This is a genomic window from Qipengyuania sp. HL-TH1 (genome assembly GCF_036365825.1).
GTDB classification, from domain to species: domain Bacteria; phylum Pseudomonadota; class Alphaproteobacteria; order Sphingomonadales; family Sphingomonadaceae; genus Qipengyuania; species Qipengyuania profunda.
Genome location: NZ_CP142675.1, coordinates 1,247,754 through 1,303,737, shown reverse-complemented (window position 1 = coordinate 1,303,737; position 55,984 = coordinate 1,247,754). Strand labels below are relative to the sequence as shown.

54 protein-coding genes (2 of these 54 only partly in view) are annotated in these 55,984 nt (G+C 65.8%); 37 read left to right on the top strand and 17 right to left on the bottom strand.

Translation table 11 applies throughout. The features are described from left to right. The 3 genes in view from VWN43_RS06965 to VWN43_RS06955 are tightly spaced (each overlapping or abutting the next) and all read right to left on the bottom strand, a layout consistent with a single transcriptional unit that may run on beyond the window. Positions 1-598 carry the 5' end (the start) of a lytic transglycosylase domain-containing protein gene (locus tag VWN43_RS06965; RefSeq protein ID WP_320180107.1) on the bottom strand. Its footprint begins 1,127 nt before the window's first position, so 598 of the gene's 1,725 nt are visible here — the first part of the coding sequence; it begins with the start codon at positions 596-598; its stop codon lies off the left edge, out of view. Further along, a complete protein-coding gene (locus VWN43_RS06960; protein WP_330768471.1) occupies positions 595-864 on the bottom strand; it encodes a hypothetical protein in 270 nt (89 codons plus the stop codon). The genes VWN43_RS06965 and VWN43_RS06960 overlap by 4 nt, the downstream gene beginning before the upstream one ends. Continuing rightward, entirely contained in the window at positions 819-1,379 is a 561-nt protein-coding gene (locus VWN43_RS06955; protein WP_330768470.1) for a hypothetical protein, read from the bottom strand. The genes VWN43_RS06960 and VWN43_RS06955 overlap by 46 nt, the downstream gene beginning before the upstream one ends. Before the next feature lie 80 nt (positions 1,380-1,459). Here VWN43_RS06955 and VWN43_RS06950 point away from each other — a divergent pair, with 80 nt between their 5' ends. From VWN43_RS06950 to VWN43_RS06920, 7 genes are all read left to right on the top strand, one after another. Then, complete coding sequence (locus VWN43_RS06950) at positions 1,460-3,109, top strand: electron transfer flavoprotein-ubiquinone oxidoreductase (RefSeq protein ID WP_320180110.1); 1,650 nt, start codon at positions 1,460-1,462, stop codon at positions 3,107-3,109. A gap of 107 nt (positions 3,110-3,216) precedes the next feature. Next, the gene (locus tag VWN43_RS06945) at positions 3,217-4,029 is read left to right on the top strand and encodes a 4-(cytidine 5'-diphospho)-2-C-methyl-D-erythritol kinase (RefSeq protein ID WP_320180111.1); all 813 of its coding nucleotides are present in this window, start codon (positions 3,217-3,219) and stop codon (positions 4,027-4,029) included. Then, the gene (locus VWN43_RS06940) at positions 4,029-4,754 is read left to right on the top strand and encodes an N-formylglutamate amidohydrolase (RefSeq protein ID WP_320182112.1); all 726 of its coding nucleotides are present in this window, start codon (positions 4,029-4,031) and stop codon (positions 4,752-4,754) included. Before VWN43_RS06945 ends, VWN43_RS06940 begins: the two co-directional genes overlap by 1 nt. 308 nt (positions 4,755-5,062) lie before the next feature. Further along, positions 5,063-6,910, top strand: a complete 1,848-nt coding sequence (ilvD, locus tag VWN43_RS06935; protein WP_320180112.1) for a dihydroxy-acid dehydratase — start codon at positions 5,063-5,065, stop codon at positions 6,908-6,910. A gap of 38 nt (positions 6,911-6,948) precedes the next feature. Next, the gene (locus VWN43_RS06930) at positions 6,949-7,305 is read left to right on the top strand and encodes a hypothetical protein (protein ID WP_320180113.1); all 357 of its coding nucleotides are present in this window, start codon (positions 6,949-6,951) and stop codon (positions 7,303-7,305) included. Then, positions 7,298-8,683, top strand: coding sequence for an NAD(P)H-hydrate dehydratase (locus VWN43_RS06925; protein ID WP_320180114.1), 1,386 nt, complete (start codon positions 7,298-7,300; stop codon positions 8,681-8,683). The genes VWN43_RS06930 and VWN43_RS06925 overlap by 8 nt, the downstream gene beginning before the upstream one ends. Continuing rightward, entirely contained in the window at positions 8,680-9,876 is a 1,197-nt protein-coding gene (locus tag VWN43_RS06920; protein ID WP_320180115.1) for a class I SAM-dependent RNA methyltransferase, read from the top strand. The genes VWN43_RS06925 and VWN43_RS06920 overlap by 4 nt, the downstream gene beginning before the upstream one ends. Here the strand turns inward: VWN43_RS06920 and VWN43_RS06915 are convergent. The 4 genes from VWN43_RS06915 to VWN43_RS06900 are packed head-to-tail and all read right to left on the bottom strand — an operon-like array spanning position 9,873 to position 12,661. Further along, entirely contained in the window at positions 9,873-10,649 is a 777-nt protein-coding gene (locus tag VWN43_RS06915) for a hydrolase 1, exosortase A system-associated (protein ID WP_320180116.1), read from the bottom strand. The genes VWN43_RS06920 and VWN43_RS06915 overlap by 4 nt on opposite strands. Continuing rightward, positions 10,646-11,287 (bottom strand): alpha/beta hydrolase family protein, encoded by a 642-nt coding sequence (locus tag VWN43_RS06910; RefSeq protein WP_320180117.1) that lies wholly within the window; start codon positions 11,285-11,287, stop codon positions 10,646-10,648. Before VWN43_RS06910 ends, VWN43_RS06915 begins: the two co-directional genes overlap by 4 nt. Positions 11,288-11,334: 47 nt before the next feature. Next, positions 11,335-11,637, bottom strand: coding sequence for a phosphopantetheine-binding protein (locus VWN43_RS06905; RefSeq protein WP_320180118.1), 303 nt, complete (start codon positions 11,635-11,637; stop codon positions 11,335-11,337). Between the two features lie 46 nt (positions 11,638-11,683). Then, positions 11,684-12,661 carry a GNAT family N-acetyltransferase gene (locus VWN43_RS06900; protein WP_320180119.1) on the bottom strand — a complete coding sequence of 326 codons (978 nt, stop codon included), beginning with the start codon at positions 12,659-12,661 and terminating at the stop codon, positions 11,684-11,686. 26 nt (positions 12,662-12,687) lie between these two features. On the opposite strand from VWN43_RS06900, the gene VWN43_RS06895 reads away from it, so the two are divergent. From VWN43_RS06895 to VWN43_RS06840, 12 genes are all read left to right on the top strand, one after another. Continuing rightward, on the top strand, positions 12,688-14,202 hold the full coding sequence (locus tag VWN43_RS06895) for an acyl-CoA ligase (AMP-forming), exosortase A system-associated (RefSeq protein ID WP_320180120.1): 1,515 nt from the start codon (positions 12,688-12,690) through the stop codon (positions 14,200-14,202). Then, a complete protein-coding gene (locus VWN43_RS06890; protein WP_320180121.1) occupies positions 14,199-15,425 on the top strand; it encodes a pyridoxal-dependent decarboxylase, exosortase A system-associated in 1,227 nt (408 codons plus the stop codon). Before VWN43_RS06895 ends, VWN43_RS06890 begins: the two co-directional genes overlap by 4 nt. 162 nt (positions 15,426-15,587) lie before the next feature. Then, positions 15,588-16,232 carry an XrtA/PEP-CTERM system exopolysaccharide export protein gene (locus VWN43_RS06885; protein ID WP_253515461.1) on the top strand — a complete coding sequence of 215 codons (645 nt, stop codon included), beginning with the start codon at positions 15,588-15,590 and terminating at the stop codon, positions 16,230-16,232. Positions 16,233-16,246: 14 nt separating this feature from the next. After that, a complete protein-coding gene (locus VWN43_RS06880) occupies positions 16,247-17,764 on the top strand; it encodes an XrtA system polysaccharide chain length determinant (RefSeq protein WP_320180122.1) in 1,518 nt (505 codons plus the stop codon). A gap of 15 nt (positions 17,765-17,779) precedes the next feature. After that, on the top strand, positions 17,780-18,820 hold the full coding sequence (locus VWN43_RS06875) for a P-loop NTPase family protein (RefSeq protein ID WP_320180123.1): 1,041 nt from the start codon (positions 17,780-17,782) through the stop codon (positions 18,818-18,820). Between the two features lie 4 nt (positions 18,821-18,824). Then, positions 18,825-20,495, top strand: a complete 1,671-nt coding sequence (locus VWN43_RS06870) for a porin family protein (protein ID WP_320180124.1) — start codon at positions 18,825-18,827, stop codon at positions 20,493-20,495. 13 nt (positions 20,496-20,508) lie between these two features. Then, on the top strand, positions 20,509-21,726 hold the full coding sequence (locus tag VWN43_RS06865) for an XrtA/PEP-CTERM system-associated ATPase (protein ID WP_320180125.1): 1,218 nt from the start codon (positions 20,509-20,511) through the stop codon (positions 21,724-21,726). Positions 21,727-21,742: 16 nt separating this feature from the next. After that, entirely contained in the window at positions 21,743-22,612 is an 870-nt protein-coding gene (locus tag VWN43_RS06860) for an XrtA system polysaccharide deacetylase (protein ID WP_320180126.1), read from the top strand. Next, entirely contained in the window at positions 22,609-23,670 is a 1,062-nt protein-coding gene (locus tag VWN43_RS06855) for a FemAB family XrtA/PEP-CTERM system-associated protein (protein WP_320180127.1), read from the top strand. The genes VWN43_RS06860 and VWN43_RS06855 overlap by 4 nt, the downstream gene beginning before the upstream one ends. 1 nt (position 23,671) lies before the next feature. Beyond that, a complete protein-coding gene (locus tag VWN43_RS06850; protein WP_320180128.1) occupies positions 23,672-24,895 on the top strand; it encodes a TIGR03087 family PEP-CTERM/XrtA system glycosyltransferase in 1,224 nt (407 codons plus the stop codon). Beyond that, positions 24,885-25,868 (top strand): exosortase A, encoded by a 984-nt coding sequence (xrtA, locus tag VWN43_RS06845; RefSeq protein ID WP_320180129.1) that lies wholly within the window; start codon positions 24,885-24,887, stop codon positions 25,866-25,868. Before VWN43_RS06850 ends, xrtA begins: the two co-directional genes overlap by 11 nt. Before the next feature lie 12 nt (positions 25,869-25,880). After that, on the top strand, positions 25,881-27,779 hold the full coding sequence (locus tag VWN43_RS06840) for an XrtA/PEP-CTERM system amidotransferase (protein WP_320180130.1): 1,899 nt from the start codon (positions 25,881-25,883) through the stop codon (positions 27,777-27,779). Here the strand turns inward: VWN43_RS06840 and VWN43_RS06835 are convergent. The 4 genes from VWN43_RS06835 to VWN43_RS06820 all read right to left on the bottom strand — a co-directional run bounded on the left by VWN43_RS06835 (position 27,776) and on the right by VWN43_RS06820 (position 30,936). Then, positions 27,776-28,474 (bottom strand): pirin family protein, encoded by a 699-nt coding sequence (locus tag VWN43_RS06835; RefSeq protein ID WP_320180131.1) that lies wholly within the window; start codon positions 28,472-28,474, stop codon positions 27,776-27,778. The genes VWN43_RS06840 and VWN43_RS06835 overlap by 4 nt on opposite strands. Before the next feature lie 103 nt (positions 28,475-28,577). Continuing rightward, positions 28,578-29,690 (bottom strand): cell division protein ZapE, encoded by a 1,113-nt coding sequence (zapE, locus tag VWN43_RS06830; RefSeq protein WP_320180132.1) that lies wholly within the window; start codon positions 29,688-29,690, stop codon positions 28,578-28,580. Next, positions 29,687-30,154, bottom strand: a complete 468-nt coding sequence (locus VWN43_RS06825; RefSeq protein WP_063506490.1) for a PaaI family thioesterase — start codon at positions 30,152-30,154, stop codon at positions 29,687-29,689. Before VWN43_RS06825 ends, zapE begins: the two co-directional genes overlap by 4 nt. Then, complete coding sequence (locus VWN43_RS06820) at positions 30,154-30,936, bottom strand: succinate dehydrogenase iron-sulfur subunit (protein WP_301298487.1); 783 nt, start codon at positions 30,934-30,936, stop codon at positions 30,154-30,156. Before VWN43_RS06820 ends, VWN43_RS06825 begins: the two co-directional genes overlap by 1 nt. A gap of 213 nt (positions 30,937-31,149) precedes the next feature. Between VWN43_RS06820 and VWN43_RS06815 the strand changes: the two genes are divergently transcribed. Further along, positions 31,150-31,875 carry an SDR family NAD(P)-dependent oxidoreductase gene (locus tag VWN43_RS06815; protein ID WP_320180133.1) on the top strand — a complete coding sequence of 242 codons (726 nt, stop codon included), beginning with the start codon at positions 31,150-31,152 and terminating at the stop codon, positions 31,873-31,875. Here the strand turns inward: VWN43_RS06815 and VWN43_RS06810 are convergent. After that, the gene (locus tag VWN43_RS06810) at positions 31,872-33,059 is read right to left on the bottom strand and encodes a sugar-transfer associated ATP-grasp domain-containing protein (RefSeq protein ID WP_320180134.1); all 1,188 of its coding nucleotides are present in this window, start codon (positions 33,057-33,059) and stop codon (positions 31,872-31,874) included. The two genes, VWN43_RS06815 and VWN43_RS06810, sit on opposite strands and share 4 nt — an antisense overlap. Positions 33,060-33,065: 6 nt before the next feature. Next, positions 33,066-34,136, bottom strand: a complete 1,071-nt coding sequence (locus VWN43_RS06805) for a D-alanine--D-alanine ligase family protein (RefSeq protein WP_320180135.1) — start codon at positions 34,134-34,136, stop codon at positions 33,066-33,068. 106 nt (positions 34,137-34,242) lie between these two features. On the opposite strand from VWN43_RS06805, the gene VWN43_RS06800 reads away from it, so the two are divergent. Next, positions 34,243-34,872 (top strand): class I SAM-dependent methyltransferase, encoded by a 630-nt coding sequence (locus VWN43_RS06800; RefSeq protein WP_320180136.1) that lies wholly within the window; start codon positions 34,243-34,245, stop codon positions 34,870-34,872. Between the two features lie 39 nt (positions 34,873-34,911). Here VWN43_RS06800 and VWN43_RS06795 read toward each other — a convergent pair whose 3' ends face one another. Beyond that, the gene (locus VWN43_RS06795) at positions 34,912-37,680 is read right to left on the bottom strand and encodes an Rne/Rng family ribonuclease (protein WP_320180137.1); all 2,769 of its coding nucleotides are present in this window, start codon (positions 37,678-37,680) and stop codon (positions 34,912-34,914) included. Positions 37,681-38,129: 449 nt separating this feature from the next. Here VWN43_RS06795 and VWN43_RS06790 point away from each other — a divergent pair, with 449 nt between their 5' ends. The 9 genes from VWN43_RS06790 (at position 38,130) to VWN43_RS06750 (ending at position 47,937) form a co-directional block, all read left to right on the top strand. Continuing rightward, positions 38,130-38,993, top strand: a complete 864-nt coding sequence (locus VWN43_RS06790) for an N-acetylmuramoyl-L-alanine amidase family protein (RefSeq protein ID WP_320180138.1) — start codon at positions 38,130-38,132, stop codon at positions 38,991-38,993. A 63-nt stretch (positions 38,994-39,056) separates the two neighbouring features. Continuing rightward, complete coding sequence (locus VWN43_RS06785) at positions 39,057-41,555, top strand: penicillin-binding protein 1A (RefSeq protein WP_320180139.1); 2,499 nt, start codon at positions 39,057-39,059, stop codon at positions 41,553-41,555. Positions 41,556-41,598: 43 nt separating this feature from the next. Further along, complete coding sequence (locus VWN43_RS06780; RefSeq protein ID WP_320180140.1) at positions 41,599-42,144, top strand: peroxiredoxin; 546 nt, start codon at positions 41,599-41,601, stop codon at positions 42,142-42,144. Positions 42,145-42,221: 77 nt separating this feature from the next. Next, positions 42,222-43,349 (top strand): peptide chain release factor 2, encoded by a 1,128-nt coding sequence (prfB, locus tag VWN43_RS06775; RefSeq protein ID WP_320180141.1) that lies wholly within the window; start codon positions 42,222-42,224, stop codon positions 43,347-43,349. Between the two features lies 1 nt (position 43,350). Continuing rightward, entirely contained in the window at positions 43,351-44,385 is a 1,035-nt protein-coding gene (locus VWN43_RS06770; protein ID WP_320180142.1) for a hypothetical protein, read from the top strand. 23 nt (positions 44,386-44,408) lie between these two features. Beyond that, positions 44,409-45,233 (top strand): caspase family protein, encoded by an 825-nt coding sequence (locus VWN43_RS06765; protein WP_330768455.1) that lies wholly within the window; start codon positions 44,409-44,411, stop codon positions 45,231-45,233. Positions 45,234-45,253: 20 nt separating this feature from the next. Further along, a complete protein-coding gene (locus VWN43_RS06760; RefSeq protein ID WP_320180144.1) occupies positions 45,254-46,000 on the top strand; it encodes a class I SAM-dependent methyltransferase in 747 nt (248 codons plus the stop codon). A 5-nt stretch (positions 46,001-46,005) separates the two neighbouring features. Further along, positions 46,006-47,412, top strand: a complete 1,407-nt coding sequence (locus tag VWN43_RS06755) for an NAD(P)H-dependent flavin oxidoreductase (protein ID WP_253515495.1) — start codon at positions 46,006-46,008, stop codon at positions 47,410-47,412. 66 nt (positions 47,413-47,478) lie between these two features. Next, complete coding sequence (locus VWN43_RS06750; RefSeq protein ID WP_320180145.1) at positions 47,479-47,937, top strand: GNAT family N-acetyltransferase; 459 nt, start codon at positions 47,479-47,481, stop codon at positions 47,935-47,937. Positions 47,938-47,941: 4 nt separating this feature from the next. Here the strand turns inward: VWN43_RS06750 and VWN43_RS06745 are convergent, their stop codons facing one another. Continuing rightward, positions 47,942-48,958 carry a 2-hydroxyacid dehydrogenase gene (locus VWN43_RS06745; RefSeq protein ID WP_320180146.1) on the bottom strand — a complete coding sequence of 339 codons (1,017 nt, stop codon included), beginning with the start codon at positions 48,956-48,958 and terminating at the stop codon, positions 47,942-47,944. Between the two features lie 108 nt (positions 48,959-49,066). Between VWN43_RS06745 and VWN43_RS06740 the strand changes: the two genes are divergently transcribed. Continuing rightward, positions 49,067-49,534: an SH3 domain-containing protein gene (locus VWN43_RS06740; protein ID WP_320180147.1), complete on the top strand. Its 468-nt coding sequence runs from the start codon at positions 49,067-49,069 to the stop codon at positions 49,532-49,534. 64 nt (positions 49,535-49,598) lie between these two features. Here the strand turns inward: VWN43_RS06740 and VWN43_RS06735 are convergent, their stop codons facing one another. Beyond that, complete coding sequence (locus tag VWN43_RS06735) at positions 49,599-50,027, bottom strand: hypothetical protein (RefSeq protein WP_320180148.1); 429 nt, start codon at positions 50,025-50,027, stop codon at positions 49,599-49,601. 70 nt (positions 50,028-50,097) lie between these two features. Then, positions 50,098-51,294 carry a thiolase family protein gene (locus VWN43_RS06730; protein ID WP_320180149.1) on the bottom strand — a complete coding sequence of 399 codons (1,197 nt, stop codon included), beginning with the start codon at positions 51,292-51,294 and terminating at the stop codon, positions 50,098-50,100. 104 nt (positions 51,295-51,398) lie between these two features. Between VWN43_RS06730 and VWN43_RS06725 the strand changes: the two genes are divergently transcribed. The 6 genes from VWN43_RS06725 to VWN43_RS06700 form a co-directional block, all read left to right on the top strand. Next, positions 51,399-52,829 (top strand): coniferyl aldehyde dehydrogenase, encoded by a 1,431-nt coding sequence (locus VWN43_RS06725; protein ID WP_320180150.1) that lies wholly within the window; start codon positions 51,399-51,401, stop codon positions 52,827-52,829. 131 nt (positions 52,830-52,960) lie between these two features. Beyond that, on the top strand, positions 52,961-53,335 hold the full coding sequence (locus tag VWN43_RS06720) for an NADH-quinone oxidoreductase subunit A (RefSeq protein ID WP_253515502.1): 375 nt from the start codon (positions 52,961-52,963) through the stop codon (positions 53,333-53,335). A 65-nt stretch (positions 53,336-53,400) separates the two neighbouring features. Beyond that, positions 53,401-53,943, top strand: a complete 543-nt coding sequence (locus tag VWN43_RS06715) for a NuoB/complex I 20 kDa subunit family protein (protein WP_253522875.1) — start codon at positions 53,401-53,403, stop codon at positions 53,941-53,943. A gap of 6 nt (positions 53,944-53,949) precedes the next feature. After that, positions 53,950-54,837, top strand: a complete 888-nt coding sequence (locus tag VWN43_RS06710; RefSeq protein ID WP_320180151.1) for an NADH-quinone oxidoreductase subunit C — start codon at positions 53,950-53,952, stop codon at positions 54,835-54,837. After that, entirely contained in the window at positions 54,837-55,370 is a 534-nt protein-coding gene (locus tag VWN43_RS06705; protein ID WP_320180152.1) for a hypothetical protein, read from the top strand. Before VWN43_RS06710 ends, VWN43_RS06705 begins: the two co-directional genes overlap by 1 nt. Next, positions 55,367-55,984 carry the 5' portion of an NADH-quinone oxidoreductase subunit D gene (locus tag VWN43_RS06700; RefSeq protein WP_253515505.1) on the top strand. The gene runs 600 nt beyond the window's last position, so 618 of the gene's 1,218 nt are visible here — the first part of the coding sequence; the start codon lies at positions 55,367-55,369; its stop codon lies beyond the right edge, outside the window. Before VWN43_RS06705 ends, VWN43_RS06700 begins: the two co-directional genes overlap by 4 nt.

The window sequence follows — 55,984 nt, the reverse complement described above, 5'->3', positions numbered from 1 at the left end:
AGCGCCATTCGGCGCGCGCCTGCGAACTCAGCGTCGCGTCCACTCCGTCGAGCAGCAGGCGGGCACCATCGGGATCGTCATTGGTGATCCGTTCGAGGATCGCCGCCTTGACGCTTTCGGGCATCGTCCCGTCATTGATCGCGCTGGGCCGGATCCGCTTGGTCGAACCGGGCTGGCGCACCAGATTGCGCGCGCGCGGCAGGCTGGGCGGATTTTCGAGACCGCGGGTTAGCCCGAGCCGGACGATCGCCTCGGCCTCGGGGAGGCGTGCATAGCGGTCGAGCCAGCTTTCGATCCGCCCGAGTTCGATCCGCGGGCTTTCGGGGTGGAGATAATAGCTCGCCAGCGCCGCGCCGTGCAGCGGCCCGTCCGCGCGGCCCGCCAGCATGACCTCGACCCGGTCCCAGTTGCGGCTGTCGATCGCTTCGAACAGCGAGCCGTAAAAGGCGCGGTCGTCGCTCGACAGCAATTGCGGCAGTGCAGCGGAATGCGAGCGGGTGAAATATTCGACGCTGCTCTGCTGCGCGAGCGCGGGCGCGGCGGGCAGCGCGGCGGCGAGGATGGCGGCGAGGGTGAGGGGGAGGGGGCGAATGGTCATTGGGTCCAGTCCAGCCAGCGGTTCCAGAAATTCTCGCGCCGCGCAGCCGAGCGCGCGAGGTTGCGCAGGTCGGGCGCGGCGAGCAGCGGATGGGGCTTGCCCGCGCAATCGAGCGACAGGGGCTCGCGCGCGCGTTCACGCGCAATGCCGAACAGTTCGAGCTGTGCGCGTCCGAACAGGAGCACGCGCTGCGGCGCGGCCAGCGCAATATGATGCCGCGCTACCTCGCCCAGCCCGCTGGCGGCCAGCCGCGTCCAGTCGGGCATGGCCGTGGGCACGGGGAGCGCGCTGGCGACATAGACCTCATGCGCTGCCAGGCCCATCGCGCGCAGCATCGCCTCGGCGAATGCGCGCGCCCCCCGCTCAGCACGCCGTCGGCATCGTCGTCGAACGGCTGGGGCAGCAGCACCATAAGCGCGGCACCCGCGACCCCGCGCGGCGGGACGCGCCGGTCGAGCGCACCATCCGCCAGCGAGGGCGCCGTCATCCACCATTCGCGAAATTTTTCGAGCGTGTCGGGCAGTTCGGTCCGATCGATGCCCGAGGCCGTTCCGTCGGGCTGCGCGAGTGCGCGCTCGAGCGCGGTCTTGCGTATGATCGGCGGCGGGGCGGGCGGCGGGGGAGCCGCTACGGCATCGTCGCTCTTGGGTTCGGCCAGCCAGCCGCTGGCCTCATCGGCGAAATCGGCATCGACGCCGGCCTCGCGCCACCAGTCGAGCGCACCTTCGAGGCTCGCGAGCGCTGTAAAATCGCGCGGGTTCGGCGGGTCGGCGTGCATCATTCCTCGAAGCGCAGGTCTTGACCTCAATAGCGCCACCAATCAAGGCACTCGCACAAGTTACGCGACGAAAAGAGAGAGTCATGAGCGAACGCGAATCGATGCCCTGCGACGTCGTCATCATCGGCGGCGGTGTCGCCGGCCTGGCGGCAGCAATCCGGTTGAAGCAGATCAACGAGGACCTCGAGGTCGTGGTGCTCGAAAAGGGCAGCGAAATCGGTGCGCACGTGCTGTCGGGCGCGGTGGTCGATCCCCGGGCACTGGACGAATTGCTGCCCGAATGGCGCGACATGGACTGCCCGATGGCGGAAACCCCGGTAACCGAGAACCACCACTGGGTGCTGTCGGCAACCGGCCAGTCGGACCTGCCCGAATTCCTGCTGCCCCCCTTCATGGGCAATCACGGCAATTACACCGGGTCGCTGGGCAATCTGGCGCGCTGGCTGGGCGAACAGGCCGAGGGCCTGGGCGTGATGGTCTTCCCCGGCTTCCCCGCCGCCGAAGTGCTATTCGACGAGCAGGGCGCGGTTACCGGCGTGGTGACGCAGGACATGGGCATCGCCGAGGATGGCTCGCAAAAGGGCGATTACCAGCCGGGGATGGAGATCCACGCGAAATACACGCTCTTCGCCGAGGGTGCGCGCGGCAATCTGACCAAGAAGATGAAGGCGAAATACGACCTCGAGGCCGATTGCGAGCCGCAGGTCTACGGCCTCGGCATCAAGGAACTGTGGGATATCGACCCCGCCAAGCACGAGCCCGGCCGCGTGATCCACACGCAGGGCTGGCCGCTGAGCGAGAGCGGCACCTGGGGCGGCGGCTTCCTCTACCACCAGGCCAATGGCCAGGTCGCGCTCGGCTTCGTCACCGCGCTCGATTACAAGAACCCCTACGTCTCGCCCTACCAGGAATTCCAGCGCTGGAAGCACCATCCGGCGATCGCGGCGATCCTCGAGGGCGGCAAGCGCGTCGCCTATGGCGGCCGCGTCATCAACGAGGGCGGCTGGCAGTCGGTCCCCAAGCTGGCCTTCCCCGGCGGCGCGCTGATCGGCTGCGCCGCGGGCTTCGTCAACGTCCCGCGGATCAAGGGCAGCCACACCGCGATGAAGAGCGGCATGCTGGCGGCCGAGAGCATCGCCGCGGCGATTGCCGGCGGCGCCGAGCATAGCGAGCTGATGGATTACGACGCCGCGGTCCGGTCGAGCTGGATTGCCGAAGAGCTCAAGAAGGTGAAGAACGCGCAGCCCGCGGTGGCCAAGTGGGGCGAAGACCTCGGCACGGTGCTGGCGGGCATCGACATGTGGATGCGCACGCTGAAGATCGGCCTGCCGATCACGATGAAGCACCACCGCGATCACGAAATGCTCCAGCGCGCCGACTTGCACCAGAAGATCGCCTATCCCAAGCCCGACGGGAAGCTGAGCTTCGACAAGCTGACCAATGTCGCCTTCAGCTACACCAACCACGCCGAGGACCAGCCGGTCCATCTGAAGGTGTGCGACTGGGAGCTGCAGAAGACCAGCGAACTGGCCGAATACGACGGCCCTTCGAACCGCTATTGCCCCGCAGGCGTCTACGAATGGCTCGCCGACGAGGACACGGGCGAGATGAAGTTCCAGATCAATTCGCAGAACTGCATCCACTGCAAGACCTGCGACATCAAGGATCCGAACCAGAACATCGAATGGACCACTCCCGAAGGCGGCGGCGGCCCGAACTATCCGAATATGTGATCGCCGGCGTCGCTTGCTCTGTCATTGCGAGGAGCGAAGCGACGCGGCAATCCACGGTAGCGCCCTGGATTGCTTCGCTTCGCTCGCAATGACGAGGGAGCCTATGCGTGGCCATTGCTGAGACCGCATACGCCAAGATCAATCTCGCGCTGCATGTCCGCAGGCGGCGCGAGGACGGGTATCACGAGCTCGAGACGCTGTTCGCCTTCGTCGATGCGGGCGATGTGCTGACCGCGACCACCGCGGCGCAGGACAGCGTGCGGGTGCTCGGGGAATTTTTCGGGGGGCTCGACAATCCCTTCGACAACCTCGTCGCCAAGGCGCTGGGCAAGTTTCCACGCGCCGAGGGGCTGGCGGTGACGCTTGAGAAGAACCTGCCTGTCGCGGCGGGGCTGGGGGGCGGGTCAGCCGATGCGGGCGCAGTCTTCCGGATGATACGCGAGCGCTATGGTTTGCCCGAGGACTGGCACGCGCGCGCCGCCGCGCTCGGCGCCGATGTGCCCGCGTGTGTCGAGAGCCGCACCTGTATCGGCCGCGGGACCGGAACCGAGCTCGAAGCGGTGGACGACAGCCTAGCGGGCACCCCCGTGCTGCTGGTCAATCCGCGCATACCGCTCGCCACCGGTCCGGTGTTTGCGCATTGGGACGGCAGCGATCGCGGTGCGCTGCCAAAAGGCGATGCCCACACCATTGCGCTTGAGGGGCGCAACGACCTCGAAATTCCGGCCATTTCGCTGTGTCCGCAGATCGCCGGCGTGCTCGCCGCATTGCGCGGAACCTCGCCCGTGCTCGCCCGTATGTCAGGCTCCGGCGCGACGTGTTTTGCGCTGTTCGACAGCGACGCCGCGCGTGACGAAGCCGCGGCACGCATCGCCGCCGAGCATTCGGGCTGGTGGCAGCTGAAGGGATCCCTGCGATGATGATCGACAATCTGCCCTACCGCCAGGTCGGCACCGAGGACCTGCGGCCCGGCGGCCTGCTGTGCGTTGCCGATCACGCGTCGAACTTCGTTCCCGAAGACATCGAACTGGGCATCGATCGCAAACTGCTCACCGAGCATATCGCGGTCGATATCGGGGTCGAGGGGATCGCCGACCGTCTTGCCCGCCGCCATGGCATGCCCGCGCATATCGCCTGCGTCAGCCGGCTGGTGTGCGACATGCACCGCAAGGAAGACGAAGCCGCGGTCGTCCCGGCGACCAGCGACGGCCATCTGATCCCGGGCAATATCGGCGCGAATATCGAGGCGCGGCTCGACCGCTTTCATCGTCCCTATCACGCGGCGCTCGCCGATCTTGTCGCCGAGGCGAAACCCAAGCTGCTGGTCGCGCTGCACAGTTTCACCCCCAGCCTCGCCACCAGCGACGAGGAGCGGCCGTGGGAAGTCGCGCTGCTTTACAACCAGGACGATCGCGCGGCCCGCCATGCGATCCGCCTGTTTGGCGAGCAGGGCCTCAATGTGGGCGACAACCAGCCCTATTCGGGCAAGCAGCTCAATGCGACGATGGACCGCCATGCCGAAGCGCACGGCATCCCCTATTGCACGATCGAGATCCGCCAGGACCAGATCGCCAACGAGGCCGGTCAAGCACGCTGGGCGGTGATGATTGCCGATGTGATGGGCCGCGTCGCGCTGGAGTTCTGAGCTGGTCCTTTCGCCTGTTGCGGGCGGAGGCGGTGCCGCTTTTCCCTCGCCAAGACGCGAAGGCAGATTTTCTCCCGCTTTCCCGTCATCCCCGCGAAGGCGGGGATCCAGCTGACGTGGCGTTAAAGAACGAAGGGCATCTGGGCCCCTGCCTGCGCAGGGGCGACGCGGCGGCTGCGGGCCCGAGGGTTCCTCCGCGCCACAGCGCGCAAATCCCGCATCTAGCTTCGCGTAAAGATTTTCCGCTTCGACCCGCACTCCCGATCCTCTAGTCTGCCATCCTCCCCGAAGCCGACCGGACCAATATCATGCCCGCCTATCGTTCCCGCACCACCACTCACGGCCGCAACATGGCCGGCGCGCGCGGATTGTGGCGCGCCACGGGCATGAAGGATGGCGACTTCGGCAAGCCGATCATCGCGGTCGTGAACAGCTTCACGCAGTTCGTGCCGGGGCACGTCCACCTCAAGGACCTTGGCCAACTGGTCGCGCGCGAGATCGAGGCGGCGGGCGGCGTGGCCAAGGAATTCAACACCATCGCGGTCGATGACGGTATCGCCATGGGGCATGACGGCATGCTCTATTCGCTGCCCAGCCGCGACCTAATCGCCGACAGCGTCGAATATATGGTCAACGCGCATTGCGCCGATGCGATGGTCTGCATCTCGAACTGCGACAAGATCACGCCGGGCATGCTGATGGCCTCGATGCGGCTCAACATTCCCAGCGTGTTCGTTTCGGGCGGCCCGATGGAAGCGGGCAAGGTCGTGCTCAAGGGCAAGGAAGTCGCGCTCGACCTCGTCGATGCGATGGTCGCCGCCGCCGACGAAAGCTACACCGACGAGGAAGTCACCGCGATCGAACAGAATGCCTGCCCGACCTGCGGATCATGCAGCGGCATGTTCACCGCTAATTCGATGAATTGCCTGACCGAGGCGCTCGGGCTTTCGCTGCCCGGCAATGGCTCGACGCTGGCGACGCATGCCGACCGCAAGGGCTTGTTCGAACGCGCCGGGCGGCTCGTGGTGACGCTGGCCAAGCGCTATTACGAAGAGGATGACGAAAGCGTCCTGCCGCGCACGATCGCCGGGTTCGAGGCGTTCGAGAATGCGATGAGCCTCGATATCGCGATGGGCGGATCGACCAACACGGTGCTCCACTTGCTCGCCGCCGCGCATGAAGCGGGGGTGGATTTCACCATGAAGGATATCGACCGGCTGAGCCGGCGGGTGCCCTGCCTGTCCAAGGTCGCGCCCGCGAAGAGCGATGTCCATATGGAGGACGTTCACCGCGCGGGCGGGATCATGTCGATCCTCGGCGAGCTCGAGAAAGCAGGGCTGCTGCACACCGCGCTCCCCACGGTGCACAGTCCGACGATGGGCGATGCGCTGGACGATTGGGATATCGGCCGCACGCATAACAACAAGGTGCGCGAATTCTTTGCTGCCGCGCCGGGCGGGGTGCCGACGCAGACCGCCTTCAGCCAGGCGCGCCGGTGGGACGAACTCGATCTCGACCGCGAAAACGGGGTGATCCGCAGCGCCGAGTATGCGTTCAGCAAGGATGGCGGGCTCGCGGTGCTTTACGGCAATATCGCGCGCGACGGCTGCATCGTGAAGACCGCGGGCGTCGATGAAAGCATCCTCGACTTCTCGGGTCCGGCGAAGGTTTTCGAAAGCCAGGACGATGCGGTGACCGCGATCCTCACCGGGCAGGTGGTCGAAGGCGACGTGGTGGTGATCCGCTACGAAGGACCGCGCGGCGGGCCGGGCATGCAGGAAATGCTCTATCCGACCAGCTATCTCAAATCGAAGGGGCTGGGCGCGGCCTGCGCCTTGCTGACCGACGGGCGTTTCTCGGGGGGCACGTCGGGCCTGTCGATCGGCCATGTCTCGCCCGAGGCGGCCGAAGGCGGCGCCATCGGCCTGGTCGAAACCGGCGACAGGATCGAGATTTCCATTCCCGAGCGCTCGATCAACCTCGCGGTGGCAGACGAAGTGCTGGCCGAGCGCCGCGCCGCGATGGAGGCCAGGGGCTGGGCACCGGCCAAGCCGCGCGAGCGCCGCGTCTCGCCCGCGCTCGAAGCCTATGCCGCGATGACCACCTCTGCTGCGCGCGGCGCGATCCGCGACGTTTCGCAGATCAAGCGCGGCTGAGGCTTGCTCCGCGCCCTCGCGCATGGCAGCGGCGGGGCATGGCAATTTTACGGCGCTTCCTCCCTGTGCCGGTGCTGGCGCTGATGGCGCTCGGCGCCTGCGATCTTTCACCCCCTATCGATACCGAGGGTGGCACGCCCGTCGCCTGCGCCCTGCGCGGGGCGAGCGATTATGCGAGCGAGTGCCGCCTTGTCGAAATGGACAGGGGCGTCGAACCCTATTTCGTCATGCACCATCCCGATGGCGGCTTCCGCAAGTTAGCCAGCGCCGATACCCCGGCGGGGCTGGTCGAATTCGACGGCGCGCAGCGCGCCGAGAGCCAGCGGGTAGGCGATGAGATCGTCCTCTCCATTGGCGACGACCGCTACCGCTGGGAGGCACCAGGCGATGAATGAGCCGATCCTCACCGTCGCGCAGATGCGCGCCGCCGAACGCGCGGCGATGGCTGCGGGGACCAGCGAATGGGAATTGATGCAGCGCGCGGGCGAGGGCGCGGCGCAATGGGTCACGCGGGTCGCCGCGGGACGACCGGTGACCGTGCTGTGCGGCCCGGGCAACAATGGCGGTGACGGCTATGTGATCGCCGAAACCCTCTTGCGAAACGGGACCACGGTGCAGGTGATTGCACCGGTCGAGCCTGCCACCGATACCGCGCGCAAGGCGCGGACGCAGTTCGGCGGTACCGTCTCCGCGGAGGCAGCGCCGCGCCATCCGGTCGTAGTCGATTGCCTGTTCGGATACGGTCTAACGCGGCAGGTCGAGGGTGTATTTGCCGCTTTACTCGAACAAGTCGGCACAAGAGACTGTTATAGAATAGCAATCGATGTGCCGAGCGCAGTTTCCAGCGACAGTGGCGAAGTGCTCGGACCGCTGCCGCAGTACGATATGACGCTGGCGCTGGGGGCATGGAAGCAGGCCCATGGACTGATGCCCGCGATGGCCGCGATGGGCACGCGGAGGCTGGTTCCGATCGGACTCGACCTCGGACCGGTCTCGACCGGTTTCTCGTCGCGGCCGCATCTGGCGGTACCTTCGCCCGATGCGCATAAATACCGCCGCGGACTGCTCGCGATCGTGGCGGGCGCGATGCCCGGCGCACCACTGCTGGCCGCCGAAGCGGCGATGCGCGCCGGAGCGGGCTATGTGAAACTGCTCAGCGAGCATTCGCACCCCGACGCGCCGGCGGAACTGGTGATCGAACAGGGCAATTTCGCAGGAAACCTTGCCGATGAGCGGATTTCGGCCTTGCTGGTCGGTCCGGGATTGGGGCGCAATGATGATGCTCGGGGGCGCCTCGCCAAGGCCCTCAAACAGCGGCTGCCTGTCGTACTCGATGCCGATGCGCTGCACTTGCTCGGCCCGGATATGCTCGAGGGAGCCGACGTCACGACGGTTTGCCTCACCCCGCATGAGGGCGAACTCGCCAAGCTCTGCGACGCTTTCGGCGTGAGTGCTGACGGCAAGCTTGCACGCACGCGACGCCTTCGTGACGTCACCGGCATGACCGTTCTTGCCAAGGGCCCCGACACGATCCTCGCAAGTGACGTCATGACGCACTTCTTCCCGCGCGGGTCGAGCTGGCTTTCGGTAGCCGGCACGGGCGATGTCCTTGCCGGGATCGTCGCATCACGGCTTGCGGTGCATGGCGACCCGCAGCGCGCCTGCGCCGAAGGCGTATGGCTCCACCAGGAGGCGGCGCGGATCGCATCACCCGCTTTTTCGGCCGGTGGCCTTGCCCATGCGGTCAAACCGGCCATGGCGTCGTTCCTGTGAGCGAAATCGAGATCATCCAGCGCATTGCCGCGCGCGGCGACGGCATCACCGCCTCGGGCCGTCATGTCGCGGGCGGCGTCCCCGGCGACCATGTCGCGCCCGATGGCACGCTGACGCCGGGGCCGCATCATGTCGCCCCGCCGTGCCGACATTTCCCGACCTGCGGCGGCTGCCAACTGCAGCATGCCGACGAGGAGGCGCTGCGCCAGTTCGTCACCGACCGCGTGGTCCATGCCGCCGAGGGGCAGGGCATCGCGCCGGAAACGCTGCTCGAAACGCATCTGTCGCCGCCCCGGTCGCGCCGCCGGGCGACACTTCACGGCTTGCGCACGGGGCGCAGTGCGGTGCTGGGCTTTCGCGAGGGCGGCTCGCACCGCATCGTCGATATGCGGGAATGCCATATCCTGACGCCCGAACTCTTCGCGCTCGTCGCTCCGCTCAGGGCGCTGATCGCCGCGCATGGCGGGCGCCAGCCGGTCGATATCGAGCTGACGCTGGCGGACCAGGGTATCGATTGCCTGCTCAAGGGCATTGCAGCCGAGGGACTGGCCGCGACCGAGGCGCTGCTCGATTTCGCGCGTGACCACGCGCTCGCGCGGCTCTCGCTCGATAGTGGCTTCGGGCCCGAGACGCTGTGGGAACCCGAACCGCTGACGGTTTCGCTGGGTGCGGTCCCCGTCCCGTTTCCGCAGGGCAGCTTCCTCCAGCCAACCCCCGATGGCGAGGCCGTGCTGATCGAGGATGCACGCGAGTATCTTGCCGGGGCGGAGACGATTGCGGACCTCTTTTCCGGCCTCGGCACCTTCGCCTTCGCGCTGGCCGGTCCGCGCAAGGTCCTCGCGGTCGAGGCGGCGCGCGAGCCGCATCTTGCGTGCAAGACCGCGGCCAATATGCGCGGGCTCCCGGTGCTGACGCTGCACCGCGACCTGTTCCGCAACCCGCTGCAAAGCGACGAGGTGAGCCGGTTCGGCGCGGTCCTGCTCGATCCACCGCGCGCAGGCGCACGCGAGCAGGTGGCGCAGATCGCCGCGAGCACCGCCTCGCGGGTGGTCTATGTCAGCTGCAATCCGGCAAGCTGGGCGCGCGATGCCAAATTGCTGGCCGAGGCCGGGTTCCGGCTCGAAACGCTGCGTCCCGTCGGCCAGTTCCGCTGGTCGACGCATGTCGAAGTGACGAGCTACTTCACCCGCTAGCGGCGCAACGTCTCGAGGATGCGGCTGCGCAGCCAGGCGCGCGCTTCCACGCTCGAATAGGCATGGTCGGCGCCGGGGCAGCGCGCGATCCGCGTATCGTCGGCGTCCCAGCGTTCGGCAAAGACCTGCGCGGTCCGGTCACCATCCGCGAGCAGAAATTTCACCGGTCCTGTAAACCCGGCAAGCCCGGTCCGCATCTTGTCTGCAAGCGAGGAGGACTTGCTGCGGGGCCGTGCCGCCCGGACCATCCCTTTGGCGAGCTTGCCGAGGTCGACCCGGCCTGAAACAAGCCGTGCAAGTTCCCGTGGATTCTTGAGTTTTTCGGCATAGCGCGAACGGACTGCGGCAGGGGGCGGAATGTCGTCCTCGCCGTCTTCCATGGTCCACGGGTTGCTCAGCACCAGCGCATCGCATTCGGCGCCGCTCGCCAGCATCAGCGCCGATGCGGCATCGCAATTGCCGAACCCGGTCACCCGCTGGACCTGCGGCGCAATTGCCCGAAACGCGAGAAGAGCGGCCGCTATATCCTTGCTCGACTTGCGGAAATCCCGATTGTCGCCCTCACTGTCGCCGATCCCGCGTCGGTCGAAGCGGAACACGGGAAAGCCCGCCGCGGCGATCGTCGCCGCCAGCCGTGCCTGGCCGTTGAAGGCGCCCGCGCGGATCTCGTTGCCGCCGCTGACCATGAGCAGCCCGGTCGTTCCCGGTGCGCTGTCGAGCGTCGCGGCGCAGCGCACGCCCTGGCATTCGAAGGTGAGGTGGAGGCGAGTCACAGGCCGTGGATGCCAATCGCGACGATCGCTGCGAGCGCATCGGCTTGCTCGGGGTCATCGTCATTCTCGGCGCGCAGCCACAGCGGTTGGCCCCCGACATCGGAATGTTCGATGACGATTTGCGCGCCGGTGGGCGTCGCTTCCTCCGCTTCGAGCTCGCGGACAAGCTGTGCGCCGAGCGGCCATCCGGCCAGTTCGATGCCTTCGGTCCGCGCGGTCTCGAGCAGCCCGTCGGAGGTCTCGTCACGCCCCGCTTCGCGCGCCGCGATAATCCGCGCGCGCAGCAGGCTGCGCAGGACTTGGCGGGGTTTGACCGGGGCATAGAGCCATCCCGGAATATCGCCGGGCACCAGCCACCCGCCGGAGCGGATCGCGAGGACGTGCGTCGCGCGAAAATGCGTCGCTGCTGCCGCCACGGCGGCGCGCCATTGGCCCAACGTCTGCTGCGTAAGATCGGCCGTGCTCTCATTGCAGCCGGGCAGGTCGGGGAGGAAGCAATCCACCTCGCGAGAATCGATCCTGCGCATGATTTCAAATATTTGATGTCGGAACTTGTTGGCTTCATCGAAGAGCGGCGGGATCACCAGCAGGCGCTGCGCCCGCGCGGCATCGAAGCCGAGTACCATTTCCTCGCCCATGCGGCCATTCGGCAGCGGACAAGGCCATGTGGCATACATGGTCGAGGTCAGACCCCGATGGCCTTGGCTTCGGCAAAGACGAGCAGGCCGCCGTAGCTTTCGAGCATTTCGCCATCGACGTCTTCATCGTCGATAACGATATCGAGCCGGTCTTCCATTTCGGTGAACAGGCCCGCGACAGCCATTGAATCGAGTTCGGGGAGATGACCGAACAGGCCGGTGTCATTGTCGAAACCGTCGACCTGTGCCTGGTCCAGTCCGAGGACGTCGCGCAGAATCCCGCGCAGCGTCTGATCGATCTCGCTGCGGCTCGGCCCGGTCGGCGCGGCATGTGCGGTCTCGGCGGTCATTCCTGCGGCTTCCCCTGCGTTTGGCCTGTGCATAAAGGCGATGCCCTTAGCTGGGGCGATTGTGCGGTGCAAGGTGGCGCACCCAGGCCTTGGCCGCGGCCGGCCAGGCGCGTGGCTGGCGCCAGTCGAGACAGGTCAGGCGATAGCGCGGGCGGTTGGCCTCCATCCAGTCGCGTTTATAGGCGTCGGTGCCGGTGCCGAAATCGACCATCTCGACGCGATCGGTGTCGATGACATGCTCGAACAGCGCGGCGCTGAGGGTGGTCCCGGCAGAGAGCGGCTTGGCCGCTTCGATATGCGCCAGCTTGTGAATATAGGCGGTGCCGTTCTCGACCGTCCAGAACTGCGCTGCCATGGGGACTCCATCGGCGCGCGCGATACCTAGCCGGAGGCGACCGGCCGCGCCCTCAGCCCGGGCAAATTGCTCCAGGATGTCGGCGCGTTCTTCCGCGGGCTTCCAGCTTTCGGCATAGACAGACTGATAGTCGCGCCAGGCGGTCTCATCGAAACGGTCGAGGATATCCACGTCGACCTTCTTCGCCTTGCGCTTGAGCGTGGTGCGCATCTTGCCGGGGCGCTGCGTCCAGTAGTCGGCGAAACTGCGCCCTGCGACAGGGAGCACGTGGTTCTCGTCGCATTGCGCGCGCCAGACCCACCAGCCGGCCTCGCGAAAGGCCCGTTCGAGAGCGGCGGTGCTGCCGTCCTCCGCGGGTAGGGGTGCCATATCGATCCGGTGCGTCTTGCGGCGCAGGTCGCGGGCAAGCGCGGTGAGCAAGTCGGCGTTGTGCCCCAGCGGCCGCCAGGTGAAGGAAAACCAATTTGCCAGGCTGGCAAGCCCGGCAGGCTGGTGCTGCAGCGGCAGGGCCAGCTGCTCGCCATTGCGTTCGGCGACCGCGATCAGCGGATGGGCGTCACCCGTCTCCAGCAACGCAAACCACGCGAGCCTGTCGAAAGGACCCGCACCGGGCTCATCCAGCCCTTGCAGTTTGGTAACCGTGTCGTGATAGCTGACCGCGATGCCCACCGGAATTCCCTCGCCTCGGAGCGTTAATGCCTGATCCCACGCCCTATCCGCTCGATCAACTGGCCGAGCGCGGGGATGCACAGGCGCCTGCGCTGGTGCTGCGCGATCGCACGCTTAGCTTCGAGGAGTTGAGAAACCGTGTGGCGCTGCTCGCCGGATGGCTGGCAGGCCGGGCAGGAAAGGGCGCCCGCGTTGCCAGCTGGGCGGCGAAGGGCGAGCTGACCTGCCTGCTGCCGCTGGCCGCAGCGCGCGCGGGGCTGGTCCATGTCCCGATCAACCCGCTGCTCAAGCGGGCACAGGTCGCGCATATCCTCGGCGATAGCGGCGCGGTCCTGCTGATGGGGACCAAGGCGCGCCTGGCGTCGCTGGGCGGCGGCGATGTGCCGCCGTCATGCGATGTCGTGGACGAGAACGACGTCTTTGCGGCGGCCGAGGCAGAGGGCGCGTCACTGGCTGCGTCGACACACGATCCCGACGATCTGACGGCAATCCTCTATACCAGCGGCTCGACCGGCAAGCCCAAGGGGGTGATGCTCAGCCACGCCAATATGTGGCTGGGTGCCGTCAGTGTGGCGGATTATCTCGGGCTCGCCAGCGACGATGTCACGCTCGCGGTGCTGCCGCTCAGCTTCGACTATGGCCAGAGCCAGCTGCTGTCGACCTGGTATGCGGGGGGCTGCGTGGTCCCGCTTGATTATCTCTTCCCGCGCGATGTCGCCAAGGCCTGCGCCAGGCACGGCGTCACGACGCTGGCAGCGGTTCCCCCGCTATGGGTCCAGCTGACGGAGGTCGAATGGCCGGGCGACGCCATTGCAAGCATGCGCCGACTGACCAATTCGGGCGGCGCGCTGACCGTCGAACTCGTGCGCGATTTGCGCGCTATGTTCCCGCAAACACGCCTGTTTCCCATGTACGGCCTGACCGAGGCCTTTCGTTCGACCTTTCTCGATCCCGAGTGTGTCGATCATCATCCCACGTCGATGGGCCGCGCCATTCTCTTCGCCGAGATCCTCGTCATCGCCGATGACGGAACGCTCGCCGAACCGGGCGAGGAGGGCGAACTGGTCCATTGCGGGCCGCTGGTGGCGCAAGGCTATTGGCAGGACGCTGAACGCACGGCGGAGCGCTTCCGCCCGGCGCCCGCAATGTCCGCATATGGCGGGACCGCGGTGTGGTCGGGCGACCGCGTCCGGCGCGACGAGGATGGCCTGCTCTATTTCGTCGGGCGGCGCGATGCGATGATCAAGAGCGCGGGCAATAGGATCAGCCCGCAGGAAGTCGAAAGCGCGGCGCTCGCCACCGGCCTGGTCGCCGAAGCGGTTGCGCTGGGGGTTCCGGACGAGCGGCTCGGCCATGCGATCCATCTCGTCGTACGTCCCGCGGCGGAGGCCACAGACCCCGAGACCGCGCTGCCCAAGGCGCTGCAGAAGGAGCTACCCAATTTCATGCAGCCGCATGCGATCCACTGGCGCGATACGCTGCCGCTCAATCCCAATGGCAAGCTCGACCGGACCGCGATTGCGGCGGAGCTGGGCGCATGAAGCCGCTGGGCCCCATACCCGCCAGCTATGCGGCGATCGGCGGCGAGCTGGCCATCGCCGGCAAGCCGGTAAGCCATTGGGTGGAACAGGCCGGACGGACCCCGTTGTTCGTCTATTCGCGTGACCGCATTGCGCAGCGTTTCGAGATGCTGCGCGCCGCCATGCCCGACCGTCTGAAGATCAATTATGCGATAAAGGCCAACAGCTTCGACCCGCTTCTTTCCTTTGTTTCAACGCTGGCCGACGGGCTCGATATCGCGTCGGGCGGCGAGCTTGAAATGGTTCGGGCGACCGGGTTCGACCTGGGCAGGGTGAGTTTCGCCGGGCCGGGCAAGCGCGACTTGGAACTCGAAGCCGCGATCGCCGCGGGCGTCACGCTCAATCTCGAAAGCGAGGCCGAAGCGGGCCGCGCGCTGGCCATCGCCGAACGGCTTGGCGTAACGCCGCGTCTCGCGGTCCGCGTCAATCCCGATTTCGAGCTCAAGGGATCGGGGATGAAGATGGGCGGCGGGCCCAAGCCCTTCGGGATCGATGCCGCGCGGGTCCCCGCGCTGGTCCGGCAGATCGTCGCCGCGGGATGCGACTTTCGCGGCCTGCATATCTTCACCGGCAGCCAGGCGCTGTCGGCCGAAGCGGTGATCGACATGCAGGCCAAGGTGCTCGACTGCGCGCATCGCATCGCGGTCGACGCCGGGGTCACACTGCCCAAGCTCAATATGGGCGGCGGTTTCGGCATTCCCTATTTCCCGGGCGACGAGCCGCTGGATATTGCGGCTGTCGGAGCCGCGCTGGAAGAACGCTTCCGCGACCTGCCCGAGACGCTTGCCGACGCCGAACTGTTCATCGAGCTCGGCCGCTACCTCGTGGGCGAGGCGGGCGTTTACCTGACGCGGATCGTCGATCGCAAGGAAAGCTACGGCGAAACCTATCTCGTCACCGATGGCGGATTGCACCACCAGCTCGCCGCCTCGGGCAATTTCGGGACGGTGGTGCGGCGCAATTACCCCGTCGCCATCGCCAGCCGCTTTGCCGCCGAGCCCGCCGAGGAGGCCAATGTCGTCGGGTGCCTGTGTACCCCGCTCGACAGGCTGGCCGACAAGGCCCACCTCCCGCGCGCCGAGGTCGGCGATCTGGTGGCGGTGTTCTGCGCCGGGGCCTATGGCGCCAGCGCTTCGCCCAGTGCCTTTTTGGGACAGGGGCCTGCCGCCGAAATGCTAGTCTGAACCCGATCTGCTAAATCCCGCGAATCCTTCGATTTCTGCGGGTGCCAGCCGCCATGGCTAACCGTCTGTTCACCTTTTTCGGGCAATAGTTCGCCCAAACACGGGGGTATCGGGCGCAGCATGCGGCCCGCGCATCCCCTGACACAACCAGGAAACCGACCTATGCGCTTCACCCGTATTGCCTCTCTCGTCGCCGGATGCGCCGCCAGCACGCTGGTGCTTGGCGGGTGCGCGGGCGGCGGTGGCACGGAACTGCCCCCGGCGACCTTCGTCGCGATGCAGGAAGGTCCGGGCGAGGAATATGTCATCGGCCCGCTCGACGAGCTGACGATCCATGTCTGGCGCAATCCCGAACTGGGCGCAGAGAATATCCAGGTGCGCCCCGATGGCCGCATCACCATTCCGCTGGTCAAGGATATGCCGGCGGTGGGCAAGACGCCCTCGATGCTGGAAGAGGATATCCGCCTCCAGCTCAGCCAGTATATCGAGGACCCGCTGGTCTCGGTGATCGTCAATGAGTTTGCCGGTACCTTCAGCCAGCAGGTCCGCATCGTCGGTGCGACGGCGCAGCCGGCTTCGCTGCCTTACCGCGCGAACATGACGGTGCTCGACGCGATGATCGCGGTGGGCGGCCTGTCCGAATTTGCTGCGGGCAACCGCGCCAAGCTGATCCGCTTCGACAAGCAACTGGGCCGCCAGCGCGAATACGCCTTGCGCCTGACCGATCTGCTCAAGCGCGGCGACAGCAAGGCCAATGTCCTCCTCCAGCCGGGCGATGTGATCATCATCCCCGAGAGCACTTTCTAGAGGGCTGCGGGGGCATGCAGGAAGTCTTCGACGAACTTCGCAGCGCGCTGCATACGGTGTGGAACCGCCGCTGGCTTGCGCTCGCCGTGGCCTGGGGGGTCTGCATCCTCGGCTGGCTTGCGGTTGCCTTCATCCCCAACAGCTATGAAAGCCGGGCACGGATCTACGTCGAGCTCGAGGATGTCCTGTCCGAACAGCTCGAAATTTCCGGCGACGGCAAGCAGGCAATCACCAAGGTCCGCCAGACGCTGGTCAGCGTGGTCAATCTCGAACGCGTGGTGCGCACGACCAAGCTTGGCGAGAAAATTGCCACCGACAACGAGATGCAGAGCGCGGTAGCCAGCCTGACCGAGAATATCGTGGTCGAGAGCGAGCAGGACAATCTGTTCGAGATCACCGCCACGGTTGGCAAGTCAAACCTCAGCGACGCGGAAAACGCGGTACTGGCCAAGGACGTCGTCCAGAGCCTGATCGATATTTTCCGCGAATCCAACATTGCCGGCAATCGCGGCGACGTTGCCGATACCATCGCCTTTCTCGATGAGCAGCTGGAAGACCGCAAACGCGAACTCGAAGCCGCCGAACAGCGCCGCCTGATTTTCGAGGCGAAGCATCCCGATCTGATCGGTGGCACCGGCACGGTAACCGGACGCCTCCAGACCATGCGCACCGAAATGCGCGGAATCGACGCCGATATCGCCGCCGCGCAGAGCGCCTTGGCAGCGATCAACGGCCAGCTCGCCAGCACACCGCGCAGCATCATGACCGCCGAAAGCGGCGGGGCACGCGGCGCGCTGATGGCGGCGCAGTCGCAGCTTGCCGCGATGCGCTCACGCGGCCTGACCGACAGCCACCCCGATATCCAGTCGCAGCGGCGCCAGATCGATGCGCTGCGCGAACAGGCGGCGAATGAACCCGCCGGGTCCAGCGGCACGCCCAATCCGGCCTATACCTCGCTCACCTCGATCCGCGCCGAGCGGCAAGCCAATGTGCAGGCGCTCCAGGCGCGCAAGGCAGCGTTGCAATCGGACATCTCCGGCCTAATCGCCGCGCAGGCCGACGAGCCCGCCGTGGCCGCAGAGGCCAACCGCATCAGCCGCGATTACGAAGTCCTCAAGGACAAATATGACGACTTGCTCAACGATCGCGAGGAAATGCGCCTGCGCGGACAGGTCGAAACCGAGCGCAGCGCCTTCCAGTTCGAAGTCATCGACCCGCCGACCGCGCCGCGTAATCCGGCAGCACCCAATCGGCCGCTCCTGCTTCTCGGGGTGCTCATCGTCGGTCTTGGCGCGGGCGCCGGGGTGGCCTTCGTGATGGGCCAGCTCAAATCCAGCTTTACTACAGCCGACAAGCTCGAGCGCACGCTCGACCTGCCGGTCATCGGGACCATCTCGCGTTCGATGACCACGGCCGCGCGCAAGCACGAGAAGTTGCGGCTCAAACAGTTCGTCGCGGGCGTCGGAGCGTTGGGAGCGGTCTGCTTCCTCCTGCTGGTCGTCGAAATGGTCCAAGTCGGCTCGGTCGCCTGAGGGGGGAATGTGTCAGTGAACAAGCCCACCAATATCGAACCGCCCAAATCGGGCGATGCGAAGCCCCGGCGCACTTCGCTGCTCGAACGTGCCAGCGGCGCCTTCGGCCTCGACCGGCTTGCCCCGGCGGCGGTGCCCGACAAGCTCGAAGACGAGAAGGCCAAGAAGTTTGCGCCCAAGCGCAAGTCGGAGCCCTCGACGCCGCCCGAAATGCCCCGGCGCCGCGCATCCGACCGCTTCGCCCAGCCGCAGCCCGCTGGGGCGGCCACGCCTGTGCCACCTGTGCTGCCTGCGGCACCGTCGGAGCCGGACAAGCCGGTGGTCACGCTGACCGGGCCCAAGCAGCATGTCGTCCGCTCGCTTCTGCGCGAACAGGGGCTGATCGATCCCGATGGCGGCGCGTCGATGCTGCTCGAGGAATTTCGCATCGTGAAGCGGCAGGTCCTCGCGACCGCCAAGGCCAAGCCGGGCCCCCAGGCGCGCCGCGTACTTGTCTGTTCGCCGCATTCGAACGAGGGCAAGACCTTCTGCGCGCTCAATCTGGCGATCGCGCTGGCAGGTGAACGCGATATGGAAGTCGTGCTGGTCGATGCCGATTTCGGCAAGCCCTCAATCATGGCCAAACTCGGTCTCGAACACGGCAAGGGCTTCATGGATGTGCTCGCCGATCCCACCGCGAAGGTCGAGGACGTCGTGGTCGGCACCGATATTCCGGGCCTGTGGGTGCTCCCCGCGGGCCAGCGGACGGGGCGCGACAGCGAATATCTCGCCAGCGAGCGGACCTGGAAGGTGCTCGACAATCTGACGCTCGGCGCACGCAACCGGATCATCGTGTTCGACAGCCCGCCCGCACTCGCGGCAACGCCCGCAGCTGATCTGGCCAAGCATGCCGGCCAGGCGCTGCTCGTGGCGCGCGCGGATATGAGCGGACGCGCTGCGTTGGAAGACGCGGTGGATTTGCTGTCAGCCTGTCCCGACATCAAGCTGCTGCTCAACGATGCGACGTTCAGTCCGAGCGGTCGCAAGTTCGGCAGCTATTACGGATATGGGGAGTAAGCACATGAGCTATCGTGCGAAATTCCGTCATCTCGCCACGACGGCTGCGGCCCTGGCGCTTCTGCATGGCGCGCCGCTGCAGGCGCAATCCTACCAAGGCGCCGATGCCGGCGAATCCAGCGGCGAGGGGTTCTCCTCCGACCGCGGCCGCACCAGCATCGATCCCTATATCGAAGCCAATTCGCTCGCCAGCTGGCAAATCTCGCCAGGCAGCGACGTGGTCACCTATACGCAGCTAGCGGCCGGCGTCGACGCCTCGATCGCGGGGCGCAACAATGGCGGCAGCGTGTCGCTGCGCTACGAACGCAATTTCGCGCATCAGTCGGAGGGGTCGGATTCGGACACGATCACCGGCCTCGCGCGCGGCTATGCGACGATCATCCCGCGGGTCCTGACCTTCGAGGCGGGCGGGCTGGCAAGCAGCACGCGGGTCGATGCGCAGGGCCGTTCGGTGATCAATCCGCTGGTCGACGACAATCTCTCCACCCAGACCTATTCGGCCTATGCCGGGCCCAATCTGCAAACCCGCATGGGCGCTGTCGATGTGAGCGCGAATTACCGTATCGGGTATACACGCGTCGACGGCCCCGATTTCCTCACCCAGTCGGGAACGCAGGCCGACCTGTTCGACGAAAGCGTCACGCATAGCGCTACCGTGCGTGCCGGGACGCGCCCGGGCGACCCGCTGCCGGTCGGCATCGGTGTCGGCGCCGGATATTATCAGGAAGACGTCTCCAATCTCGATCAACGCGTCCGCGACGCCTATGTCCGCGGCGATGTAACCGTGCCGATCACTCCCACGCTGGCCTTCGTCGCCGGGGCAGGGGTCGAGGATGTCGAAGTGTCGAGCCGCGACGCGGTGCGCGACGCGGATGGCAACCCGGTCATCGGCGATAACGGCCGTTATGTGACCGACACCGCCAGCCCGCGCATCATCGCCTATGAGGCGAGCGGGCTGATCTGGGATGTCGGCGTAGTCTGGACGCCCAGCAGCCGTACCCAGCTCGAAGCGCATTTCGGCCGCCGCTACGATAGCGAGACCTTTTACGGCAATTTCAGCTGGCGTCCGAGCAGTCGGAGCAACCTTTCGATCGGCGTCTATGACGGGATCCAGGGCTTCGGCGGGCGGCTCAACAATGCGCTGGCCGCCTTGCCCACCGATTTCACCGTCACGCGCGACCCGGTCACGGGTGAGCTGACCGGCTGTGTCAGCACGCTCGACGGCAGCGGCTGTCTCGACGGCCTGCTTGGCTCGGTGCGCTCCTCGGTCTTCCGCGGACGCGGGGTCGTCGCCAGCTACAGCCGCCAGATCGGCCGGATGACCGCTGCGATCGGGGCAGGATACGACCGGCGCAAGTTCATCGGCGCACCGGGCACGGTGCTGGAACTGGCCGACGGGATCGTCGATGAAAGCTACTACGTCGCTGCGGGGGTCTCGGGCCCGGTCGGACAGCGTGGCAGCTTCTCGCTCAACAGCTACGCCAACTGGTTCGACAGCGGGACTGCCGGATCCGGCGATGTTCGTGTACTCGGCAGTTCGGCGAGCTATTCGGAAGAGGTTGTCCGCAACCTTTCGGCACGCGCCGCGGTCGCCATCTCGATGCTCGACAGCGATATCGCGCCCGACAATTTCACGACCGCATCGGCCCTGCTCGGCCTGCGCTACGATTTCTGATAGGATCGGTTCGATGTACGAAGAATATTATGGATTCAGCGAGCGGCCGTTCCAGCTCACGCCCGATCCGGCGTTCTATTACGAGAGCGTCACGCACAAGAAGGCGCTGAGCTATCTCGGCTATGGCCTCAACCAGGGCGAAGGCTTCGTGGTGATCACCGGCGAAGTCGGTGCGGGCAAGTCGACGCTGGTCGCGCATCTCAAGCAGAAGCTCGACGATGATCGCATGACCGTGGGTGAGGTGGTCACCAGCGCGCTCGACGGCGAGGAAATGATCCACGTCGCCGCGCGCAGCTTCGGGCTCGACGTCACCGGCGGCGACAAGGCCGCCGATCTCGCGGCGATCGAGCTGTTCCTGCACGAGGAAGCGCGCAACGGACGCCGCACCCTGCTGATCGTCGACGAAGCGCAGAACCTGTCGATCGGCGCGCTCGAAGAACTGCGGATGTTGTCGAACTTCCAACTCGGGTCGCATCCGCTGCTGCAAACGCTGCTGCTGGGCCAGCCCGAATTCAAGCAATTGCTCGCGCACTCGGACGAACTCGAACAGCTGCGCCAGCGCGTGATCGCTGCGCATCATCTCGAACCGATGCAGCCGGGCGAGATCGAACCCTATGTCATGCACCGCCTGTCGCGCGTCGGCTGGAACGAGAATCCGGAAATCGATGGCGGCATCTGGGTCAAGCTGCACAAGGCTACCGGCGGTATCCCGCGCAAGGTCAACCAGGTGATGACCCGCCTGCTGCTACTTGGCGCAGTCGAGGAGCAATCGGTGCTCGAGGTCGACATGCTCGAAGCGGTCGTCGAGGAAATGACCGGCGACGCGGCTCCGGCCGAGGCGTCAGCCAAGCCCCGCCCCGATCGCGAAGGTCCCGCGGCAGATGCGATTGCGCGCGCGAAGGACGAGGCACGGCAGGCTTCCAACGAATTCCCTGCGGCGCCCGTTGCGGCCCCCGCCGAAGCTGGCGGGGCGCCCGACAAGGGCCTGCTCGACCACCAGATCGAAGCCATCGAGGCGGCCTTTGCCGAGCGCGACAAGCATATGTCTGCGCTGCGCCGCGAGGTCGAGAAGCTGAGCCAGGAGCGCGCGACAGACGATCTGCCCGCGGATGTCGACCAGCGGCTCGCGTCGATCGAGGCGCGCCTCGACGAGCAGGAGCGTTCGCTGCGCCACGTGCTGACCATGATGATCGACTATTTCGAATCGCAGGGTTCGCGCGCTGCCGCGTAACATCGGGGAGAGCGCGTTGAGCGATAGGACGATCGTCAACGGCCTCTCGGTCGATGTCGAGGACTGGTTCCAGGTGGGCGCGTTCGAGAACACCATTGCGCGCGAGGACTGGGACGGGCTCGAATTGCGTGTGGGCGACAATGTCGCGCGCATTCTCGACCTGTTCGATGCCGCGGGGGTCAAGGCGACCTTCTTCACGCTGGGCTGGGTGGCCGAGCGTAATAAGCCGGCCATGCGCGCCATCGTCGAGCGCGGGCACGAGCTGGCCAGCCACGGCTATGACCACATCCGCGTGTTCACCTTCACGCGCGAGGAATTCGCCGCCGATCTCGTCAAGGCGCGCGCCATCCTCGAGGATGTTGGGGGTGCGGCAGTCACCGGCTATCGTGCGCCCAGCTTCTCGATCGATGCGCGCAACTCGTGGGCGCATGAAGTGCTGGCCGAGCACGGCTATGCCTATTCCTCTTCTGTCGCGCCGGTGGTTCACGATCATTACGGCTGGCGCGAAGCACCGCGCTTTGCGTTCAACCCGGTTGCGGGCAGCGACCTGATCGAAATCCCCGTAACGACCGCGCTGCTGCGCGGGAGGCGGCTGGCTGCGGGCGGGGGCGGGTTCTTTCGTGTGCTGCCCTATGCGTTCAGCCGCTGGGCGATCAGGCAGGTGAACCGCGATGGCCGGCCCGCGGTGTTCTATTTCCACCCGTGGGAAGTCGATCCAAACCAACCGCGGGTCGCGGGGGCACCGCTGCGTTCGCGGCTGCGGCATTACACCAACCTATCCAAGATGGCGGACAAGCTCACCGGATTGCTCGGCGATTTCGTTTGGGGCCGGATGGATGCGCTGGCCGCGCAAGAAAAGCCGCGTAGCCTCGATTGGGCAGCATGAACCCGCCGCTCTCCCATAGCGTTGCGATCCGCCAGGCCGACCTGCACGACCCGGCCGAAGCCGCACGGATCGAGGCGTTCGTCGCGGAGCACGGCGCGACGCCCTTTCACCGCCCGGCCTGGCTGCTTGCGATCGAGCAGGGGACGGGCCAGCGCGCGCTTGGCCTCGTCGCCGAACGCGCAGGTGTGCTCGAAGGCTGGCTGCCGCTGACCGAGGTACGCTCGCCGCTGTTCGCTTCCGCCCTCGTGTCCAGCGCCTTCGGCGTCGGAGGCGGCCCGCTGGCCGATAACGAGACCACTTCGCTGCTGCTGTGCCGTGCGGCCGAAGAGCTGGCGCAGCGCCACGCGGTAAGCTCGGTCGAGATCCGCGGCGGCAGCGCGCCCGAAGGTTGGCAGGCGATTACCGGCAAGCACGCAAATTTCTCGCGTCCGCTGGCCGCTGACCGCGAAGCCGAGTTGCTCGCCATCCCGCGCAAGGCCCGCGCCGAGATCCGCAAATGCCTGCAGTCACCGCTGGAAATCGTCACCGGACGCAGCGCCGACGATCTTGCGGCTTTCTACCCCTGCTATGCTGCCAGTGTGCACAATCTCGGTACACCGGTATTTCCGCGGCAGCTGTTCGCAGCCGTGCTCAATCATTTCGGCGAGGATGCCGAGATCATCACCGCGCTACACAACGGGCAAGCCGTTTCGAGCGTGCTGTCGCTCTATCATGATGGCGCGGTCATGCCCTTCTGGGGCGGGGGCGGGTTCGCCGCACGCGCGCTCAAGGCCAACGAACGGTGCTATTTCGAGCTGATGGATCATGGCCGCGCACGCGGATGCACGCACTATGACTATGGCCGCTCGAAAATCGGCAGCGGGCCGTACAAGTTCAAGAAATGGCAGGGGTTCGAACCCGAACCGCTAACCTATTGGACATGGACCGCGCAGGGCAGGACCGCGCGCAATATCGACCCGAGCGACCAGGGCTATTCGTCGAGCATCGCGCTGTGGAAGAAGCTGCCACTCTCGGTCGCGACGCGCGTCGGGCCGTGGATTGCGCGGGGGCTCGGCTGACATGGGCGAAGTGCTGTTCCTCGCACACCGCGTGCCCTTTCCGCCCGATCGCGGCGACAAGATCCGCTCGCACCACCTGCTGGCGGGGCTGGCAAAGCTTGGCCCCGTGCATGTCGGTACCTTTGGTGAAACCGTGCAGGACATGGCGCAAAAGCCGCTGCTGGTGGAAATGGCCCGCACGCATGCGCTGATCGAGCGGAGCAGGCCGCTTCACCTTGCGGGGGTCGAGGCGCTGCTCAAGGGCAGGGCGGTCAGCCTGACCGCGTTCGATGACGAAGCGATGCACCGCTACGTCGCCAAGACGCTGGGCAACCACCGGATCGACACCATCTTCGTTTTCTCAGGCCAGATGGGACAATACATCCCCGACAGCTTCGAGGGACGTGTCGTGTTCGACATGTGCGATGTCGATAGCGCCAAATTCGCCGCCTACGCCGAGGCCGGCCAGCGCAAATGGATCAACCGCCGCGAAGGACGCTTGCTCGCCCGCGAGGAAGAACGCCTTGCCGCGCGCGCCGATGCCACCTTGCTGATCAGCGATAACGAGGTGGACCTGTTCAGATCCCGCCTCACCCGGCCCGATGCGGTCAGCCTGCACGCACTGGGCAATGGCATCGACGCGCAGTTTTTCGACCCGGGGCGCGTGACCTCGCATCCCGATCTCGACGAGGGCGAAGGGCCGCAGATCGTCTTTACCGGGCAGATGGATTATGCGCCCAATATCGCGGCCGCCGAGTGGATGATCGCGCATGTCATGCCTGCTTTGCGCAAGACGCATGCGCGGGCGCGTTTCCATATCATCGGCCGCGCGCCGGTGCGTGTCTTGCGGGACCGCCATGGCGAGCACGGAGTGCGCGTCTGGGGCGAAGTGGAGGATGTGCGACCGTTCCTCAAATCCGCCGATCTGGTGGTCGCGCCGCTGCTGATCGCGCGCGGGGTGCAGAACAAAGTGCTCGAGGCGATGGCGATGGCCCGCCCGGTGGTGGCGACCCCCGGGGCGGCGACCGGGATCGACGCGGCCCATGGCGAGCATCTGGTCATCTCCTCGCCCGACCCGCAGCAATTGCTCGCTGCGATCGATCGCCTGCTCGCCGATCCGCTGCACGCGCGCGCGATGGGTGAAGCGGCCCGGCGGTTCGTCATCGAGCGGATGAGCTGGGACCAGGTTGAAACGGAGCTTGCCGAACTGGTCCGCGGCGCCGAGTTGCCTATCGATGCAGCGTGACCTGCCACTACCGCGCACCGCTGGGCGTAGCGCTCGGGGTGTGATGCTCGCCATCGCGTGGGCGGCGCTGTTCGCGCTGACCTTCGCCGAATGGCGCGCGATGGCGCATCAGTGGTGGGATATCGACACCTATAGCCATATCCTGCTTGTCCCCCCGATCATCGCCTGGCTGGTCTGGATCCGCCGCGACGAACTGGCGCGCGCCGGCGCAGCCGGATGGTGGCCGGGGCTGGGGTGGCTCGTCTTCGGGCTTGTTCTCTGGCTGGTGGGGCGGAGCCTCGACATCAACACGATCGGGCAAGGCGGCGCGGTGGTCGCCATGCAGGGCGCGGTCCTCGCGCTGTTCGGATTGCGGGCGGCCCTGATCCTCGCCTTTCCGCTCGTCTACGGCTTTCTGATGGTCCCCATCGGGGGCGAGATCATCCCGCAGTTGCAGATGATTACTGCCCAGATCGCGAGTGCGCTGACGCGGCTGAGCGGGATCGAGATGGTTGCGCAGGGCATCCATATCGACACCCCCGCAGGGCTGTTTATCGTCGCCGAGGAATGTGCCGGCGTGAAATTCCTGATCGCCATGCTCGCGCTTGGCCTGCTGGTCGCACATACCTGTTTTACCAGCTGGAACAGGCGCGCGTGGTTCCTGCTCGCCTGCGTTGTTGTCCCGGTGATCGCCAACGGCATCCGCGCCTGGGCGACGATCTTCCTCGCGCAATATGTCGGGGCAGAGGCTGCCGGCGGGTTCGACCATCTCGTCTATGGCTGGCTGTTCTTCGGGATCGTCATCGCGCTGGTCCTGGGCGTGGCATGGCGCTGGTTCGAGCGTGAGCCTGAAGACGCAGGCTGGACCGCCGACGAGGTCGCTGCCCTTCCGCTGGTTGCGCGCTGGGAAGGCCGTGCTGGCAACCCGGCTCTCGTCCTTGGTGCGATACTGCTGGCCGCAGGAAGCTTTGCCGTGCTCGCGCAGCTGGGCTAGGCACGCTCGCATATGTGCGGAATTGCGGGGATTTTCCATTACGAGACGGTGAAACCGGTCGATCCCCGACGGGTCGAGCGGATGACCGATGCGCTCGGCCATCGCGGTCCCGACGGCAGCGGCGTTTGGACCGCGCCGGGTGTGGGCCTCGGGCATCGCCGGCTGTCGATCATCGACCTCGAAGGTTCGCCGCAGCCAATGCATTCAGCCGATGGCCGCGCGGTGATCTCCTTCAATGGCGAGATCTACAATTACCGCGAATTGCGCCGCGAGCTCGAACAGGGCGGGGCACGGTTCCGCACCCACGGCGATACCGAAGTGATCCTCGCCGCATGGCAGAGATGGGGCCCCGACTGCCTCGCGCGGCTCGATGGAATGTTCGCCTTCGCGCTCTACGATCTCGACCGGCGGCAGCTGTTCCTCGCGCGCGACCGGCTGGGGGTGAAACCGCTCTACCTTGCGCGGCTCGAGGGCGGGGCGCTGGCCTTCGCCAGCGAAATGAAGGGTCTGCTCGCCAACCCATTGATGCGGCGCGAGGTCGATCCGCTGGCGATCGAGGATTACATGACCTGGGGCTATGTCCCCGATCACCGCGCAATCCTCAAGGGCGTCGAGAAATTGCCCGCGGGTCATTTCCTGCTGCTCGAACATGGCCGCGAACCGGGGCCGCCGCGCCAATGGTGGGATGTCGATTTCGCCCGGCGCGAGAAGGGACGGACCGAAGACCTCTCGGCGCAATTGCTCCATCTCATGCGCGAAGGCGTGACCAGCCGGATGGTTGCCGATGTGCCGCTGGGGGCCTTCCTTTCGGGCGGGGTCGACAGTTCCTCGGTCGTCGCGCTGATGAGCGAGGCGAGCGCGCAACCGGTCACCAGCTGTTCGATCGGCTTCGATGTCGCGAGCGTCGACGAGACGCGCCATGCGCGGCAGGTCGCCGAACTGTTCGGCACCGACCACCACGAGCGGATCGTGTCGTCCGACCAGTTCGGCGAGATAGACCGGATTGCTGCGATCTTCGACGAGCCGTTCGCCGATGCCAGCGCGCTGCCGACCTTGCGGGTGTGCGAACTCGCGCGCGAACAGGTCACCGTGGCGCTTTCGGGTGATGGCGCCGATGAAGCCTTTGCCGGCTATCGCCGCCAGCTGTTCCATGCGCGCGAGGAACAGGCGCGCTCGGTCCTTCCGCGGGCCTTGCGCGAACCGGTGTTCAGCGCGCTCGGGCGGGTCTGGCCCAAGGCCGACTGGGCGCCGCGCCCGCTGCGCGCGAAGACGACCCTGCTGTCGTTGGCCGAGAGCGGCGAGGCGGGCTATGCGCGTGCGCTGGCGATCCTCGCGCCCGAGCAGCGGCAGGCGCTTTATGGCGAGGTCCTGCTGAGGCAGCGCGGCACTTATCGCGCCGAACAGCCGCTTGAAAAGCTGATGCGCGAGGCGCCTGCAAGGAGCGGTCTCGACCGCGCGCAATATGCCGATCTCAAGTTCTGGCTGCCCGGCGATATCCTGACCAAGACCGACCGCACGAGCATGGCGGTCGGGCTCGAGGCGCGCGAGCCGTTGCTCGATCATCGGCTGATCGAATTCGGCGCCCGCCTGCCGCAACGCCAGCGCCTGCGCGGCACCACCGGCAAATGGCTGCTAAAGCACACAATGGAGCGCTATCTACCCGAAGACATCCTCTATCGCCGCAAACAGGGCTTCGTGACCCCACTGGCGGAGTGGTTCCGCGGTCCGCTGGCGGGCGAGGCGAGGGCGGTCGCAGCGAGCGAACTGCTTACCGGGAGCGGATGGTTCGCCCGCAAGGCGCTCTCACGCCTCGCGGACGACCATATTTCCGGCCGCAGCGACCATGGCCGGGTGCTGTGGCAGCTGTTGATGCTGGAGCGATCGATCCGCCATCTCGCCCCCAGCGCCTAGCGCGCGTCGACCAGCACGATTTCGGCATCGTCGAGCGCTTCGACCACGATTTCGCTCTCACCGGTCACGGCAATCCCGTCGCGCGGCTGCGCTTCCCGGCCATTGACCGTGACCCGGCCCTTGGGCGCGACCAGATACTGGTGGCGGTCGCCCGAAGTGTTCCAGACCGCGCTCTGGCCTTTCGCCAGCGTCGCCGCGGCGACCTTCGCATCCGTCCGGATCGGCAGCGCATCATCGGCCTCGGCATCGCCGCTGGCGAGCACTTCGAAGCCGCCTTCGCGCGTGGCCTTGGGAAAGGTGCGCTGGCCCCAGCCGGGCTGCTCACCCTGCCGATCGGGAATGATCCAGATCTGGAACAGCGTGGTCGCTTCGTCCTCGCGATTCATCTCGGCATGGGTGATGCCGGTGCCCGCGCTCATCACCTGCACATCGCCCGCGGCGGTGCGGCCTTCATTGCCCAGGCTGTCGCGGTGCGTAATCGCCCCGCTGCGCACGAAGGTGACGATTTCCATGTCGCGGTGCGGGTGCGGGGGAAAGCCGCTCTGCGCCGCGATGGTGTCGTCGTTCCACACGCGGATGCTGCCCCAGCCCATCCGGTCAGGGTCGTGGTAATTGGCGAAGCTGAAATGGTGCCGTGCGTCGAGCCAGCCGTGGTCGGCGTGGCCAAGCGTGGCGAAGGGTCGGATATCGATCATGGTTCAGTCTCACATCGGCGGGGTGTTGACGCCGGTATGCGGCCGATGTGGGGGCAGCGCGAAAGCCGTCAAGAAACACCGATGTAACCGCCTTGCTGCCCGGCTAGTCGGCGCCGTGACCCCGCGCCATGTAATCCGCGCTCTGCATTTCCTTGAGGCGGCTGACCGTGCGCTCGAACTCGAACGCGCCATCGCCGGCGGTGTAGAGGTCTTCCGGTTCGGCTGCCGCCGCGACGAAGAGCTTCACATTGTTCTCATACAGCGCATCGACCAGCTTGGTGAAGCGGATCGCCTCGTTGCGATTGTCGGGCGACATCGCGGGGACGCCGACCACGATCACCGTATGATAGGCATGCGCGATCGCCAGATAGTCCGCCGCTCCGCGGTTCTCGCCGCACAACCGCTTGAAGCTGAACACGCCGACACCCTTGAGGCTCTTGGGCACGTGGATCGTCCGGCCCCCGCCGAGGTCGAGTTCGCCCGAGGGGACATTGGCCGCGCCCTCGGGAGCGTAATCGGTGAGGCGGAAGAAAGCCTCGCGCACCTGCGCGGTCGCCTCCTCGCCCAGCGGGGCGTGCCAGGTCTCGATATCGCCCAGCCGGTCGAGCCGGTAATCGGTCGGACCGTTGAGCGGCAGCACATCCATTTCGTCCTCGACGAGGTCGATGAACGGGAGGAACAGCGAGCGGTTGAGCCCGTCCTTGTAGAGATCGCGCGGCGGGCGGTTGCTGGTGGTGACCACGGTCACGCCCTCGTCGCGGATCAGCGCGGTGAACAGCCGTGCCATGATCGCCGCGTCGGCGGTGTTGTTCACCACCATCTCGTCGAAGGCGAGACAGCGCACATCGGCCGCGATATCGCGCGCAACCTTGCCGGTCGGATCGCCGGGATCGCTGGTCCGCCGCTCGCGCATGCGCCGGTCGACCTCGAGCATGAACTCGTGGAAATGCGCACGGCGTTTCTCGGCGATCCCCAGCGTCTCGACGAACAGGTCCATCAGCATCGACTTGCCGCGCCCGACACCGCCCCACATGTAGACGCCCTCGGGCCGCGCCTTCTTCGGCTTGAACAGCTGTGCGAGCAGCCCGCCCGAGCTCTCCGCCTCGAGGTCCTTCTGCAACCGGTCGAGCCGCTGTGCGGCGCGGCGCTGGTCGGGATCGGCCTGCAATTCGCCCGCCGAGACGAGCCGCTCATAGCGGGCGAGCATTCCGGTCACGCGGCGGCGCGGGGCTTGATCTTCTTGACGATGCCCGAGAAGCTGGCGACCGCGTGGTCTTCTTGGACCACCGTGCCGCGCACGAACACCATGCTGCCCGTCTCGCGGACGATCTCGCACACCGCGTCGAGCGGCATGTCGGGCTTGCCGCCGCCCACGAACTGGGTTGACAGCTCGACCGTCACCGACGGGCCGGCATTGCCGCTGCCGATATTGTGCATCGTGGTGAACAGCGAAATGTCGATCAGCGACAGCGTCACCGCGCCGTGGATGATGCCCTGCAGGTTCTGGTGGCGCCGTTCGGGGAACATGCGCAGCCGCGCCTTCCCGTCATCGTCCACCCGGGTGATGAGCTTGCCCATCACCGCGCCGTTGAACAGCGTTTCGTCCTTCAGGTTCCAATGCCGCCAGCCCGGATTGTCCGGGTCGGGAGCGTGGTCGAACACCTCGTCACGCAGCGCCATCAGATCGCGCGTTCGGCGATCATTTTCTTGGTTTCGGCGATTGCCTTGGCCGGGCTCAGGCCCTTGGGGCAGACATTCGCGCAGTTCATGATCGTGTGGCAGCGATAGAGGCGGAAGGGGTCTTCCAGCTGGTCGAGCCGTTCACCGGTCATCTCGTCGCGGCTGTCGGCCAGCCAGCGATAGGCCTGCAGCAGGATCGCCGGGCCGAGGAACTTGTCCGAATTCCACCAGTAGCTGGGGCAGGCGGTCGAGCAGCAGGCGCACAGGATGCACTCGTACAGCCCGTCGAGCTTCTCGCGCTGTTCGGGCGACTGCAGCCGTTCCTTGCCGCTGGGCGTGGTCGAGACGGTCTGCAGCCACGGACGGATGCTGGCGTATTGCGCATAGAAATGCGTGAAGTCGGGCACGAGGTCCTTGATCACGTCCATGCTCGGCAGCGGGGTGATGCGGATCTCGCCCTTGAGGTCCTCGATCGCGGTGGTGCAGGCGAGACCGTTCTTGCCGTTGAGGTTCATCGAGCACGAACCGCAGATGCCTTCGCGGCACGAACGGCGGAAGGTCAACGTGGGATCGATCTCGTTCTTGATCTTGAACAGGGCGTCGAGGACCATCGGACCGCATTCGTCGAGGTCGAGCTCGAACGTGTCGTAGCGCGGGTTCTCGCCGCTGTCGGGATCGTAGCGGTAGACCTTGAACTTGCGGATGCGCGTACCGCCGGTCGCCGTATGGGCGCGGCTCTTGCCGGTGATCTTCGAATTCTTGGGAAGGGTGAAGGTCGCCATTACGCTGTCAGTCCTGTTTCTTTGCGCAACCCATCTAGCGGTTCGGGCGCTTGGCGCAAGGCCATGTATGACGCATTTCCTGCAACGGGTGTCCTACAACATGGACCGGGTGTTACACGGTCCAGGGCAAAAACAGCTTCTTGCGCCAAAAGCCCGGTAATCGGGTGAATTCGCGGGCACGACGAGGCGCTATCGGAGGTCTAGAGCGGTAGGATGAATGTAGGAAAGCCCTTTCGGCGCGCCGCGATCTTCGGCGCCAGCGGCGGTATCGGCGGCGCGCTGACGGCGAGGCTGGCGGAGAGCGGCGTCGAGGTATGGGCGGGAAGCCGTTCGGGCACGGCAGTCGACCCCGCCCTGCGCGCCTTTCGCTTCGATCTGTCCGACGAAGCCTCGATCGCCACTGCCGCTGGCGCGATGGCCGACGCGCCGCCCGATCTGGTGGTGGTCGCCAGCGGTGTGCTGACACTGGCCGATGGCTCGGGCCCCGAACGCAGTTACAAGCAGATCGACGGCGCGGCGATGGAAGAGGTGTTTCGGCTCAACACCATCGGCCCCGCGTTGGTGGCCAAGCATGTGCTGCCCCTGTTGCCGCGCGACCGCCGCAGCGTCTTCGCGACGCTATCGGCGCGGGTGGGGTCGATCGGCGACAATCGCCTGGGCGGGTGGCACAGCTACCGTGCCAGCAAGGCCGCGCTCAACATGCTGCTCAAGAATTTTGCGATCGAGCTGCGCCGGACGCACAAGCAGGCGATCGTGGCAGGACTGCATCCGGGCACGGTGGATTCGTCGCTGTCCGAACCCTTCCAGGCCAATCTGCCCGCGGGCCAGCTGACCCGGCCCGCCGATGCGGCGGACAACCTGCTGAATGTCATCGACGGGCTGACGGTGGCGGACAGCGGCGGCGTGTTCGACTGGAAGGGCGAAGCCGTTCCGGCCTAGGCGGCCAGCGCGCCCGCCCGCCCGGTTTCGGCACGCTCGAGATTGAAGGCGAGCAATTCGCCATAGCGCTGGCCTGCCAGACCCTTGCGGCCACTGCGCTGCGACATCAGCACCCCCGGCTTGGCATTGCCTTCGACCACCATCGGCCCGTCGGGCGTGAACGCGATATCCCAGCCGATAAGCGTATATTCGGGGAACGCCGCGGCATGCGCGCGGCAGGCGAGCGCCACGGCCTTTTCCCAATCGGGCAGCTGCAGATCGCCAAAGGCCGCGCCGCTGACCGGATGGCATTCGTAATCGCCGCCACCATAGCCCTTGCAGGCGGTACCCGCGCGCCCGGTTTCGAAATCGACCGGCATGATCAGCCCGCCCGCCTTCATGTTATCGATCACCGGGCCGCGCAGCGAAGGCACGCGAAGCACGGTGCTGACCAGTTCGGGTTCTCCCGTCTCATTACGCATCGTGGTGAGCCGCGCAGTCGCCAGCGCATCCATCGCATAGTCCGCCAGCGCTGCGTGGTTGCCCAGTGCGCGCTGGATCACCCACACTTGCCGGTCATCGACATAGGGCGCGATCGCCTGGGCGAAGGCGGCCTGGTCGGTGATATCGGACACGGCATGGGGGAGCAGCGCGACACCGCGGCCGCCTTCGCCGTGCGTGGGCTTGGCAATCAGCGGGTGTCCGCGGGCGGGGCGAAAATCGCGCAATCCGCGATCGTAGACCGCGTGCACGGCGGGATGGGGCAGGCCGTGCGCGGCGCAGCGGCGATAGAACGCCGCCTTGTCGACCAGCACGCAGGCGCGGCTCCATCCCTGCGAGTTGATGATCTTGTTGAAGCCCGCATCCTCGAACCGCCGGATATAGTGATCGAGCTCCTCGGGCCGCTCGATCCGGAACAGCGCGATGTCATTGGGATCGACGAAACGTTCGCGCGCGATTGCCAGCGCCTGCCGTTCCCACTGCGCATCCATGCCGTACTTGCGCGCGACAGCGAAGGTTCGTGATGGCAGCCATGCAGCAAAGCCCCGCGCAATGCCCCGGTCGAGCATTGTACGCGCCGGTGACCGGCTGCGGCGGCGGCGCTCGTAATGCGCAGCGAAGGCCGGGGCGCTGGCGGCTTCGGCCCCGCCGGGGAACAGCGCGAACGCCTTCTTGGCGTAATAGGCGAGTTCGGCGGGGTGCATGGCGGGTCAGACTTCGATGGTTTCGCCGCCGACATCCTCGGGCATCATCGCTAGGTCGAACGGCACCCGTTCTGCCGTGATCACTCCCTGCCGGTCCATGCTGTAGGCCGCGATATGCTCGATCAGCTGGGCATGCGTCAGCCCGGCCAGTTGCGCCGCGCCCGAGACGGTCTTCTTCGACCACAGGTTGCACGACAGATTAACTTCCATGAACAGCACTTCGCCGGTCGTCGGGGTATAGCGGAACTCGAAGCGCCCGTAGTCGAACGGCCACAGTTCGGGCAGCATGGCCCGCGTATATTCGCGGATCTTGCGCGTCATGACCGGGTTCTTCATCGCGACCAGCCGTTCCTTCGGACCTTCGGACAGCCCACGCTTTTCCTCGTAGGAGCGGAAATTGCCCTCATCGCCCGGCATTTCGAAGCGCATTGTCGACAGCAGGATCGGCTCGGCTCCGCCCAGCACGGGGACCACCACGTCATAGGCGCCCTCATAGCGTTCGACGATCACGTCGTGGCCTTCCTCGTGGAGCTTTGCGATGTCGCGTTTCGCATCGTCCCAATTGGTCGGCATGGTGACGCCCCAACTGGCGGATGAGGCGTTGGGTTTGACCACCAGCCGTTCGAAAGCGAAGTCGGGATAGGGAATGTGCATGTACCCCCGCCGCGCGATCAGCCAGGGGGCGACGGGTACGCCGCGCGCGACCGCCACGGTCTTCATCAGATGCTTGTCGTCCGACAGGCCGCGCAGAATGGGCGAGGCGCCGAGCGCGGGCAGGCCGATGCGCTGCGCCAACAGCGGGCCGAGCATCTCGCTCATCGGATATCCCGCGCGGTTGAGCAGGGTGAAGACGTAATCGAAATCGGTCTTTTCGAACAAGGCGGTGAAATCGCTCGCCGGGGTCACATCGAGGCCGATGGCGCGCAGGGTGTCGAGCACCTCGTGGTGATAGACCGCATGATTGCCGTCTTCGCCATGCAGCTGGCCGCCGGCGGTGGCGTGTTTGGCGAGGAACAGGACGCGCAGCCGATCCTTGTCGGCGGCGGGTATCGTGAACAGGTCGATCGTGTGACTCATGCGCGCGCCTTTACCTGCGGGCCATGACTGGGTCACGAATTTTGTGCTTGTCGCAAATCCGAAAACGGATAGCTTTCCAAGACGAGCGCCGGTCAAGGAGAGCGCGATGGGGCTAAGGGCCTGGTACGATCGTCACGTGATGCCGCGGTTGATCACCGCAGCCTGCGGGCAGGACGGTATCGAGAAACGCCGCCGCCAGCTGATCCCGCTTGCCGAGGGCCGCGTGTTCGAACTCGGCTGCGGAGGCGGGCTCAACCAGGCGCTTTACGACAGCGACAAGATCACCTCATTTGCCGGGATCGATCCGCATGAAAAGCTGCTCGCCGGCGCGCGCGAACGTGCGCGGGCGAAGGGGTGGGAAACCGATATCCGTGCGGGCGTGGGGGAGGATATTCCCTTTCCCTCGGGATCGTTCGATACGGTGGTGTGCACCTATACGCTGTGTTCGGTCGACGATCCGGACAAAGTGCTGTCGGAACTGCGCCGGATACTGGCGCCGCGCGGACAACTGCTGTTTCTCGAACATGGCCGCGCGCCCGATGCGGGCGTCGCGCAGTGGCAGGACCGCGTGGAACCGGTGTGGAAACCGCTGGCAGGCGGGTGCCATCTGACGCGGCCGGTGGGCGCATCGCTGCGCCGCGCGGGCTTTGCGGTCGAACCGCTCGGCCAGGCCTATCTCAAGCAAGCGCCCAAGGTGCTGGGCTGGATGGAATGGGGTGTGGCGCGCAAGGCCTGAGGGCCGGCGAGTGCAAGACCCGCCGACCCCCTGAGCTTGTTATTCGTCGCCGAAAGTGCGCTGCCACCAGCCACGCTTGGGCTTGGCCGGCTCGGCAGAAGCCGCGCTGTCTTCCGTCACCGGTTTGGGTGCCGCAGGCTCGGGAGCAGGCGGCGTAGCGGGTTCGGCTACGGCTTCGACCGGTGCTGCTGCGGGAGCAGCTTCGGCCTCGACCTTCTTCTTGCGCGGCGCGCGCTTCTTGGGCGCGGGCTTGGCTTCGGCTTCACCCTCTGCCGGTGCATCGGCAACGGCTTCGGTCTCGGCCTTTTTCTTGCGCGGTGCGCGCTTCTTGGGCGCAGGCTTGGCTTCGGCCCCGGCGTCCCCCTCTACCGGTGCGTCGGCAGCGGGTGCGGCTTCGGCTTCGGCATCGGTCTTCTTCTTGCGCGGGGCGCGCTTGCGCGGCTTGGGCTTTTCTTCCGTCTCGGCAGCAGCCTCGGCGGTTTCTGGCGAATCCTCGGGACCCGCGACCACGGCCATGTCCTCGACCACCGCGTCCGAAACCCCTTCGAGTTTCTCGGCGTCTTCGGACGTTACCTCGTCCGAGGTCCGGCCGCGACCACGGCCACCCCGGCGGCGACCACCCCGGCGGCGGCGCTTCTTCGGCCGGTCATCGCCGTCGTCGCTTTCGCTATCGGCGTCGGTATCCGTGTCCGTGTCGTCGTCGCTGTCATCGCCATTGTCGTCGTCATCCGAATCGTCGCGATCGTCATCGTCGGAATGCTGGCGACCCTTGTTGCGTCCGCGACCGCCCCGGCGGCGGCGGCGCTTCTTGCGCGGACGATCGTCGTCCTCGCCGCCATTGCTGTCGTCGCGTTCGCTGTCGTCGTCGTTCTCGTCGAGGATTTCCTCATCGTCCTCGTCATCGACGATGGTGTCGAAGCGCGGCGCGTCCTTGGGCTTGGGCCCATGGCTGGAGACCGACATCTTCGCGCCTTCGTCTTCGCCTTCGGGCACGACTTCGACGGTCACATGGTAGCGCTGTTCGATCTCCATGAGATCGGCGCGCTTTTCGTTGAGCAGATAGACTGCGGCTTCGGTGCTGGCTGCCAGGCGGATGGTCGAACCCTTGCCCTTGGCGGCTTCATCCTCGATCTGGCGCAGCGCCGACAGGCCCGCGCTCGACGCGGTGCGGACCAGGCCGGTGCCGTCGCAATGCGGACATTCGCGGGTGGTCGCTTCGAGCACGCCGGTGCGCAGGCGCTGGCGGCTCATCTCCATCAGGCCGAAGCTCGAGATGCGGCCGACCTGGATGCGCGCGCGATCGGTCTTGAGCGCGTCCTTCATCGCCTTTTCGACCTTGCGCGTGTTGGAGTGGTGCTCCTGGTCGATGAAGTCGATCACCACGAGACCGGCCATGTCGCGCAGGCGCAATTGGCGGGCGATCTCGCGCGCGGCTTCGAGATTGGTATGCAGCGCGGTCTGCTCGATATTGTGCTCCTTGGTGGAGCGGCCCGAGTTGATGTCGATCGACACCAGCGCCTCGGTCGGGTTGATGACCAGATAGCCACCCGATTTGAGCTGCACGACGGGATCGTACATCGCCTTGAGCTGGTCTTCGGCGCCGTAGCGCTGGAACAGCGGCACGGGGTCCGAATACTGCTTCACCCGGCGGGCATGGCTGGGCATCAGCAGCTTCATGAACTGCTTGGCCAGCTTGTAGCCTTCTTCGCCCTCGACCACGACTTCCTCGATGTCGCGATTGTAGATGTCGCGGATCGCGCGCTTGATCAGGTCGCTGTCCGAATGGATCAACGCGGGCGCGCTCGAATCCAGCGTGCGTTCGCGGATCTCGTCCCACAGGCGGGCGAGGTAATCGAAATCGCGCTTGATTTCGGTCTTGGTGCGGCTGAGCCCGGCGGTGCGGACGATCAGCCCCATGGTGCGGGGCAGAGTCAGGTCGCTGACGACCTGCTTGAGCCGCTTGCGGTCGGCCGCGCTGGAGATCTTGCGCGAAATGCCGCCGCCGTGGCTGCTGTTGGGCATCAGCACGGTGTAGCGGCCGGCGAGGCTGAGATAGCTGGTCAGCGCAGCGCCCTTGTTGCCGCGTTCTTCCTTGACGACCTGGACGAGCAGCACCTGGCGGCGCTGGATGACGTCCTGGATCTTGTAGCGGCGACGCAGCGCCATGCGCTTGGCGCGCGCTTCGTCGACTTCCTTGGCGCGGGTGCGGCCCTTGCCCTGGCCCTGACGGCGACCGCGGCCACGACGGCTCTGGTTGCGGCCCTTGCGGCGGTTGTCGCCATCCGATTCCTCTTCGTCGGAATCGTCGTCGCTATCGTCATCATCGTCGTCGTCGCGGTCGAGATGACCTTCCTCGATCGTCGCGACGTCGTCCTTGTCGGAGGTGTCGACTTCCTCGAGGCCGTCTTCGGCGAGGTCTTCGGCGAGGGCGCCGGAGCTTTCGTCATCGGCGTCGTATTCGTCGCCGGGCATTTCGCCGCGGTCTTCTTCCTCGTCGCGCAGACGGGCTTCTTCCTCGGCCGCTTCGGCCTCGGCCGCGAGCAGTTCGTCGCGGTCTTCCTTGGGGATCTGGTAATAATCGGGATGGATTTCGCTGAAGGCGAGAAAGCCGTGGCGATTACCGCCGAAATCCACGAACGCCGCCTGCAGCGACGGTTCGACCCTGGTTACCTTGGCAAGATAGATATTGCCCTTGATCTGCTTGTGGTCGGCGGATTCGAAATCGAATTCTTCAATCCGGTTGCCCTTGAGCACCGCCACCCGGGTTTCTTCCGAGTGGCGCGCATCGATAAGCATGCGCGTTGCCATTGATATGTCTCCAGCCGCGCCGGGGCAGGAGTGATCCTGCTGGGGCGCGGCGTATTCTGTTGGAAAGTCCGCGGCCCTGTCGGGGCGTCGCGGTGTTTGCGAACCGGCCGTGTCCTGCATGTGCGAGGGGCCGGGTATTCGTGACTGCGGGACTGGCCTCGCGCAGGGTCTGCGCTGTCCGGCCCGACGCAGCGGCAAAGGCGGGTGCCTGTGCTGCCAATGTCGGGGAGTAACGGGCCATGTCCGGCATCAACCTGTATTGCATTGGACCGGAACGAAACGAACGCTGCGGTCTGAAAGTTAACGGTTTTCTTCGATGACCCTCTTCGTCGCGGATTGTTCGCGCCGATCGGAGGCACCGGAAAACCGATATGGTGTCGCTAGCACCGTGGGTTTCACACGGCAACCATATTGCGTCATCTGACAACAAGGCCGTAACCATGCATGCCATGTCGATCCGGACGCACATCCTCCTGCTGGTCCTGCTGCCGCTCGCAGTGGTGGCCGCGCTGGTGGTGACCGCGCAGCGCATTCCCGTGCCCGAGATCGGACGCGCTTACGTGCTGCGTGTCAATTTGCCCAAGGCGGATGCACCGGGCGCCTTACCCGATGTGGCGGGCCGCGAGGGTTTGCCGCTGGTGGTGATCGATGCCGGCCATGGCGGACACGATCCCGGAGCATCGGGGCAGGGCTACCGCGAAAAGACAGTCGTCCTTGGCCTCGCCCGCGCGCTACGCGCTGAGCTGGAGAAGGAAGGCAATGTCCGCGTCGCCATGACCCGCGAGGACGATCGCTATCTGGTCCATGCCGAGCGGGTGGCGATCGCGCGGCGGCTCGATGCCGACCTGTTCCTCTCGATCCATGCCGACAGCGCGGGCGATGCGGCCGAGGTCACCGGGGCGAGTATCTATACGCTGTCGAACCAGGCCTCGAGCGAGGCCGCCGCGCGCTTCGCCGAGCGCGAGAATGCTTCCGACCGGCTCAACGGCGTCGATGTCGGCGGACGGAGCGATGTGGTGAACACGATTCTCGTCGAATTGTCGCAGCGACGCACGCAGGAGCAATCGGACGAATTCGCGCGGCTGATCCGCCGCGAGGGCGAGGACGCGATCCGGTTCCATCCGCAGGCACGCCGGTCGGCCGCGCTCAAGGTGCTGCGTGCACCCGATGTGCCCTCGGTCCTGTTCGAAAGCGGGTTCATCACCAACGAGGCCGATGCGCAGCGGCTCGCCTCGCCCGAAGGCCGCGCGCGTTTTGCCGAGGTGATGGCGCGCGCCATCCGCATCTATTTCGCCCGCCAGCAAGAAAGCTGACGGCGAGGCGCTAATCCTTCTGGCGAATTGCCAAATTGGCGTGCTAGAGGCTCATCCGACACCATGCCCGACCAGCCAGCCCTGCAATATTACCGTTACCGCATCAGCCGCGATCCCAAGCGGCTGATCGCGTGGTTCGACGACAATTGGTCGCGCAACCGCAAGCTGCGGCTCGCGAGCTATGTCACCGGTTTCGCAGTGGTGATGATCGTGCTCGCCTGGGCGACGCTCGGGCGCAATCTGCCCGATGCCGAATCGCTGCTCGAATACGAGACCCCGCTGCCCAGCGTAGTGCGCGGGATCGATGGCGAAATCGTCAACACCTACGCGCGCGAACGCCGCGTGCAGCTGCAATATGTGGATTTCCCCGAGCAGCTCGTCGAAGCTTTCCTCTCGGCCGAGGACAAGACCTTCTTCAGCCATGGCGGCGTCGACGTCACCGGCACGGCCAATGCGGTGATCGATTACGCAACCAAGTTCAGTTCGGGCGAACGCGCGGTCGGCGGCTCGACCATCACCCAGCAGGTCGCCAAGAACCTGCTGCTGGGCGATGAATATTCGGTCACCCGCAAGCTGAAGGAAATGATCCTCGCCACGCGCATCGAAAGCGTGCTGACCAAGGAGGAAATCCTCGAGCTCTATCTCAACGAGATCCCGCTGGGTCGGCGCAGCTTCGGCGTGCAGGCGGCGTCGCGTGCCTATTTCGACAGGGATGTCGGCGATCTCGAGCTGCACCAGATCGCCTTTCTCGCGATCCTGCCCAAGGCCCCCGAACGCTATGGCCGCGAGCGCTATCACGACCTTGCCATCGCGCGGCGCAATTTCGTGCTCGACCAGATGGTCGCCAACGACTTCATCACCGCGAGCGCTGGCGAAGCGGCCAAGCGGATGGATCTGGGACTGGTCGAGCAGCGCGGCACACGCTCGGCCGATGCGGGCTATTTCCTCGAGGAAGTGCGCCGCCAGCTGATCGACCGTTTCGGCGAAACCGGCGATGACGGGCGCAACAGCGTCTATTCGGGCGGGCTGTGGGTGCGCACCTCGCTCGACCTCGAACTCCAGGAGGCGGCGCGCGATGCGCTGCGCGCGCAGCTCATCAGCTATCACGGCAATCGCGGCTTTACCGGGCCGATTGCCACGCTCAATCCGGACAATGGCGATCTCACCGCGCAGCTCGCTTCCTCGAACATCGCGATCAACTATCGCGACTGGCGCGTGGGCGTGGTCACCGCGCCGGGCCGGATCGGCTTCAGCGATGGCGAGGAATTCGCGCTGTCGGGCGGCCCATCGTCGCTCAAGCCCGGCGATGTCGTGGCGGCGGCGCGTTCGGGCGCAGGCTATGCCATTCGCGGCGTACCCGAAGTGTCGGGTGCCTTCCTCGCCGAAGCGCCGCAGACAGGCCGTATCCTCGCCATGCAGGGCGGGTTCGACAGCCGCCTGGGCAGTTTCAACCGCGCCACGCAGGCGCTGCGCCAGCCGGGTTCGACGATCAAGCCGTTCGTCTATGCCGCCGCGCTCGACCAGGGGATGACCCCGGCGACGCAGGTTCCCGACCAGACCTTCTGCGTGTGGCAGGGCGCCAATCTGGGTGAGAAATGCTTCCGCAATTTTGGCGGTGGCGGGGGCGGGATCCATACGCTGCGCTGGGGCCTCGAACAGAGCCGCAATCTGATGACCGTCCATATCGCCGACGATACCGGGATGGACAATGTCATCCAGACCATCGACCGGCTCGGCATCGGGTCCTACGAACCCTATTATTCCTTCGCTCTAGGAGCAGGCGACACCACCGTGGCACGGATGGTCAACGGCTATGCCGCGCTCGCCAATTGGGGCCGCCAGAACGCCGGATCGGTGATCGATTACGTGCAGGACCGCGATGGCAAGGTCATCTTCCGCACCGACACGCGCGATTGTACCGGCTGCAACCTCGAAGAATGGGACGGCCAGCCGATGCCGCGCTTCGATGTGTCGGGCAAGCAGGTGCTCGATCCGCGCACCGCGTTCCAGATGGTCCATATGCTACAGGGCGTGGTCACCCGCGGTACCGCAGTCCGCCTGCGTAGCCTCGACCTGCCGCTGTTCGGCAAGACCGGCACCACCAACGGCCCGACCAATGCCTGGTTCGTCGGCGGCTCGCCCGAAATCATCGCCGGCATGTATGTCGGCTTCGACCAGCCGCGCAATCTTGGCGGCTGGGTGCAGGGCGGCAATACCGCGGCCACGATCATGAAGCGCTTTATCGAAGCGACCAAGGACCGCTGGACGGCGGAGGATTTCGTCGCCCCGCCGGGAGTGCGGATGGTCAAGATCGACCGTCGCAGCGGCAAGCGCGTGTTCGAGGGAACGCCCTCGGACGAACCCACCGCGACGATCATCTGGGAAGCCTTCAAGCCCGACACCGAACCGCCGCGCGCGACGCGCAGTGACGCCATCGCCGCCAAGCGCAACGAGATTCTCGAACTGATCCGCCGCGGCCGCCTCGAGGCACAGCAGGCCGCCGCGAACGATCGCGGCGACCAGCCCAACGACTTCGTCGAGGACCAGGGCGGCATTTACTGATCCCGGCTTGGCAGCGGCGGCGGTGCGGTTCATGATGCGGGGCATGAAGATGCTCCACACCCTGTTCGCCGCCGCTGCGCTCGGCCTGACTGCAACACCGGTCCTTGCAGCGCTCGACCAGGGGGCGCAGGCGCCCGGGTTCACGGCGCAGGGTGCGCTCGCGGGCAAACCGATCCGCGTCGATTTGGGCACGTCGCTCAAGCAGGGCCCGGTGGTGCTCTATTTCTTCCCCGCGGCCTTTACCTCGGGGTGCAATCTCGAAGCGCAGGCCTTTGCCGCCGCTATCGGCGAGTTCCGCGCGGCCGGGGCCACGGTCATCGGCATGACCGGCGGCAATACCGACCAGCTGCGCGAGTTTTCCGCCAAGCATTGTGCGGGCGAGTTTCCCGTCGCTGCGGCGACGCCCGAACTGATCGCGCAATATGACGTCTCGCTCGGCGCAAAGGGCGGCGCCCGTGCCGGGTGGAGCGACCGCACGACCTATGTGATCGATTCCGATGGAACGATCGCCTTCGTCTATTCGGATCTGAAGCCGAATGAACATATCGCGCGTAGCCTGGCCGCGGTGCGCTCGCTGAAGCGCAAGTAACCACGCCGCAGCACCTTTCCCGCGCCGCGCGTCTGCGCTAGGCGGCGCGCCCGCACACCTTTTCTCAGGAGAGTTCCATGCGTGCCGAAGGGCAGGCCCATATCGAACGGATCGAAGCCGCACTGGCGCTGGTGCGCCAGTCGCTCGACTGGGACCGCGCGCTGCGCCGGCTCGAGGAACTCGACGCGCGCGTACAGGACCCCACATTGTGGGACGATCCCAAGCAGGCGCAGGCGATCACGCAGGAGCAGAAGCGGCTCGAAACCGCGATCAACACAGTGCGCGAAATCGAAAGCGAGATGGGCGACGCGGTCGAATTCGTCGACATGGGCGAGGCCGAAGGCGATGCCGAGGTCGAGCGCGAGGGACTGGACACGCTGTCCCGGCTGGCCGAGCGCGCCGATCGCGACAAGGTGCAGGCGCTGCTCTCGGGCGAGGCGGATGGCGCCGATACCTATCTGCAGATCAATGCCGGTGCCGGCGGGACCGAGAGCCAGGACTGGGCCGAGATGCTGCTGCGCATGTATGCGCGCTGGGCCGAACGGCGCGGGTTCAAGGTCGAGACGGTCGAATATGCCGCGGGCGACCAGGCCGGGATCAAGAGCGCGACGCTGCTGATCAAGGGCGAGAACGCCTATGGCTATGCCAAGACCGAAAGCGGCGTCCACCGGTTGGTACGTATAAGCCCTTATGACAGCTCGGCGCGGCGCCACACCAGCTTCAGCTCGGTCTGGGTCTATCCGGTGATCGACGACGATATCGACATCGAGATCAACCCGTCCGATCTCAAGATCGACACCTATCGCGCGTCGGGTGCGGGCGGGCAGCACGTCAACACGACCGATTCCGCGGTCCGGATCACCCACCAGCCAACCGGCATCGTGGTGGCGAGCCAGAACGACCGCAGCCAGCACAAGAACCGCGCAACCGCGATGAACATGCTCAAGGCTCGCCTGTTCGAACGCGAGATGGCCGAACGCGAGGCCGCCGCTTCGGGTGAGTATCAGGAAAAGAGCGAGATCGGGTGGGGCCACCAGATCCGCTCCTATGTGCTGCAGCCGTACCAGATGGTGAAGGATTTGCGTACCGGCGTGCAGTCGCCTACGCCTGACGACGTGCTCGACGGCGCGCTGGACCCGTTCATTTCCGCCGCGCTGGCCCAGCGCGTGACCGGCGAAACGGTCGAGGTGGAGGATACCGAATAGGATGCGCAAACAGCTTGCCCTGGCCAGTCTCGCGGTACTGGCCGCGGCAACTGCAACTCCGGCCCGCGCCGATGTCGTCATCGGCCCGCGCGTGTCCTATTATTTCGACAATTCGAACCTGCGCACATCGGGCATCGATCCCGGGCTGGACGAGGGCGATGCGCTCGACCCGGCGGATATCGCGGTGCTGCGCACCGCTTTCGGCGTCGAACCGCAGCTGACCACGGTGAGCGAGGGCGAAGGCGTCCTGTCCGACCAGGTCGGCTATCCGATGATCGGCGCGATGGTCAATTTCGGCGACGATCGCGACCGGTTCACGCTTACCGCCATGTATGGCAGCGGCGAGGGCGATGCCGCGCTGTCGGCGACCGTGTCGCGCACGCTAACGCTGGGGGCTACCGAGTTCATCGACCTCGTCAATTTCGATGCCGACACGGTCAGCAGCACCGACCGCATCGATATCGAACTGACCTGGCAACGCCGGCAGAGTGAAAGTTTCGCGCTGCTTGGCGGTATTCGCTACGAGCGGCTCGATACCGCCTTCGTCGGCGACCTGCGGATCGTGCAAAGCGTCGCGATCCCCACGGTCATCGCGCTGTCGCGTGCTGCGATCGAGGGCGATCCGGCACCGCCGGTCATCCCTTCGGTCCCGCCGCTGATCGCCGGCGTGCGGCAGGACGGGACAATCCAGACCTTCAGCGCGCGCGGCGGCGCGACCGCCTTCGTGCCGTTCGGCGAGAATGCGGTGGCCTTCTTCAACGGCATGCTGCAGGCCAGCTATCGTCCCGATTACGATGTGCTGACCGTCATCGAAGACCCCTCGGGACTGTTCAGCGACAGCATCGCCGGGCGCGAGGAGGGCGAGTTCAGCATCGGACCTGATTTCGCGGTCGGCGCACAGTTCATCCTGTCGGAGAACCTCGCGCTCGACCTGCGCTATCGTGCGGTGCTGTTCTTTCCGCTGACCGGGGTGCAGGATTTCAGCGACGCGCGGGTCAGCCACGGGGTCAATCTCGGATTGTCGCTGCGGCTCTGATCCGATACCTTCGGGCCATGTCTATGGGTCGTATTCTTCTGCCCTTGCTGGGACTTCTGGCGGCGCTGGCGCCAACTGCGCTGCATGCCGAGATCAAGGCACTGGTGGTCGCTTCGGATTATTCGTCGGCGCGGTTGGCGGGTTTGCAGCTGGCCAATCCGGTCGTCGATGCGCGGATGATCGAGGCGGCGCTCAAACGCAGCGCCGTGGCCGAGGTCGCTCTGGTCGAGGAACCCGATGCGCGGGAATGGGACGAAGCTTTCGACCTGTTCGCCAATTCGCTCAATGGCGACGATGTCGCGCTGATGTATTTCGCAGGTCATGGTTTCCAGATCGACGGGGCCAATTATTTCCTCGCTTCGGATGGCTATTCGCTGATCGGGCTCGATCCCATCCTCCAGCGCCTGACCAAACAGGCGCGCGGCGTGGTGTTCGTGGTCGATGCCTGCCGCAACAATCCGGTCAGCGAGGCGGTGGACGATGCCGCGTTCCAGGTGATCGAGGTCGAGGGCGGGCAACGCGGGCTGGCGCGGGTGACGCTCGACGATATCGTCTATGCCGACAAGGGGCTGGCGCAGGTCGGCAATCTGCGCGGGCTGTCGGCGCTGGTGTTCTTCTCCACCGAGCCGGGCAATACCGCCGAAGATGGCGCCACGCCGGGCAAGGGCAGCCCCTTCGCCAAGGAATTCGCCCGCCAGCTGCCGCGGCGCCAGTCGCTCGATGAGCTGGTCCGCAAGACCGCGGTGGCAGTGAACGAGCGGACCGAAGGCCGGCAATCGCCCTGGCGGCAGGGCGATCTGGCGTTCGACGTGTTCATCGGCGGCATGCGGGCATTGCCCATCCCCTGAGGGAACGGCATAGCCGCCTCATGACACGGATTGCTGCCATCGCCCTGCTCGGGCTTGCGCTGGGTGCCTGCGACGCGCCGACCGAACCGGGTGCGCGTTTCCCCGCTCCCGACCGCCCGGTATCCGAAATCGGCTCGAACCAGTTTTCCACCGAAGACCAGCGCGACAGCCGCGGCGAGGCGCAGACGGTGATGGACCTCGCGGAGATCGAACCCGGGATGACCGTTGCCGATATCGGCGCGGGCAATGGCTATTACACCGTCCGCCTGGCGGAGCGCGTGGGCGAGGGCGGGCGCGTGCTGGCGCAGGATATCGATCGCGATGCGCTCAGCCGGCTTGGCCAGCGGATCGAGCGCCAGCGGCTCGAAAATGTCTCGATCCGACTTGGCGAAACCGGCGATCCCAAATTGCCGGACAACAGCTTCGACCGCATCTTCATGGTCCATATGTACCACGAGATCGAAAGCCCGTATGAATTCCTCTGGCGGATGTGGCCCGCGCTGGACAAGGGCGGCCAGGTGGTCGTCGTCGATATCGACCGGCCGACCGACCAGCACGGGATCGACCCGCTGCTGCTGAGCTGCGAATTCGAAGCGGTCGGTTACGAACTGGTGGCGTTCAAGGACGCGCCCGAACTGGCCGGGTACTATGCACAGTTCAAGGCAGCCGCTACGAGGCCCGCTCCCGGAGAGATAGAGCGCTGCCGCGGCGACCGTGCCGCGATGGACGCTGGGGCCCAGCACCCCGCCAAAAAAGAGAAAGCGTAGAATATATGAGTTTCAAGGGTCTCAAGCCGATCAGCTATGGCGGCAAGGAAGTCTGGCCGCTGGTCGAAGGCGGCAAGGGTGTTTCCGCCACCAATCACATGAGCTCCGGCGCCTGGGCCGCCGCTGGCGGCATCGGTACCGTCAGCGCGGTCAATGCCGACAGCTATGACGAGGACGGCAACCCGATCCCGCAGATCTACCCGCAGGCGACCCGCGTCGAACGCTTCGAGCAATTGGTCCGCTACGGCATTGAGGGCGGCACCGAACAGGTCAAGCGCGCGCACGAAATCTCGGGCGGCAAAGGCGCAATCAACATCAACGTGCTGTGGGAAATGGGCGGTGCGCAGCAGGTCCTCGAAGGCATCCTCGAAAACTGCCCCGGCCTCGTCACCGGCGTCACCTGCGGCGCGGGCATGCCCTACAAGCTCGCGGAAATCGCGGCAAAGCACAACGTCCATTACCTGCCCATCGTCAGTTCGGCGCGCGCGTTCCGTGCGCTGTGGAAGCGCAGCTATTCCAAGGTCCCCGACCTGATGGCGGCAGTGGTTTACGAAGACCCCTGGCTTGCGGGCGGCCACAACGGCCTGTCCAACGCCGAGGACCCGACCAAGCCCGAAGATCCCTATCCGCGCGTTGCCGCGCTGCGCGAGACCATGCGCAAGGAAGGCGTCTCCGAAGACACCGCCATCGTCATGGCGGGCGGCGTGTGGTTCCTGCGCGAATGGAACGACTGGATCGACAATCCCGAGCTGGGCAAGATCATGTTCCAGTTCGGCACCCGCCCGCTGCTGACGCAGGAAAGCCCGATCCCCAATGTGTGGAAGGACATGCTGCGGACGGTCGAGCCGGGCGACGTATTGCTGCACAAGTTCAGCCCCACCGGCTTCTATTCGAGCGCAGTGAAGACGCCGTTCCTCTACGATCTGATGCATCGCAGCGAACGCCAGATCCCGATCTTCAAGCGCGACGAGGAAGAGGGCACGATCCCGCTGGCCGATCACGGCAAGGCGAAGTACTTCTTCGTCCACCCGGGCGACCAGCGCAAGGCGCAGGCGTGGATGCACGAGGGCTTCACCGAGGCGCTCAAGACCCCCGACGACACGGTGGTCTTCGCAACGCCCGAAAGCGCCGAGCAGATCCGCGCCGACCAGCAGGCCTGCATGGGCTGCCTGTCGCATTGCCAGTTCTCGAGCTGGAAGGACCATGACAACCACACCACCGGGCGGCTCGCCGATCCGCGCAGCTTCTGCATCCAGAAAACGCTGCAGGACATCGCGCATGGCGGCGACCCGGACGAGAACCTCGCCTTTGCCGGCCACGCGGCCTACCGCTTCAAGCAGGACCCGTTCTATTCGAACAACTACACCCCCACGGTGCAGGAACTGGTCGAGCGGATTTTGACCGGGGACTGATCGCAGGGGCGCTTCCCTTCGGGCGACGAAATTCGGTGCGGGGGGATGGCAGGTTAGGGGCGAGAGATGGTGCAGGTTTCAGCTGCCAACTTGGCCGATGACGACGTTCGCAGCCTCATCACGCTGCACCAGCGGCGGATGTACGATGCTTCGCCCCCCGGAACCTCGTTCGCGCTCGACTTGAGCGGGCTCGAGGATGCGGCTGTGATCGTCCTTGAAGCACGCGACGCCGACGCCTTGCTGGGGGTCGGCGCCTTGCTCGAACTCTCGGCAACCGAAGGCGAGATCAAGTCGATGCGCACCGCCGACACCGCGCTCCGGCGGGGCGTCGGGCAGGCATTGCTCGACCGGATCATCGGTATCGCACGGGAGCGCGGCTACCGCCGAGTGCTGCTGGAAACCGGCACGGGTGAAACCTTCGGACCCGCTAACCGGCTCTATCTTCGCAACGGCTTCACACGCTGCGCACCGTTCGGCGAATATGCCGAAACGGACTTCAACATCTTTTACGAATTGGCGCTCTAGCGGCTCAGCCCAGGCCCGAGAGCACTTGGTCCGGAGGCCGGTGGCCGTCGGCCCACATGCGGATATTGGCGATGACCTTGAGGCCGCTGTCCTCGCGGCCCTCGCGCGTCGCGCTGCCGATATGAGGCAGGGTCATCACATTGGGATGGCGGATCAGGCGCGTGTCGACATTGGGTTCGTCGGGATAGACGTCGAGCCCCGCTCCGGCGAGCTTGCCGCTTTCGAGCGCCGCCACCAGCGCCTCCTGCTCGACCAGATCGCCGCGCGCGGTGTTGATCAGGCTGGCACCGTCCTTCATCAGCGCGATCCGGCGTGCGTCGATCATGTGATGCGTGTTCGGCCCGGCGGGGCAGTGGAGCGAGAGAATGTCCGCTTCGCCCATCAATCCATCGAGACTATCGACCCAGCGCGCCTGGAACATGCGTTCGACCGCTTCGGGCAGCCGCTTGCGGTTGTGATAGGCGATCTCCAGCCCGAAGGCGCGCGCGCGGTGCGCGACCGCCTGGCCGATCCGCCCCATGCCGACGATGCCGAGCACCTTGCCAGCGAGCTTGGTGCCGAGCAGCGCAGTCGGCGTCCAGCCGGTCCATTTGCCGCTGCGGATCAATTCAACGCCTTCGCGGATGCGGCGCGGCACGCCGATGATCCCGGCCATCGCAAGATCGGCGGTGTCGTCGGTGAACACGCCCGGCGTGTTGGTGACGAGGATATGGCGATCGGCGGCCGCGTGAAGATCGAGATGCTCGGTCCCCGCGCCGAAATTGGCGATCAGCCCCAGGTCCTTGCCCGCGCCCGCGATCATCTCGGCGTCGATCCGGTCGGTAACGGTGGGCACGAGCACGTCGCAGTCCTGCATCGCGGCGACGAGCTGGTCGCGCGTCAACGGAACATCCGAGGTGTTGAGGCGGGCATCGAACAGCTCGCTCATCCGCTCCTCGACCGATGGCATCAGATGGCGCGTGACGAAAACGCGCGGCGTGCGCTCGAGGCGTTTGGCGGGGCGGGTGTCGGTGCTTTCCATGCGGGCAGAAGCGCTAGGACGCGCGGTGGGGAGCGGTCAAGGATTCGGACGGGAATTGCCCCGTTAACGGCGTTGACTGTTCGCGCGCGATCCCCGATTCAGGCGCGCATGTTCACACGGCTTTTCATACTTTTCCTGCTGCTCGCCGGAATCACCGCGACGGCGCGGGCGCAGGAGCGCGAAACGCCCTATTGGGCGACCATCCGCGCCAGCGTGCTCAACATGCGGGTCGGCCCCAGCGCCGATTACAAGATCGATTGGGTCTATCGCCGGCCCGGCCTGCCGGTGAAGGTCGTGCGGCTGATGGAAGGATGGCGGCTGATCGAGGATCCGGACGGCACGCGCGGATGGGTGGTCGCGCGCCTGCTCAGCCCCGATCGCGGCGCCATCGTCATCGGCGACGGGGTGGCCGATTTGCGCGCCAGCGACAGCGAGGATGCCGAACTCAAGTGGCGCGTCGAGCCGGGCGTGGTTGGGGTGCTGGGCGATTGCGACGAGGGCTGGTGCGAATTCGCCGTGGGCGAACGCTACGGGCTGATCCGCGAAACGCGCCTGTGGGGTGTCGGCGAACCGTGAAGCGGCAGGCTTGACCGATCGGGGCGGACCGATTGGGCCGCCCCGCTGGTTTCAGAACGTTGGTCTATTCGGCCGGAGCCATCGCGGCCTCGGCCTGCGCGTCGATCTTGCGCACGGTCGACTGGACGGCGCCGTCTTCGCCGCGCATTTCGAACGCGCCGTCTTCGCCGGGGGCACCGCCGGAATAGCATTCCTCAGCCGTGTCGCCTTCGGGATCGAAGCACATCGCGCCGTCGTCGCCCGCACGCCAGGTGCCGCCGCCGGTGCGCGTGCCATCGGGCGTGGCCTCGACATAGGTGCCGTCGGCATTGATCGTCTGCATGGTGACGCTGCCGTCGGCCAGCTGGACTTCATACGTCCCGGTCATGTCGCCGGTGGCGGTGCTGTCGAGCGTGGTTTCGGCGGTGTCGACCGGTTCGATCGGCTCTTCGGCCTCGTTCGAACCGCAGGCGGCGAGCGCGGCACAGGCCGCGATAATGGCAAATTTCTTCATGGACACTTCCCCTTTTCCGGGCGCGCCAGAACGCGCTGCCAGGGGAAGTGCCCTGAAAAGCGGTGTCCGTCTAGACGAGTTCGACCGCCACGGCGGTGGCTTCACCGCCGCCGATGCACAGGCTGGCGATACCGCGTGTCTTGCCCTGCTGCTTGAGCGCGTTGAGCAGCGTCACGATGATGCGCGTGCCGCTGGCGCCGATGGGGTGGCCGAGAGCCGTGCCGCCGCCGTTCACGTTGATCTTGTCGTGCGGGATGCCGAGGTCGCGCATCGCAAACATGGCGACGCACGCAAAGGCCTCGTTGACTTCCCACAGTTCGACTTCGTCCGCGCTCCAGCCGGCCTTGTCGAGGACCTTCTCGATCGCGCCGATCGGGGCGACGGTGAACTGCGCGGGTTCCTGCGCATGCGCGGCCATGGCGACGATCTTCGCCACCGGCTGCTGGCCATTGGCCTTGGCGACGCTTTCGCGGCTGAGCACCACGGCGGCGGCGCCATCGGAGATCGACGACGAGGTCGCCGCGGTAATCGTGCCGTCCTTGGCGAAGGCGGGGCGCAGCTGCGGGATCTTGTCGGGACGGCCCTTGCCGGGCTGTTCGTCATGCTCGACCGTGACTTCGCCCTTGCGGGTCGAGAAGGTGACCGGGACGACTTCGTCGGCAAACGCGCCGCTGTCGATCGCGGCGTTCGCGCGGCGTAGCGATTCGATGGAGTATTCGTCCATTTCCTCGCGCGTCATCTGGTAGTCATTGGCGGTTTCCTGCGCGAAGGTCCCCATCGCGCGGCCTTCTTCATACGCGTCCTCGAGCCCGTCGAGGAACATGTGGTCATAGGCGGTGTCGTGGCCGAGCCGCGCGCCGCTGCGGTGCTTCTTGAGCAAATACGGAGCATTGGTCATGCTCTCCATCCCGCCCGCGACGACATAGTCCACCGTGCCGCTTGCGAGCGCTTCGGCGCCCATGATCACCGTCTGCATGCCGCTGCCGCAGACCTTGTTGACTGTGGTCGCCTGTACCGACTTGGGCAGGCCTGCCTTGATCGATGCCTGGCGCGCGGGCGCCTGGCCCAGCCCGGCGGGCAGCACGCAGCCCATATAGGCGCGGTCGAAACTGTCCACCGGCACGCCCGAGCGCTCGACCGCGGCCTTCACTGCCGTGGCCCCGAGATCGGTGGCCGAGACATCGGCAAGCGCGCCCTGCATGCCGCCCATCGGGGTGCGGGCGTAAGACAGGATGACGACGGGATCGGATGCGCTGAACTGGGTCATGCTTGTGTATGTCCTTCGGTTCTGGAATATCGGTTGCCAATGGCGACCTATCTGGTGGCCCACAACCTAGTGCTGCGATGCAGCAATATCAAACGGAGAGAGCAATGGCGGACGACCGGAAAACCGAAATGGAAGCCGTTTTGCGCAAGCAGCGCGCCGCACACCACCAGATGCGCCCCGAACCGATGGCGCTGCGCAAGGATCGGATCCAGCGCGCGATGAAGCTGCTCACCGACCATGCGGACGATCTGTGCAAGGTGATGGCGGCCGATTTCGGCAATCGCTCGCCGCACCAGTCGATGATTACCGACATCGCGGGCACGGTGAATTTCGGCAAATACTGCCTCAAGCACATGGACAAGTGGTCGCGCCCCGAAAAGCGCCATGTCCAGTTCCCGCTCGGCCTGCTCGGCGCGAAGGCCGAGGTGCGCTACGAGCCCAAGGGCGTGGTGGGCATCCTCAGCCCGTGGAACTTTCCCGTCAATCTCAGCTTCGGCCCGCTGATGCAGATCTTCGCGGCGGGCAATCGCGCGATGATCAAGCCGAGCGAGTTCACCGAGAAGACCAGCCTGCTGACCAAGGAACTGGTCGAGGAATACTTCACCCCCGACGAATGCGCGGTGTTCACCGGCGGCCCCGAAGTTGCCGCGGCGTTCAGCGAACTGCCCTTCGACCATTTGATCTTCACCGGCTCGACCGCGACCGGGCGCAAGGTGATGGAATCGGCCGCCAAGAACCTCGTGCCCGTTACGCTGGAGCTGGGCGGCAAGAGCCCGGTGTTCCTCGGCGAGAGCGCCGATTTCGCCAAGGCGGGCGAGCGGGTGGCGCTGGGCAAGATGCTCAATGCGGGCCAGATCTGCCTCGCGCCCGATTACCTCTATGTCCCCGAAAGCAAGCAGGACGAGGCGATCCACGGTGTGTGGCAGGGCACGGCGAACATGTATCCCACGCTGCTCGATAACGAGGACTATGCCAGCGTCGTCACCGATCGCCATTTCGACCGCCTGCAGGATCTCGTCGCCGATGCGCGCGACAAGGGCGCCGAAGTGATCGAGGTCAATCCGGGCAATGAGGATTTCTCCAACACCAATGCGCGCAAGATGCCGCTGACGATCCTCAAGAACGTCACCGACGACATGCGCGCGATGCAGGAGGAAATCTTCGGGCCGGTCCTGCCGGTGAAGACCTATCGCCACATCGACGAAGCGATCGACTATGTGAACGAGCACGATCGCCCGCTCGGCCTCTATTACTTCGGGCAGGATTCGAACGAGCGCGAGAAGGTGCTGACCAAGACCATCAGCGGCGGAGTGACCGTCAACGACGTGATCTTCCACGTCTCGATGGAGGACCTGCCCTTCGGCGGGGTCGGACCCAGCGGCATGGGCAGCTATCACGGGGTCGAGGGCTTCCGCGAATTCAGCCATGCGCGCAGCTTCTATACACAGCCCAAAATCGACGTGGCCAAACTTGGCGGATTCAAGCCGCCCTATGGCCCGGCAACCGAAAAAGCGGTCAAATCGATGATGAAATAGCGGGTGTCTGCAAGGGTGCGCCGCATGAGGCGGTTTTGTTGCGAATTGTTCGCATTTCTGCACCCTTGCACCATCTGGGCGAGCGGCCTAGAGGCGGGCGCGAACCAAGCCTGACGCCTTAGGAATCATTCGTGGTCGACCTCGAACAATACCTGCCCATCCTGATCTTTCTGTTTGTCGCCGTCGGTCTGTCGGCGCTCTTCGTGTTCCTCCCGATGGGCGTCTCGCGCCTGACCGGGACGCACCAGCCGGATGCGGAAAAGAACAGCGAATATGAATGCGGCTTCCCGGCCTTCGAGGATCCGCGCAGCCAGTTCGATGTGCGCTTCTACCTCATCGCCATCCTGTTCATCATCTTCGATCTCGAAGCGGCCTTCCTGTTTCCGTGGGCGGTCAGTCTCGACCTGACGGGCTGGCCGGGCTGGATCACGATGATGGTGTTCCTTGGCGAACTCGCCGTCGGGCTGGCTTATGCCTGGAAAGTTGGAGCGCTGGAATGGGAGTAGATCGTACGCGAGACGACGTGCCGCGGGTCGACCATTATCGTCCGCTGGCACCGGCGCATAACCAGATGCTGCACGACAGTGCGACCGCGCTCGCCGGCGAAACCCGCCAGCCCGAGGCGGATTATTTCAACGCACTCCAGTCCGAGGTGAACGACAAGGGCTTCCTCGTCACCAGCACCGAGGACCTGTTCCAGTGGGCGCGCACCGGATCGCTGTGGTGGATGACCTTCGGGCTCGCCTGCTGCGCGGTCGAGATGATCCACGTCAACATGCCGCGCTACGACATGGAACGCTTCGGCGTCGCGCCGCGCGCCTCGCCGCGCCAGAGCGACGTGATGATCGTCGCGGGCACGTTGTGCAACAAGATGGCGCCCGCGCTGCGCAAGGTCTACGACCAGATGTCGGAGCCCAAATACGTCATCTCGATGGGTAGCTGCGCCAATGGTGGTGGCTATTACCACTATTCCTACAGCGTCGTGCGCGGCTGCGACCGCATCGTTCCGGTCGACATCTATGTTCCCGGGTGCCCGCCGACTGCCGAGGCGCTGCTTTACGGCGTGATGCAGCTGCAGCGGAAGATCCGCCGCGCGGGCACGATCGAGAGGTAGGGCGCAATGGCTACGCTACATTCGGCACCCCGCTTCACCCAGCTTGACGGGCTGAAGGACACGCTCGCCAATGCGCTGGGCGGTCACCTGCTCGAAGCGCATGAGGAGCATGGCGAGCTGTTGCTCACCGTGAAGCGCGACAGCATTGAAGACGTGCTGCGCATCCTGCGCGACGATCACAAATACCAGCAGCTGATGGAAATTGCCGGCGTCGACTATCCGAGCCGTGCGGAGCGGTTCGAAGTCGTTTACATGCTGCTGTCGCTGACGACCAACAGCCGCATCATGATCAAGTGCTCGGCGGCCGAGGACACGCCCGTGCCGACGGTGACGACGCTGTGGCCCAATGCGGGCTGGCTCGAACGCGAAGTGTTCGACATGTACGGCGTGCTGTTCGCGGGCAATCCCGACCTGCGCCGGATCCTCACCGATTACGGTTTCGAAGGGCATCCCTTCCGCAAGGACTTCCCGCTCACCGGCTATCACGAATTGCGCTATTCCGAAGACGAGAAGCGCGTGGTGTATGAGCCGGTCGAACTGGCGCAGGACCTGCGGCAGTTCGATTTCATGAGCCCGTGGGAGGGCGCGGACTATGTCCTGCCGGGCGACGAGAAGGCCGAAACGCCGCCCGTCGCCGATCCCAAGACCACCGAGAAACCTTCGGACACCGGTGCGGGCGAGAAGACCGACAAGCATGCCGCGGACAAGGTCAGCGCGGGTGCGCCGGCCGAGGAAGACGGCGGTGACGAGGCCCCGGCGCCCGAACCGACCGAGGACCAGCCCGCGCGTGCCAAGCGCCAGGGCAAGACCACCGATACCGCGAGCGCGACCGAGCCCAAGACCAAGGCCCGCGCCAAACGCAAGCCCGCGACCAAGAAGAAGGATGCCGAGTGATGCGAAAGGTGCTCCTCCTTGCTCTTCCGCTTGCCCTGGCAGCCTGTTCCTCCGAACCAGCCGAGCCCGAAAGCGCGGACGATTTCGCGAGCCGCATTGGCCAGAACGGCGAAGCGCTCGATCCCGCGCAGCGTGATCCCGATGCGCCCAATACCGCCAATACCGCGCCGCCTTCGGGCGCCGACCTGACGCAGCTGCAGAAGCTGGGCGATATCGGCGGCGTCGATCTCGGCCCGCGCGATGGCGGTTGCACGCTGATGGTCGGCAAGGACGAGATGATCATCGCCGGCGCGATGAATGACGGGGCGATCCCGGGGAAAGCCGTGGTCCGCGTCGGTGACAGCCTGACCATGGTCGATGCCGCAGTCGGCGGGCTGGACGCGATCCGGAACGGCACCACCTTTACCGGCGAGGGCTTCACCATCTCGGTCGCCCCGGCAGCGGGCGACCAGCAGCGCCGTCCGGCCAATGTCACCGTGCGCGACGCCGCCGGCCAGACACAGAGCTATAGCGGCAATTGGATCTGCTCATGAGCCACGCCATGCATCTTGAAGAATCGCCCACCACCGGCGACGAAGTGATCACCAATTATACGATCAATTTCGGCCCGCAGCATCCGGCGGCGCACGGCGTGCTGCGGATGGTGATGGAGCTCGACGGCGAGATCATCGAACGGATCGATCCGCATGTCGGCCTGCTCCACCGCGGCACCGAAAAGCTGATCGAGCACAAGACCTATCTGCAGGCGCTGCCCTATTTCGACCGGCTCGATTATTGCAGCCCGCTGGCGCAGGAATACAGCTACGTCCTCGCGATCGAGAAGCTGCTTAATATCGCCGTGCCCGAACGCGCGCAGTACCTACGCGTGCTGTTCGCCGAGCTGACGCGGATTTCCAACCACATGCTCAACATCGGTGCGCATGTCATGGATGTCGGCGCGATGACGCCGAACCTGTGGGTGTTCGAACTGCGCGAAGACTGCATGAACTTCTTCGAGCGGGCTTCGGGCGCGCGCATGCACAGCGCCTATTTCCGCCCCGGCGGGGTCCATCAGGACGTGCCCGAAAAGCTGCTCGTCGATATCGGAGAATGGCTCGACAACCGCCTGCCCGAACTGTTCGGCGATGCGATGAGCCTCGTGCTCGAC

Bases quoted from the DNA above. Each gene is read 5' to 3' on its own strand.
- VWN43_RS06960 (WP_330768471.1), bottom strand. From the start codon at position 864: ATGCCCGACTGGACGCGGCTGGCCGCCAGCGGGCTGGGCGAGGTAGCG.
- VWN43_RS06955 (WP_330768470.1), bottom strand. From the start codon at position 1,379: ATGATGCACGCCGACCCGCCGAACCCGCGCGATTTTACAGCGCTCGCG.
- VWN43_RS06950 (WP_320180110.1), top strand. From the start codon at position 1,460: ATGAGCGAACGCGAATCGATGCCCTGCGACGTCGTCATCATCGGCGGC.
- VWN43_RS06940 (WP_320182112.1), top strand. From the start codon at position 4,029: ATGATCGACAATCTGCCCTACCGCCAGGTCGGCACCGAGGACCTGCGG.
- ilvD (WP_320180112.1), top strand. From the start codon at position 5,063: ATGCCCGCCTATCGTTCCCGCACCACCACTCACGGCCGCAACATGGCC.
- VWN43_RS06930 (WP_320180113.1), top strand. From the start codon at position 6,949: ATGGCAATTTTACGGCGCTTCCTCCCTGTGCCGGTGCTGGCGCTGATG.
- VWN43_RS06925 (WP_320180114.1), top strand. From the start codon at position 7,298: ATGAATGAGCCGATCCTCACCGTCGCGCAGATGCGCGCCGCCGAACGC.
- VWN43_RS06910 (WP_320180117.1), bottom strand. From the start codon at position 11,287: ATGGGCGAGGAAATGGTACTCGGCTTCGATGCCGCGCGGGCGCAGCGC.
- VWN43_RS06905 (WP_320180118.1), bottom strand. From the start codon at position 11,637: ATGACCGCCGAGACCGCACATGCCGCGCCGACCGGGCCGAGCCGCAGC.
- VWN43_RS06895 (WP_320180120.1), top strand. From the start codon at position 12,688: ATGCCTGATCCCACGCCCTATCCGCTCGATCAACTGGCCGAGCGCGGG.
- VWN43_RS06890 (WP_320180121.1), top strand. From the start codon at position 14,199: ATGAAGCCGCTGGGCCCCATACCCGCCAGCTATGCGGCGATCGGCGGC.
- VWN43_RS06885 (WP_253515461.1), top strand. From the start codon at position 15,588: ATGCGCTTCACCCGTATTGCCTCTCTCGTCGCCGGATGCGCCGCCAGC.
- VWN43_RS06880 (WP_320180122.1), top strand. From the start codon at position 16,247: ATGCAGGAAGTCTTCGACGAACTTCGCAGCGCGCTGCATACGGTGTGG.
- VWN43_RS06870 (WP_320180124.1), top strand. From the start codon at position 18,825: ATGAGCTATCGTGCGAAATTCCGTCATCTCGCCACGACGGCTGCGGCC.
- VWN43_RS06865 (WP_320180125.1), top strand. From the start codon at position 20,509: ATGTACGAAGAATATTATGGATTCAGCGAGCGGCCGTTCCAGCTCACG.
- VWN43_RS06855 (WP_320180127.1), top strand. From the start codon at position 22,609: ATGAACCCGCCGCTCTCCCATAGCGTTGCGATCCGCCAGGCCGACCTG.
- VWN43_RS06850 (WP_320180128.1), top strand. From the start codon at position 23,672: ATGGGCGAAGTGCTGTTCCTCGCACACCGCGTGCCCTTTCCGCCCGAT.
- xrtA (WP_320180129.1), top strand. From the start codon at position 24,885: ATGCAGCGTGACCTGCCACTACCGCGCACCGCTGGGCGTAGCGCTCGG.
- VWN43_RS06840 (WP_320180130.1), top strand. From the start codon at position 25,881: ATGTGCGGAATTGCGGGGATTTTCCATTACGAGACGGTGAAACCGGTC.
- VWN43_RS06835 (WP_320180131.1), bottom strand. From the start codon at position 28,474: ATGATCGATATCCGACCCTTCGCCACGCTTGGCCACGCCGACCACGGC.
- VWN43_RS06825 (WP_063506490.1), bottom strand. From the start codon at position 30,154: ATGGCGCTGCGTGACGAGGTGTTCGACCACGCTCCCGACCCGGACAAT.
- VWN43_RS06820 (WP_301298487.1), bottom strand. From the start codon at position 30,936: ATGGCGACCTTCACCCTTCCCAAGAATTCGAAGATCACCGGCAAGAGC.
- VWN43_RS06815 (WP_320180133.1), top strand. From the start codon at position 31,150: ATGAATGTAGGAAAGCCCTTTCGGCGCGCCGCGATCTTCGGCGCCAGC.
- VWN43_RS06810 (WP_320180134.1), bottom strand. From the start codon at position 33,059: ATGCACCCCGCCGAACTCGCCTATTACGCCAAGAAGGCGTTCGCGCTG.
- VWN43_RS06805 (WP_320180135.1), bottom strand. From the start codon at position 34,136: ATGAGTCACACGATCGACCTGTTCACGATACCCGCCGCCGACAAGGAT.
- VWN43_RS06800 (WP_320180136.1), top strand. From the start codon at position 34,243: ATGGGGCTAAGGGCCTGGTACGATCGTCACGTGATGCCGCGGTTGATC.
- VWN43_RS06795 (WP_320180137.1), bottom strand. From the start codon at position 37,680: ATGGCAACGCGCATGCTTATCGATGCGCGCCACTCGGAAGAAACCCGG.
- VWN43_RS06790 (WP_320180138.1), top strand. From the start codon at position 38,130: ATGTCGATCCGGACGCACATCCTCCTGCTGGTCCTGCTGCCGCTCGCA.
- VWN43_RS06785 (WP_320180139.1), top strand. From the start codon at position 39,057: ATGCCCGACCAGCCAGCCCTGCAATATTACCGTTACCGCATCAGCCGC.
- VWN43_RS06780 (WP_320180140.1), top strand. From the start codon at position 41,599: ATGAAGATGCTCCACACCCTGTTCGCCGCCGCTGCGCTCGGCCTGACT.
- prfB (WP_320180141.1), top strand. From the start codon at position 42,222: ATGCGTGCCGAAGGGCAGGCCCATATCGAACGGATCGAAGCCGCACTG.
- VWN43_RS06770 (WP_320180142.1), top strand. From the start codon at position 43,351: ATGCGCAAACAGCTTGCCCTGGCCAGTCTCGCGGTACTGGCCGCGGCA.
- VWN43_RS06765 (WP_330768455.1), top strand. From the start codon at position 44,409: ATGGGTCGTATTCTTCTGCCCTTGCTGGGACTTCTGGCGGCGCTGGCG.
- VWN43_RS06760 (WP_320180144.1), top strand. From the start codon at position 45,254: ATGACACGGATTGCTGCCATCGCCCTGCTCGGGCTTGCGCTGGGTGCC.
- VWN43_RS06755 (WP_253515495.1), top strand. From the start codon at position 46,006: ATGAGTTTCAAGGGTCTCAAGCCGATCAGCTATGGCGGCAAGGAAGTC.
- VWN43_RS06750 (WP_320180145.1), top strand. From the start codon at position 47,479: ATGGTGCAGGTTTCAGCTGCCAACTTGGCCGATGACGACGTTCGCAGC.
- VWN43_RS06745 (WP_320180146.1), bottom strand. From the start codon at position 48,958: ATGGAAAGCACCGACACCCGCCCCGCCAAACGCCTCGAGCGCACGCCG.
- VWN43_RS06740 (WP_320180147.1), top strand. From the start codon at position 49,067: ATGTTCACACGGCTTTTCATACTTTTCCTGCTGCTCGCCGGAATCACC.
- VWN43_RS06735 (WP_320180148.1), bottom strand. From the start codon at position 50,027: ATGAAGAAATTTGCCATTATCGCGGCCTGTGCCGCGCTCGCCGCCTGC.
- VWN43_RS06730 (WP_320180149.1), bottom strand. From the start codon at position 51,294: ATGACCCAGTTCAGCGCATCCGATCCCGTCGTCATCCTGTCTTACGCC.
- VWN43_RS06725 (WP_320180150.1), top strand. From the start codon at position 51,399: ATGGCGGACGACCGGAAAACCGAAATGGAAGCCGTTTTGCGCAAGCAG.
- VWN43_RS06715 (WP_253522875.1), top strand. From the start codon at position 53,401: ATGCTGCACGACAGTGCGACCGCGCTCGCCGGCGAAACCCGCCAGCCC.
- VWN43_RS06710 (WP_320180151.1), top strand. From the start codon at position 53,950: ATGGCTACGCTACATTCGGCACCCCGCTTCACCCAGCTTGACGGGCTG.
- VWN43_RS06705 (WP_320180152.1), top strand. From the start codon at position 54,837: ATGCGAAAGGTGCTCCTCCTTGCTCTTCCGCTTGCCCTGGCAGCCTGT.